Source organism: Streptomyces sp. NPDC058691, from assembly GCF_042714775.1.
Classification (GTDB): Bacteria; Actinomycetota; Actinomycetes; order Streptomycetales; family Streptomycetaceae; genus Actinacidiphila.
Genome location: NZ_JBHXSO010000019.1, coordinates 1 through 57,105, shown reverse-complemented (window position 1 = coordinate 57,105; position 57,105 = coordinate 1). Strand labels below are relative to the sequence as shown.

47 protein-coding genes and 1 tRNA gene (1 of these 48 only partly in view) are annotated in these 57,105 nt (G+C 72.1%); 27 read left to right on the top strand and 21 right to left on the bottom strand.

Features of this window, described 5'->3' with window-relative positions; translation table 11 throughout:
- Positions 1–1,652, top strand: partial view of an alkyl/aryl-sulfatase gene (locus ACFWVC_RS15830; RefSeq protein ID WP_384284893.1) — the 3' portion only. The gene continues 175 nt to the left of window position 1, outside the view; 1,652 of the gene's 1,827 nt are visible here — the last part of the coding sequence; its start codon lies beyond the left edge, outside the window; the stop codon is at positions 1,650–1,652.
- Positions 1,653–1,806: 154 nt separating this feature from the next.
- On the opposite strand, the gene ACFWVC_RS15825 is transcribed toward ACFWVC_RS15830, so the two are convergent.
- Positions 1,807–2,709: a hypothetical protein gene (locus tag ACFWVC_RS15825; protein ID WP_384284891.1), complete on the bottom strand. Its 903-nt coding sequence runs from the start codon at positions 2,707–2,709 to the stop codon at positions 1,807–1,809.
- A 33-nt stretch (positions 2,710–2,742) separates the two neighbouring features.
- Positions 2,743–3,771, bottom strand: a complete 1,029-nt coding sequence (locus ACFWVC_RS15820) for a class I SAM-dependent methyltransferase (protein WP_384284889.1) — start codon at positions 3,769–3,771, stop codon at positions 2,743–2,745.
- Between the two features lie 148 nt (positions 3,772–3,919).
- On the opposite strand from ACFWVC_RS15820, the gene ACFWVC_RS15815 reads away from it, so the two are divergent.
- Positions 3,920–4,336 carry a hypothetical protein gene (locus ACFWVC_RS15815; RefSeq protein ID WP_384284887.1) on the top strand — a complete coding sequence of 139 codons (417 nt, stop codon included), beginning with the start codon at positions 3,920–3,922 and terminating at the stop codon, positions 4,334–4,336.
- Positions 4,337–4,797: 461 nt separating this feature from the next.
- On the opposite strand, the gene ACFWVC_RS15810 is transcribed toward ACFWVC_RS15815, so the two are convergent.
- Positions 4,798–5,202 (bottom strand): VOC family protein, encoded by a 405-nt coding sequence (locus tag ACFWVC_RS15810; protein WP_384284885.1) that lies wholly within the window; start codon positions 5,200–5,202, stop codon positions 4,798–4,800.
- Between the two features lie 163 nt (positions 5,203–5,365).
- Between ACFWVC_RS15810 and ACFWVC_RS15805 the strand changes: the two genes are divergently transcribed.
- From ACFWVC_RS15805 to ACFWVC_RS15785, 5 genes are all read left to right on the top strand, one after another.
- Positions 5,366–5,521, top strand: a complete 156-nt coding sequence (locus ACFWVC_RS15805; RefSeq protein ID WP_384284883.1) for a hypothetical protein — start codon at positions 5,366–5,368, stop codon at positions 5,519–5,521.
- Between the two features lie 4 nt (positions 5,522–5,525).
- Positions 5,526–6,125: a sortase domain-bontaining protein gene (locus ACFWVC_RS15800; RefSeq protein WP_384284881.1), complete on the top strand. Its 600-nt coding sequence runs from the start codon at positions 5,526–5,528 to the stop codon at positions 6,123–6,125.
- A gap of 76 nt (positions 6,126–6,201) precedes the next feature.
- Entirely contained in the window at positions 6,202–8,697 is a 2,496-nt protein-coding gene (gene pepN, locus ACFWVC_RS15795) for an aminopeptidase N (protein WP_384284879.1), read from the top strand.
- A 192-nt stretch (positions 8,698–8,889) separates the two neighbouring features.
- Positions 8,890–10,284 (top strand): pyridoxal phosphate-dependent decarboxylase family protein, encoded by a 1,395-nt coding sequence (locus ACFWVC_RS15790; protein ID WP_384284877.1) that lies wholly within the window; start codon positions 8,890–8,892, stop codon positions 10,282–10,284.
- On the top strand, positions 10,271–11,692 hold the full coding sequence (locus tag ACFWVC_RS15785) for a lysine N(6)-hydroxylase/L-ornithine N(5)-oxygenase family protein (RefSeq protein ID WP_384284875.1): 1,422 nt from the start codon (positions 10,271–10,273) through the stop codon (positions 11,690–11,692). The genes ACFWVC_RS15790 and ACFWVC_RS15785 overlap by 14 nt, the downstream gene beginning before the upstream one ends.
- On the opposite strand, the gene ACFWVC_RS15780 is transcribed toward ACFWVC_RS15785, so the two are convergent.
- Genes ACFWVC_RS15780 through ACFWVC_RS15770 form a run of 3 tightly spaced genes read right to left on the bottom strand, consistent with a single transcriptional unit; the run spans position 11,646 to position 15,027 of the window.
- Positions 11,646–12,392: a succinate dehydrogenase/fumarate reductase iron-sulfur subunit gene (locus ACFWVC_RS15780; protein ID WP_384284874.1), complete on the bottom strand. Its 747-nt coding sequence runs from the start codon at positions 12,390–12,392 to the stop codon at positions 11,646–11,648. The two genes, ACFWVC_RS15785 and ACFWVC_RS15780, sit on opposite strands and share 47 nt — an antisense overlap.
- Positions 12,389–14,323 (bottom strand): fumarate reductase/succinate dehydrogenase flavoprotein subunit, encoded by a 1,935-nt coding sequence (locus tag ACFWVC_RS15775; protein WP_384284872.1) that lies wholly within the window; start codon positions 14,321–14,323, stop codon positions 12,389–12,391. The genes ACFWVC_RS15780 and ACFWVC_RS15775 overlap by 4 nt, the downstream gene beginning before the upstream one ends.
- Before the next feature lie 2 nt (positions 14,324–14,325).
- Positions 14,326–15,027, bottom strand: coding sequence for a succinate dehydrogenase cytochrome b subunit (locus tag ACFWVC_RS15770; RefSeq protein WP_384284870.1), 702 nt, complete (start codon positions 15,025–15,027; stop codon positions 14,326–14,328).
- Positions 15,028–15,131: 104 nt separating this feature from the next.
- Here ACFWVC_RS15770 and ACFWVC_RS15765 point away from each other — a divergent pair, with 104 nt between their 5' ends.
- Positions 15,132–16,049, top strand: coding sequence for a LysR family transcriptional regulator (locus ACFWVC_RS15765; RefSeq protein ID WP_384284869.1), 918 nt, complete (start codon positions 15,132–15,134; stop codon positions 16,047–16,049).
- 4 nt (positions 16,050–16,053) lie between these two features.
- Here ACFWVC_RS15765 and ACFWVC_RS15760 read toward each other — a convergent pair whose 3' ends face one another.
- Entirely contained in the window at positions 16,054–17,865 is a 1,812-nt protein-coding gene (locus tag ACFWVC_RS15760; protein WP_384284867.1) for a bifunctional metallophosphatase/5'-nucleotidase, read from the bottom strand.
- Positions 17,866–18,015: 150 nt separating this feature from the next.
- Between ACFWVC_RS15760 and ACFWVC_RS15755 the strand changes: the two genes are divergently transcribed.
- Positions 18,016–18,723 (top strand): SIMPL domain-containing protein, encoded by a 708-nt coding sequence (locus tag ACFWVC_RS15755; protein ID WP_384284865.1) that lies wholly within the window; start codon positions 18,016–18,018, stop codon positions 18,721–18,723.
- 195 nt (positions 18,724–18,918) lie between these two features.
- Positions 18,919–20,358 (top strand): pyruvate kinase, encoded by a 1,440-nt coding sequence (gene pyk, locus ACFWVC_RS15750; protein ID WP_384284863.1) that lies wholly within the window; start codon positions 18,919–18,921, stop codon positions 20,356–20,358.
- Between the two features lie 204 nt (positions 20,359–20,562).
- Here the strand turns inward: pyk and ACFWVC_RS15745 are convergent, their stop codons facing one another.
- Positions 20,563–21,732 carry a hypothetical protein gene (locus tag ACFWVC_RS15745; protein WP_384284861.1) on the bottom strand — a complete coding sequence of 390 codons (1,170 nt, stop codon included), beginning with the start codon at positions 21,730–21,732 and terminating at the stop codon, positions 20,563–20,565.
- A gap of 203 nt (positions 21,733–21,935) precedes the next feature.
- Here ACFWVC_RS15745 and ACFWVC_RS15740 point away from each other — a divergent pair, with 203 nt between their 5' ends.
- A complete protein-coding gene (locus tag ACFWVC_RS15740; RefSeq protein WP_384284859.1) occupies positions 21,936–22,862 on the top strand; it encodes a DUF4184 family protein in 927 nt (308 codons plus the stop codon).
- On the opposite strand, the gene polA is transcribed toward ACFWVC_RS15740, so the two are convergent.
- The gene (polA, locus tag ACFWVC_RS15735; RefSeq protein ID WP_384284857.1) at positions 22,793–25,531 is read right to left on the bottom strand and encodes a DNA polymerase I; all 2,739 of its coding nucleotides are present in this window, start codon (positions 25,529–25,531) and stop codon (positions 22,793–22,795) included. The genes ACFWVC_RS15740 and polA overlap by 70 nt on opposite strands.
- A 67-nt stretch (positions 25,532–25,598) precedes the next feature.
- Between polA and ACFWVC_RS15730 the strand changes: the two genes are divergently transcribed.
- Both ACFWVC_RS15730 and ACFWVC_RS15725 read left to right on the top strand, forming a co-directional pair.
- Positions 25,599–27,917 (top strand): FdhF/YdeP family oxidoreductase, encoded by a 2,319-nt coding sequence (locus tag ACFWVC_RS15730; RefSeq protein ID WP_384284856.1) that lies wholly within the window; start codon positions 25,599–25,601, stop codon positions 27,915–27,917.
- A 56-nt stretch (positions 27,918–27,973) separates the two neighbouring features.
- Positions 27,974–28,459 (top strand): PaaI family thioesterase, encoded by a 486-nt coding sequence (locus ACFWVC_RS15725; protein ID WP_384284854.1) that lies wholly within the window; start codon positions 27,974–27,976, stop codon positions 28,457–28,459.
- Positions 28,460–28,522: 63 nt separating this feature from the next.
- Here ACFWVC_RS15725 and ACFWVC_RS15720 read toward each other — a convergent pair whose 3' ends face one another.
- From ACFWVC_RS15720 to ACFWVC_RS15700, 5 genes are all read right to left on the bottom strand, one after another.
- Positions 28,523–29,293, bottom strand: a complete 771-nt coding sequence (locus ACFWVC_RS15720) for an ABC transporter ATP-binding protein (protein ID WP_384284852.1) — start codon at positions 29,291–29,293, stop codon at positions 28,523–28,525.
- Positions 29,290–30,246, bottom strand: a complete 957-nt coding sequence (locus tag ACFWVC_RS15715) for an ABC transporter ATP-binding protein (RefSeq protein ID WP_384284850.1) — start codon at positions 30,244–30,246, stop codon at positions 29,290–29,292. The genes ACFWVC_RS15720 and ACFWVC_RS15715 overlap by 4 nt, the downstream gene beginning before the upstream one ends.
- A complete protein-coding gene (locus tag ACFWVC_RS15710; protein ID WP_384284848.1) occupies positions 30,243–31,610 on the bottom strand; it encodes a branched-chain amino acid ABC transporter permease in 1,368 nt (455 codons plus the stop codon). The genes ACFWVC_RS15715 and ACFWVC_RS15710 overlap by 4 nt, the downstream gene beginning before the upstream one ends.
- Complete coding sequence (locus ACFWVC_RS15705) at positions 31,607–32,536, bottom strand: branched-chain amino acid ABC transporter permease (RefSeq protein ID WP_384284846.1); 930 nt, start codon at positions 32,534–32,536, stop codon at positions 31,607–31,609. The genes ACFWVC_RS15710 and ACFWVC_RS15705 overlap by 4 nt, the downstream gene beginning before the upstream one ends.
- A gap of 127 nt (positions 32,537–32,663) precedes the next feature.
- Complete coding sequence (locus tag ACFWVC_RS15700; protein ID WP_384284844.1) at positions 32,664–33,800, bottom strand: branched-chain amino acid ABC transporter substrate-binding protein; 1,137 nt, start codon at positions 33,798–33,800, stop codon at positions 32,664–32,666.
- 305 nt (positions 33,801–34,105) lie between these two features.
- Here ACFWVC_RS15700 and ACFWVC_RS15695 point away from each other — a divergent pair, with 305 nt between their 5' ends.
- Positions 34,106–34,639: a hypothetical protein gene (locus tag ACFWVC_RS15695; protein ID WP_384284842.1), complete on the top strand. Its 534-nt coding sequence runs from the start codon at positions 34,106–34,108 to the stop codon at positions 34,637–34,639.
- A gap of 15 nt (positions 34,640–34,654) precedes the next feature.
- Here the strand turns inward: ACFWVC_RS15695 and ACFWVC_RS15690 are convergent, their stop codons facing one another.
- On the bottom strand, positions 34,655–35,287 hold the full coding sequence (locus ACFWVC_RS15690) for an ANTAR domain-containing response regulator (protein ID WP_384284840.1): 633 nt from the start codon (positions 35,285–35,287) through the stop codon (positions 34,655–34,657).
- Between the two features lie 90 nt (positions 35,288–35,377).
- On the opposite strand from ACFWVC_RS15690, the gene ACFWVC_RS15685 reads away from it, so the two are divergent.
- Together ACFWVC_RS15685 and ACFWVC_RS15680 are read left to right on the top strand one after the other, a co-directional pair.
- Positions 35,378–35,460 (top strand) — tRNA-Leu (locus ACFWVC_RS15685).
- A 77-nt stretch (positions 35,461–35,537) separates the two neighbouring features.
- Positions 35,538–36,320 (top strand): helix-turn-helix domain-containing protein, encoded by a 783-nt coding sequence (locus ACFWVC_RS15680; protein WP_384284837.1) that lies wholly within the window; start codon positions 35,538–35,540, stop codon positions 36,318–36,320.
- Here the strand turns inward: ACFWVC_RS15680 and hrpB are convergent.
- Positions 36,301–38,844: an ATP-dependent helicase HrpB gene (hrpB, locus tag ACFWVC_RS15675; protein ID WP_384284834.1), complete on the bottom strand. Its 2,544-nt coding sequence runs from the start codon at positions 38,842–38,844 to the stop codon at positions 36,301–36,303. The two genes, ACFWVC_RS15680 and hrpB, sit on opposite strands and share 20 nt — an antisense overlap.
- Positions 38,841–39,692 (bottom strand): class I SAM-dependent methyltransferase, encoded by an 852-nt coding sequence (locus ACFWVC_RS15670; protein WP_384284831.1) that lies wholly within the window; start codon positions 39,690–39,692, stop codon positions 38,841–38,843. Before ACFWVC_RS15670 ends, hrpB begins: the two co-directional genes overlap by 4 nt.
- Positions 39,693–39,996: 304 nt before the next feature.
- On the opposite strand from ACFWVC_RS15670, the gene rpsA reads away from it, so the two are divergent.
- The 5 genes from rpsA to ACFWVC_RS15645 all read left to right on the top strand — a co-directional run bounded on the left by rpsA (position 39,997) and on the right by ACFWVC_RS15645 (position 44,770).
- Positions 39,997–41,496: a 30S ribosomal protein S1 gene (gene rpsA, locus ACFWVC_RS15665; RefSeq protein WP_384284827.1), complete on the top strand. Its 1,500-nt coding sequence runs from the start codon at positions 39,997–39,999 to the stop codon at positions 41,494–41,496.
- A gap of 150 nt (positions 41,497–41,646) precedes the next feature.
- On the top strand, positions 41,647–42,582 hold the full coding sequence (locus tag ACFWVC_RS15660; RefSeq protein WP_384284823.1) for a PAC2 family protein: 936 nt from the start codon (positions 41,647–41,649) through the stop codon (positions 42,580–42,582).
- A gap of 121 nt (positions 42,583–42,703) precedes the next feature.
- Positions 42,704–43,306, top strand: coding sequence for a dephospho-CoA kinase (coaE, locus tag ACFWVC_RS15655; RefSeq protein ID WP_384284820.1), 603 nt, complete (start codon positions 42,704–42,706; stop codon positions 43,304–43,306).
- Between the two features lie 70 nt (positions 43,307–43,376).
- The gene (locus ACFWVC_RS15650) at positions 43,377–44,303 is read left to right on the top strand and encodes a slipin family protein (protein WP_384284817.1); all 927 of its coding nucleotides are present in this window, start codon (positions 43,377–43,379) and stop codon (positions 44,301–44,303) included.
- Positions 44,304–44,401: 98 nt separating this feature from the next.
- Positions 44,402–44,770, top strand: coding sequence for a tetratricopeptide repeat protein (locus tag ACFWVC_RS15645; RefSeq protein WP_384284814.1), 369 nt, complete (start codon positions 44,402–44,404; stop codon positions 44,768–44,770).
- Between the two features lie 83 nt (positions 44,771–44,853).
- Here the strand turns inward: ACFWVC_RS15645 and ACFWVC_RS15640 are convergent, their stop codons facing one another.
- Entirely contained in the window at positions 44,854–45,687 is an 834-nt protein-coding gene (locus ACFWVC_RS15640; RefSeq protein WP_384284810.1) for an N-formylglutamate amidohydrolase, read from the bottom strand.
- Positions 45,688–45,733: 46 nt separating this feature from the next.
- Positions 45,734–46,303, bottom strand: a complete 570-nt coding sequence (locus ACFWVC_RS15635) for a methylated-DNA--[protein]-cysteine S-methyltransferase (protein WP_384284807.1) — start codon at positions 46,301–46,303, stop codon at positions 45,734–45,736.
- Positions 46,304–46,477: 174 nt separating this feature from the next.
- Between ACFWVC_RS15635 and ACFWVC_RS15630 the strand changes: the two genes are divergently transcribed.
- Together ACFWVC_RS15630 and ACFWVC_RS15625 are read left to right on the top strand one after the other, a co-directional pair.
- A complete protein-coding gene (locus ACFWVC_RS15630) occupies positions 46,478–47,416 on the top strand; it encodes a hypothetical protein (protein WP_384284805.1) in 939 nt (312 codons plus the stop codon).
- Positions 47,417–47,550: 134 nt separating this feature from the next.
- Entirely contained in the window at positions 47,551–48,396 is an 846-nt protein-coding gene (locus ACFWVC_RS15625; RefSeq protein ID WP_384284801.1) for an MHYT domain-containing protein, read from the top strand.
- On the opposite strand, the gene ACFWVC_RS15620 is transcribed toward ACFWVC_RS15625, so the two are convergent.
- On the bottom strand, positions 48,343–49,401 hold the full coding sequence (locus ACFWVC_RS15620; protein ID WP_384284797.1) for a chitinase: 1,059 nt from the start codon (positions 49,399–49,401) through the stop codon (positions 48,343–48,345). The genes ACFWVC_RS15625 and ACFWVC_RS15620 overlap by 54 nt on opposite strands.
- Positions 49,402–49,690: 289 nt before the next feature.
- Between ACFWVC_RS15620 and uvrB the strand changes: the two genes are divergently transcribed.
- The 4 genes from uvrB (at position 49,691) to ACFWVC_RS15600 (ending at position 55,609) form a co-directional block, all read left to right on the top strand.
- Positions 49,691–51,787, top strand: a complete 2,097-nt coding sequence (uvrB, locus tag ACFWVC_RS15615; protein WP_384284794.1) for an excinuclease ABC subunit UvrB — start codon at positions 49,691–49,693, stop codon at positions 51,785–51,787.
- Between the two features lie 113 nt (positions 51,788–51,900).
- Positions 51,901–52,479 (top strand): TerD family protein, encoded by a 579-nt coding sequence (locus tag ACFWVC_RS15610; protein WP_384284791.1) that lies wholly within the window; start codon positions 51,901–51,903, stop codon positions 52,477–52,479.
- A gap of 50 nt (positions 52,480–52,529) precedes the next feature.
- The gene (locus tag ACFWVC_RS15605; RefSeq protein ID WP_384284789.1) at positions 52,530–54,362 is read left to right on the top strand and encodes a TerD family protein; all 1,833 of its coding nucleotides are present in this window, start codon (positions 52,530–52,532) and stop codon (positions 54,360–54,362) included.
- Positions 54,363–54,619: 257 nt separating this feature from the next.
- Positions 54,620–55,609 (top strand): TerC family protein, encoded by a 990-nt coding sequence (locus ACFWVC_RS15600; RefSeq protein ID WP_384284785.1) that lies wholly within the window; start codon positions 54,620–54,622, stop codon positions 55,607–55,609.
- Positions 55,610–55,639: 30 nt separating this feature from the next.
- Here ACFWVC_RS15600 and ACFWVC_RS15595 read toward each other — a convergent pair whose 3' ends face one another.
- Positions 55,640–56,968, bottom strand: coding sequence for an MFS transporter (locus tag ACFWVC_RS15595; protein WP_384285073.1), 1,329 nt, complete (start codon positions 56,966–56,968; stop codon positions 55,640–55,642).
- Positions 56,969–57,105 lie beyond the last annotated feature (137 nt).

Sequence of the window (57,105 nt, the reverse complement as noted above, 5' to 3'; positions counted from 1 at the left end):
GGCTGTGGCGGCAGAGCCGGCTCGCGGCGAAACAGGGCCTGTTCGAGGTCGTCGAGGGGGTCTACCAGGTCCGCGGCCTGGACCTGTCGAACATGACGCTCGTCGAGGGCGACCGCGGGGTCGTGGTCATCGACCCGCTGCACTCCACCGAGGCCGCGGCCGCCGCCCTGGCGCTCTACCGCGAGCACCGGGGCGACCGCCCGGTCACCGCGCTGATCTACACCCACTGCCATGTCGACCACTTCGGCGGCGCGCGCGGCGTCCTCCCGTACGGCCACGACCCGGTCCCGGTCCTCGCCCCGGCCGGCTTCCTGGAGCACGCCGCGAGCGAGAACGTCTACGCCGGCACCGCGATGAACCGCCGCGCCGTCTACATGTACGGCTCGGAACTGCCCAAGGGCCCCGCGGGCCAGATCGGTTGCGGGCTCGGCCAGACCGTCTCCACCGGCGCCATCGCCCTGATCCGGCCGACCGTCGGAGTCACCCGCACCGGCCAGGACGAGACCCTCGACGGCGTCCGCATCATCTTCCAGCTCACCCCGGGCACCGAGGCGCCGGCCGAGATGAACTTCGTGCTCCCGGGCAAGCGCGTGCTGTGCATGGCCGAGAACGCCACCCACACCATGCACAACATCCTGACCCTGCGCGGCGCCCAGGTCCGCGACGCCCGCCAGTGGGCCCAGTACCTCAACGAGTCGCTGGTGCTCTTCGGCAACTCCGTCGACGTCGTCATCGCCTCCCACCACTGGCCCACCTGGGGGCGGGAGAACATCCACCGGCTGCTCGCCCACCAGCGCGACCTGTACGCCTACCTCCACGACCAGACGCTGCGGCTGCTCAACCAGGGCCTCACCGGCAGCGAGATCGCCGAGGAACTGCGGCTGCCGCCCGCCCTGGAGCGCTTCCACGCCAACCGCGGCTACTACGGCTCCCTCAGCCACAATGTGAAGGCGGTCTACCAGCGCTACATGGGCTGGTTCGACGGCAACCCCGCCCACCTGTGGGAGCATCCGCCGGCCGAGGAGGCCCGCCGCTACGTCGACTGCCTCGGCGGCGTCGACGCCACCGTGGCCAAGGCGGGGAAGTACGCCGACGCCGGCGACCTGCGCTTCGCCGCGACCCTGCTCAACCACGCCGTCTTCGCCGACCCCGGGCATTCCACGGCCCGCAGCGAACTGGCCGCCGTCTATGTCCGGTTGGGCCACGGCTGTGAGAACGGTCCCTGGCGGAACTTCTACCTGATGGGCGCCAAGGAACTGCGCGACGGCATCAGCCCCACCCCGACGGCCACGGCCGGCCCCGAATTGACCGCCGCCCTGACGGTCGATCAGCTGATCGACTCACTCGCCATCCGCGTCAACGGCCCCCGGGCCTGGGACACCCACCTCACCATCGACTGGCGGCTCACCGACGAGCACCGCACCTGGCACCTCACCCTCTCCAACGGGGCGCTCACCCACTACTCCACCCAGGACGGCCGCCCCAGCCGGCACGCCGACCTGACCCTCACCCTCACCCGTCCCGAGCTGCAACGCCTGCTGGCCGGCGGACGCTTCGACGGCATCGAGCACGAGGGCGACCTGAAGGTGGTGGCCACCCTCGTCGGCCTGCTCGACGGCCTGGACCGGGACTTCGCCATCGTCACCCCCTGAGCGGTGCCGGGTCCGGGGCCTCCGGGCCGGCGTGCCACTGGACACAGCAGGAGCGGTCGGCGGAGGTCGACACCGCGCTGCTGAACTTCCTGCGCGAGACGGCACCGGCCCGCGCCTGACCGGCACGCCGCGCCGCGCCGCGCCGGGCACCGGCTCAGGTGTCGCACTCCAGCACGGTGCGGCACAGCCCGCACCGTGCCTTCACCCGGCCGCGCACCGGGACCCGGATGCGCTGGTGGCAGGTGGGGCAGGGGAAGGACACCCGCATCGGCGCCTCCCCCTCGAAGGCGTAGCCCGCCACCGGGTGCGCGGCGCCGCGGCGGCGGTCGTGGGCGTAGCGCCGGCGGTTGGCCCAGCCGCAGCCCAGCAGCGGCGCGTGCCGCAGGTCGTCCCGGGCCAGCCCGAGGCCGTCCCGGTAGGCGTCGCGGGCCCGCGGGCCGGTCAGCCATGGCTCGATGTCGTCGCCGAACGCCAGCGCCCGTTTGGCCAGGACGTACCCGAACTCCTCCGGGGTGAGATAGCCCAGCTTCGACGCGGTCATCGTCACCCGGTCGCCGAGCAGCGCCGGTTCCTCGCGGTAGGAGTCCAGCAGCAGCCAGCCCGCGCCGAGGTAGGCCGTCGCGGTGTCCGTGAGGATCTCGTTGTCCCGCGTCCCGGGGAACTCCAGGCCGAGCCGGTGCAGATACACGTGCATGACCTCGTGCGCCAGCGCCGCGCCCACGTCGCGCCGGTCCTCGCGGAAGCGGTCGTGCAGCTCCACGAAGTACTCGGGACCGGCGGCCAGTTCCACGTTGCCGGCGTGCGTCATGTCGCGGAAGCTCACCACCATCCGGGCCTCGGGCAGCCGGAAGTGCTGCACGATGACCTGGGCCACGCGCTGCGCGCCCAGGTGCAGGTCCTCGTCCGGCGGGAACTCCACCGCCTCGGGGCGGACGCTCGCCGCGAAGCGGCTCACGGTGTCGTACGACAGCCTGCGGTAGAGCGCGGTCAGGGCCGACCGCACCTTCTCCAGGTGCGGAAAGCCGTGCTCGATCGGGCTGGACGACGGCTCGCCCACGGCGCCTCCCCCAAGCGGTGCGACCTTACGAGCCTACGCGTCCACCCACGCCGTTGTCGCCGTGCGATCCGGTCCCGTACCGCACGCCGCACCGGCCGCCGGCACTCCCAGCGCCGCCAGCCGCTCCGCCGCGCCCGGCGCCTCTCCGCCGGCCGGCTGGTAGGCGCTCACCAGCAGCCGGCCGCCCGGCTCCACCAGCTCGGCGAGCAGCCGGCGCAGCAGGCCGCCGAGCCTCGCCGGCGGCACGCAGTCCGCGAGGACGTGCACAAAGGTGAAGCGCCGGCCGCCGGCCGGCCGCCAGTCCAGCGCGTTGCCGACGGCTATCCGGTCCGCCCACTGCGGCAGCCGCCGCCGGGCCAGCTCCACCAGCCCCGGTGCGATGTCCACCCCGTACGGCTCGATCGCCCGGCCGCGCTCTGCGGCCCAGGTCCGCACCGATTCCATCAGCAGGCCGTTGGCGCAGCCGATGTCGAGGAAGGTGCCGTCCCGGTGCAGCGCGTCCACGATCATCGACCGGCGCGCACGCCACTCCCGCGGGCCGCCGCCGAAGCCGGAGCCGCCCTCGGCGGTCGAGGCCCGCAGATAGGCGGGCTGAATCAGCCGCAGGTTGTCCGCGAACCACGAGGTGTCGTCCTGTTCGCGAAACGAGCGCGCCGCGTCCAGCACCGCCCGCCGCTCGGTGCGGTCCGCCAGCCGCGCGGCCACCTCCTCCGGGGTGCCGGCGAACAGCTCGACCCGGGTGTGCGGCCGCCGGCCGCGGTAGCGGTCGCCGTCCAGCCACGCGTACAGCCGCAGCTCCAGACCGTCGTAGGCGAAGGGGTGCACCCGCTGCCGCAGGAAGCCGGCGGTCATCAGCGGCACCCGCTCGGAGGTGTCGAGCACCCAGTCCTCGCCCGGCAGCACCCGGCCCGACGGCAGCCTCAGGCCCCCGCCGCCGCGGCCCTCCGCGGGGACCGCGCAGCGCCCGTCCGGCAGGAAGAGCACATACGTCACCCGGCGCACCGCCTCCGGGTCCCGCGGATCGTCCTCCACCGGCTCGTACGCGTGCGGCCCCGCCACCATGCCGTCCCCCTCGGCCGAATCCGTTCACCCCCGGCCGACCGGCCGGACGCGTCCTCGCCGCACGCGGGCCCCGCCGCCGAGAGGTGCCTCCACCCCGAGCGGTCCCGGCCGATGGCGCTGCTCGGCCGACAGGGCATGGCGCCGACGTATGGACACCGTACAAGTGACCACCGACATCTGGCTGGTGGCTTTTTCCGTGGCGCGGGCCCACACCGTCCGGGAGCCCGGCGGCTTCGTGCCGGCCGGCACGGGCCCCGGCGATGCTGCGGGCGGATCGTGCCGGCCCCCGGCCGCCCCGGCCACGCCGGTTCCGCCGCCGAACCCGGCCGGCACGACCGGGGCGCAGGTGCCGGGCGGGGCGGGGCGGCAGACGGACGCGGTGCGTCGTCCGCGTGCGCTGCCGCCACCCCTGCCGAAGGGCCGGGAGCGGCCGTTGACGGAACGCGTCGTCGCCCTCGGGTTGCCCCCGCGCCCCCGGCTGTCGACGGGGAACCGGCCCAAGGGGGACGTCCTCGACCGGCGGGTCGGCGCGCGCTCCCGCCTCGGCGCACTTCATGGGGCATGACCATCGCCGTCGGCCCCGAAGGGGCATCCATGCCTGGGCGCCAGCCCGCCACCCAACGGCCACCTGCCTTTTCGGGCACGGCGCGTGCGGATGCGAGCCCCCCCCCGGCGTCCGGGCGTGGGATCTCGGGTCAGCCCGCGGCGCGGGACGGCGGGCAGTTGTCCGCCGCAGATCCAGAGGGCCGCGCCCGGCGCGATCCCCGGCGCCCGGGGGACACTGCGGCGGCATGCCCCTGGGCGCGACCGTGGTCGCCACGGTCGGCAGCCCCACAAGGCGGGACCGTCGGGGAGCCGGCGGAGGCGATCCGCCGGGGCCCGTCCCGGACGGCGTCGGCGTTGTGGAGATCTCGGCGCCCGGGAGACGCCGCGACGGCGTGCCCCGGGCGCGGCCGTGGTCGCCACGGTCGGTAGCCGCCACAAGGCGGGACCGCCGGGCCCCGTCCCGGGCGGCGTCGCGTCGGGTCAGCCCGCGGCGGGGGCCGGGGGCGGGGGGAGCTGCCCGTAGCAGAGGCAGAAGGGGTGCCCGGCGGGGTCGGCGAAGACGCGGAAGCCGCTGCGTTCGCCCCCGCTGTCGTGCAGGAAGGTCGCGCCGAGCGCGATCACCTCCTGCTGGGCCCGTTCCACGTCCGCGCGGGTGGGCACCTCGAAGTCGAGGTGGAACTGCTGCGGGTGCGCCGGGTCCGGCCACTGCGGCGGCCGGTGGAAGAGCACTTCCTGGAACGCGAAGCGCGTGCCGCCCGGCGCCGTCAGGGTCACCCAGGAAGGGTCGGAGCCGTCCAGGGCCCCGCCGAGGATCCCCTGGTAGAAGGTGCCCAGCGCCCTCGCGTCGGGACAGTCGATCACGGTGAGCTGCAACGTGGCGATCATCCGGCGAGCCTGCCCGCCGTCATACCTGAGGCGCAAGGCCCGGCGCCGGGACCATACTTTCGGTGGATACGGACAGGGACGACCGGGGGACGCGCGGCACGCCCCGTACTCCGTACCCTGGGGATCGTCGCCGTAGCCGCCAGCCGCGAAGGACCCCGACGCCATGCATGACCTGCCCCTGATACCCGCCGCCCTCGCCGCCGGGTTCGCCGCCGTCGTGTGCGGCGCGACACTCACGTGCGGTCCGCTCGTGGCGGTGTTCGCGGGACTGCTGGCCCTGGGCGTGTGCGGCGTGCGCTACGCGCTCCACCCGCGGTGAGCCCGTGGGGCCCCTGACGACCTCCCACCGCCGGGTCAACGTGCTCGCCGTCGCCCTGCTCGTCGCGGCCACCGCGGTGACCCTCTGGGCCGTCGGGCGCACCGGCGCGGGCCGCGCGAACGCCGTCGTGCACGGCACCACCTCCGCCCGCGCCGCCGACCCGGCGGGCCGCACCCCCGTACGCGTCGACATAGCCCGTGCCCGGGTCCACGCCCGTGTCCTGGACCTCGGGCTCGACGACGACGGCAGCCCGCAGACCCCGGCCCCGGAGCAGGCCCGCCGCTGGGCCGGCTGGTACGACCGCAGCGCCGCGCCCGGCGAGTCCGGCACCGCCGTGCTGGTCGGCCACCACGACGTCGGAGGCGGCCGCGGTGTCTTCCACGACCTCGGCGACCTGCGCCCCGCCGACACGGTCGTGGTCACCCGCCGCGACGGCGGCCGCGCCCGCTTCGCGGTCACCCGGATCGTCCGCGTCCCGGGGCACCCCCGCCCCGCAGAGGGCTCGTCCACCGGCGCCGGAGCGCCCTCCCTGCGCCTGATCTCCTGCACCCACGGCCGCGGTGTCAGCCTGATCGTCGACGCCACCGCCGTCCGCTCCTCCTGACGCCCCGTACGGCGGCCGTCTGCGCGGGCGGCGAACTTTCGTGCGGGGCCCGCGGCCGATGAGGCAGCATGGCGGCATGCCTGCTCTCACCCGTGCCGAGGCCGAGACCCGCGCCCGGCTCCTCGACGTCCACACCTACGCCGTCGACCTGGACCTGACCCGTGGCGACGACGTGTTCGGCTCCACCACCGCCATCCGGTTCACCGCCCTCGCCGACGGCGACACCTTCGTCGAGCTCAAGCCCGCCGCCCTGCACAGCGCGGTGCTCGACGGCCGCGCGCTCGACCCGGCCGCCCTGGAGGACAACCGGCTGCCCCTCGCCGGGCTCACGGCGGGCCCGCACGAGCTGCGGATCGAGGCCGAGATGCGCTACTCGCGCACCGGGGAGGGCATGCACCGCTTCACCGACCCGGCGGACGGCGAGACATACCTGTACACCCAGCTCTTCCTGGACGACGTCCAGCGCGTCGCCGCCGCCTTCGACCAGCCCGACCTCAAGGCCGTCTTCGAGGTCACGGTCACCGCCCCGCCCGCCTGGACCGTCCTCGGCAACGGCGTCGCCGAGCGCACCGGCGAGGCCGAGGGCCACTGGCGGATCGCGCCGACCCCGCGCATCAGCACCTACCTGCTGGCGGTCGCCGCCGGCCCCTGGCACTCGGTGCGCACCGAGCACGCCGGCCTGCCCTTCGGCCTGCACTGCCGGCGGTCCCTCGCCCCCCACCTCGACGCCGACGTCGAGGAGCTCTTCGACATCACCCGGCGCTGCTTCGACCGCTACCACGAACTGTTCGCGGAGCCCTACCCGTTCGACTCCTACGACCAGGCCTTCGTCCCGGAGTTCAACGCCGGCGCGATGGAGAATCCGGGTCTGGTCACCTTCCGCGACGAGATGGTCTTCCGGTCCGCCGTCACCGACGCCGAGCGGCAGACCCGCGGCATGGTGGTCGCCCACGAGATGGCGCACATGTGGTTCGGCGACCTCGTCACGCTGCGCTGGTGGGACGACATCTGGCTGAACGAGTCCTTCGCCGAGTACATGGGCTACCAGGTGCTCTCCGAGGCCACCCGCTTCACCGGCACCTGGACCGACTTCGCCGTCGCCCGCAAGGGCTGGGGCTACGACGCCGACCAGCGCCCCTCCACGCACCCCGTCGCCCCCGATCCCGAGGCCGTCCCCGACACCGCTTCGGCGCTGCTCAACTTCGACGGCATCTCCTACGCCAAGGGCGCCTCCGCCCTGCGCCAGCTCGTGACGTGGCTCGGCCGCAAGGACTTCCTCGCCGGCATCAACGAGCACTTCGCCCGGCACCGCTTCGGCAACGCCGCCCTCGCCGACTTCATCGACTCCCTCGCCTCCGCCACCGACCGGGACGTGCACGCCTGGGCCGACCGCTGGCTGCGGACCACCGGCGTGGACACCCTCACCCCGGTCCCGGCCGAGGAGGACGGCGGCTGGCGGCCCGAGGTGGTCCGGGCGGGCGAGCGCCCGCACCGCATCGCCGTCGCCGCGTACGACCGCGACCCCGCCGACCCGGCGCGGCTCGTGCTGCGCGAACGCTTCGAGACCGACGTCCCCGCAGGCGCCGAGGCCACCGCGACACGGCCCGGCCCCCGCCCGGACCTGGTACTGCTCAACGACCAGGACCTGACGTACGCCAAGATCCGCTTCGACGCCCGGTCCTGGGACACGCTCGTCGGGGCACTGAGCGGCCTGCCCGACCCCCTGGCGCGGGCCCTGGTGTGGAACGCCGCCCGCGACCTGGTGCGCGACGGCGAACTGCCGCCGGCCGCCTACCTGGACGTGGCCCGCGCCCATCTGCCGCACGAGACCGACGTGGCCGTGGTGCAGGGCGTGCTCGGCTTCGCCCGCGGCCAGATCGCCGACCGCTACCTGCCCGCCGGGCAGCGGCCCGCGGCCCTGGCGACGCTGGAGGCCCTCGCCCGCGACCTGCTGCGCCACGAGGACCCGGGCATGCGGCTTGCCGCCGCCCGCGAACTCATCACCGCCGTCACCGAACCCGCCGAGCTGCGCGGCTGGCTCACCACCGGGACCCTGCCGGACGGGCCGCCGCTCGACCCCGAGCTGCGCTGGCAGATCCTGACCCGGCTCAGCGTCCTCGGCGCCGCCGACCGCGCCGACATCGACGCCGAACTCGCCCGCGACCCCAGCGCCACCGGACGGGAGGGCGCCGCGCGCTGCCGGGCCGCGCTTCCCGACCCGGAGGCCAAGCGGGAGGCGTGGGCCTCGATGTTCGAGGACGACACGCTCTCCAACTACCTGTTCAACGCGACCGCGCAGGGCTTCTGGCAGCCCGAGCAGCTCGGCCTCCTCGGCGACTACGTGCCGCGCTACCACCCGGCCGCCGTCGCCCTGGCCGCCCGCCGGGGACCCGCGCTGGCCGACGCCGTCGGCCGCTGGGCCTTCCCCGTCCCCGTCGTCGACCCCGCCGTCCTCGAACTCGGCGAGGCCTGCCTCGGTTCCGCCGACCCCGCTCCCACCCCCGCCCTGCGGCGCAAGCTCGTCGACCAGCTCGACGACCTGGCCCGCGCCCTGCGCGTGCGGGGCGCGTGACGGCTCACTCCGGGGGCGAGGGCGCGCCTGACGTGCCCTCGCCCCGCGCCCCGCGCGCGGTGACCGCGGGGCCGATGAGGGGGACTTCGAAGACGGGGCAGCATCCCCGCGGGAGCGGCGTCGTTACGCAGTCCGGACCGCGCGGATGTGTCGCGCGGCGGTGATCGCTGTGTTCTCGGAGGGTGCCAGGACGTGTCACCTCAGCTCGCCGGCGGCAGGGGAGGGCCGGGCCGGTTGCGACCGTTGCTGGGGGTGGTGCTCGACGCGCTCGCGGAGGGTGCCGCACGGCGTGCGGGACCCCTCCCCGCGGGCGGGCCGGAGGCAGTGGCCGCGCGGGTCGCGGAGGCCCTGGGAGAGGTGCTGCCGGAGCACGGGACCGGCGCGGAGGAGGCACTGCGGACGCTGGTGCGGCTGACCGCCGAGGGCGCGGCCGACCCGGCGGAGCCGCTGTGCGCGGCGCATCTGCACTGCCCGCCGCTGGCGGTGGCCGCCGCGGCCGACCTGGCCGCGAGCGCGCTGAACCCGTCGCTGGACTCCTGGGACCAGGCCCCGGCCGCGACCGCGCTGGAGGCGGCGGTGACGACGGCGCTGGCGCGGCTGGTCCACCCGGCGGCCGCCGCGCCCGACGCGCTGATCACCACCGGCGGCACCGAGTCCAACCAGCTCGCGCTGCTGCTCGCCCGCGAACGCAGCCCGGGCGTGCGGATCGTGACCGGGGCCAACGCCCACCACAGCGTGCCCCGCGCCGCATGGCTGCTCGGGCTGCCGGAGCCGGTCGTCCTCGACACGCCCGCCGGGGTGCTCGACCCCGCACGGGCGCGTACCGCGCTCGCCGCCGTCCCGGGCCCGGCCCTGCTCGTCGCCACGGCCGGGACCACCGACACCGGGGCCGTCGACCCGCTGCCCGGACTCGCCCGTGCCGCGCGGGAGTACGGGGCCGCTCTGCACGTGGACGCGGCCTACGGCGGGCCCCTGCTGTTCAGCGAGCGGGAGGCGCCGGGGCTGGCCGGCCTGGCGGAGGCCGACACCGTGACCCTGGACCTGCACAAGCTCGGCTGGCAGCCGGTCGCCGCGGGCGTGCTCGCCGTGCGCGCGGCGGAACTGCTGCGCCCGCTGGGGCACCAGGCGGACTACCTCAACGCCGCCGACGACACCGAGGCCGGCTTCCCCGACCTGCTCGGCCGCTCGCTGCGCACCACGCGGCGCCCGGACGTGCTGAAGATCGCCGTGACCCTGCGCGCCCTCGGCCGGCAGGGCCTGGGCCGGCTCGTGGACGCCGTCTGCGACCAGGCCCGCGACCTCGCCGAACTGGTGGAGCGCCACCCGGATCTCACCCTGTACGCCCGCCCCGCGATCAGCACGGTGCTGCTGCGCCCCACCGGGGCCGACGACGAGGCCGTCGCCGCGATCCGCCGCCGGCTGATGCTCGACGGCCGGGCCGTGCTCGGCCGGGCCCGCGCCGGCGGACGGCTGTGGCTCAAGGCGACCCTCCTCAACCCGGCGCCCGCCGCCGGCGCCCTCGAGGCACTTCTCGCGCTCGTGTGCGCGACCCACCAGGAAGGCAGCACGTCCGATGACCGTGACTGAAGACACCGTGGAGACCGACCCGTACCGGGAGCAGCCCTACGACCTGCTCGGGATCGGCATCGGGCCGTTCAACCTCTCCCTGGCCGCCCTCGCCGACGGCGTCCCCTACCTCAGCGCCGCCTTCTACGACCGGGAGCGCGCCTTCCGCTGGCACCCCGGGCTGCTGATCGAGGGCTCCACCCTCCAAGTGCCTTTCCTGGCCGACCTGGTGAGCCTCGCCGACCCCACCAGCCGCTGGAGCTTCCTGAACTGGCTCAAGGCCCGCGAGCGGCTGTTCCCGTTCTACTTCGCCGAGCGCTTCCACGTGCACCGCGCCGAGTACGACGCCTACTGCCGCTGGGTCGCCGAGTCGCTGACCAGCACACACTTCGGCCGTCGGGTCGACTCCGTCCGCTGGAACCCGGGCCGGGGCCTGTTCGAGGTCGGTGACACCCGGTTCGACGCCGACGGGCAGGCCGTCTCCCAGGGGCGCAGCCACGCGCGCAACCTCGTCCTCGGCATCGGCTCCGAGCCGTACGTACCCGAAGCGCTGCGCCCGCTCGCCGAGGCGCCGGTGGTGCCGGTCGTGCACTCCGCGGACTATCTGGCGCACCGCGACCGGCTGCTGGCCGCGGGCCATGTCACCGTCGTCGGGGCCGGTCAGTCCGGTGCCGAGGTCTTCCTCGACCTGCTGCGCGCCCGTCCCGCCGGGGGCGAGCGGCTGACATGGATCGCCCGCAGCCCCGCCTTCGCGCCGATGGAGTACAGCAAGCTCGGCCTGGAGCAGTTCACCCCCGACTACGCGAGCTTCTTCCACGGCCTGGCCGAGCCGGTGCGCGACGCGCTGCTGCCCCGGCAGTGGCAGCTGCACCGGGCCGTCGACCACGGCACCCTCGCCGCCATCCACGACGAGCTGTACCGCCGCTCCCTCGGCGGCGGCTGGCCGGACGCCGTCCTCACCCCCGGCGTCACCGTGCGTACCGCCGGGCGGATGGGCATGGGCGCCGTCGAACTCCACCTGGAGCACCAGGAGCAGGGCACCCGCACCCGGATGGTCACCAACGCCGTGGTCCTCGCCACCGGCTACCGCGAGCGGTCCACCGACACGCTGCTGGCGGCCCTGGACGCGTACATCCGCCACGACGGGGCGGGCCGGCCCCGGATCGACGAGCAGCACCGGATCGTGCTGGACCCGGCGGTGGGCGGATCGGTGTACGTGCAGAACGCCGACCGCCACTCCCACGGTGTCGGCGCCCCCGACCTGGGCCTGGCCGCGTGGCGTTCGGCGGTCATCCTCAACTCCGTGACGGGCAAGGAGCCCTATCCGCTCCCCGCCCGCACGGCCTTCACGACCTACGGCCTGACGTCGGCCACGGCCCCGGTCAGCGAGATCCCTTCCGCACGGCCCGCAGGTATTCGCGGTTCATAGCGGCGATCGACGGCAGCGGGATGCCCTTGGGGCACGCGGTGGCGCACTCGCCGGTGTTGGTGCAGCCGCCGAAGCCCTGGTCGTCCATGGCGGAGACCATGTTCAGCACCCGGGTCTCCCGCTCCGGCGCGCCCTGCGGCAGCACATTGAGGTGGTTGACCTTGGCGGACGTGAACAGCATCGCCGAGCCGTTGGGGCAGGCCGCCACGCAGGCCCCGCAGCCGATGCACTCGGCGTGCTCGAAGGCGAAGTCGGCGGCCTCCTTGGGGACGGCCGTCGCGTGCGCCTCGGGCGCGCTGCCGGTCGGCACCGAGATGTACCCGCCGGCCTGGATCACCCGGTCGAAGGCCGAACGGTCCACGACCAGGTCCTTGACCACCGGGAAGGCGGCGGCCCGCCACGGCTCGACGTCGACGGTGTCGCCGTCCTGGAAGTGCCGCATGTGCAGCTGGCAGGTGGTGGTCCGCTCCGGGCCGTGCGCCTGCCCGTTGATGACCATGCCGCAGGCGCCGCAGATGCCCTCGCGGCAGTCGTGGTCGAAGGCGACGGGCTCGTCGCCCGCGAGGATCAGCTGCTCGTTGAGGACGTCGAGCATCTCCAGGAACGACATGTCGGGACTGATGTCCTCGACGCGGTAGGTGACCATGGCGCCGTCCTCCTGCGAGGACCGCTGGCGCCAGATGCGCAGGGTGAGGTTCACGCGTAGCTCCGCTGGGTGGGGTGTACGTGGTCGAAGGTGAGCGCCTCCTTGTGGAGCACCGGTGTGCCGCCGTCGCCGGGGTGCTCCCAGGCGGCGGCGTACGAGAAGTTCCCGTCGTCGCGCAGCGCCTCGCCGTCTGGGGTCTGGCTCTCCTCGCGGAAGTGGCCGCCGCAGGACTCGGCGCGGTGCAGCGCGTCCAGGCACATCAGCTCGGCCAGCTCCAGGAAGTCCGCGACCCGGTTGGCCTTCTCCAGGGACTGGTTGAACTCCTCGCCGCTGCCGGGCACCTTGATGCGCCGCCAGAACTCCTCGCGCAGCGCGGGGATGCGCTCCAGCGCCTTGCGCAGGCCGCTCTCGGTGCGGGCCATGCCGCACTCGTCCCACATCAGCTCGCCGAGCTCGCGGTGGAAGGAGTCGGGCGTGCGGTCGCCGTCCACGGCCAGCAGCAGGTTCAGCCGGTCCTCGACGTCCGCGACGGCCTCGGTGACCGCCGGGTGGTCGGCGGCGACCGCCTCGTGGGGGCCGCGCGCCAGGTAGTCGTTGATCGTGGCCGGCAGCACGAAGTAGCCGTCGGCCAGGCCTTGCATCAGGGCGCTCGCCCCGAGCCGGTTGGCGCCGTGGTCGGAGAAGTTGGCCTCGCCGATCGCGAACAGGCCGGGGACCGTGGTCTGCAGGTCGTAATCCACCCACAGGCCGCCCATCGTGTAGTGCACGGCGGGGTAGATCCGCATGGGCCGGGTGTACGGGTCCTCGGCGGTGATCCGCTCGTACATCTCGAAGAGGTTGCCGTACTTCTCCTCCACCTCGGCGCGCCCCATGCGGGCGATCGCGTCGGCGAAGTCCAGGTAGACGCCCTGGCCGCCGGGGCCGACGCCGCGGCCCTCGTCGCAGACGTTCTTGGCGGCGCGGGAGGCGATGTCGCGGGGCACCAGGTTGCCGAAGGAGGGGTAGATCCGCTCCAGGTAGTAGTCCCGTTCGTCCTCGGGGATCTCGTGCGGCGGGCGGTCGTCGCCCTTGGCCTTGGGCACCCAGATGCGGCCGTCGTTGCGCAGCGACTCGCTCATCAGCGTCAGCTTCGACTGGTGGTCGCCCGAGCGCGGGATGCAGGTCGGGTGGATCTGCGTGAAGCAGGGGTTGGCGAAGTACGCGCCCCGGCGGTGCGCCCGCCAGATGGCGGTCGCGTTGGAGCCCTTGGCGTTGGTCGACAGGTAGAAGACGTTGCCGTAGCCGCCGCTGGCCAGCACCACGGCGTCGCCCAGGTGTACCGAGATCTCGCCGCTGACCAGGTCGCGGGCCACGATGCCGCGGGCCCGGCCGTCCACCACGATCAGGTCCAGCATCTCGGTGCGGGCGTGCAGCTCCACATTGCCCGCGTCGATCTGCCGGGACAGCGCCTGGTAGGCGCCGAGCAGCAGTTGCTGGCCCGTCTGGCCGCGGGCGTAGAAGGTGCGGGAGACCTGGACGCCGCCGAAGGAGCGGGTGTCCAGCAGACCGCCGTACTCGCGGGCGAAGGGCACGCCCTGGGCCACGCACTGGTCGATGATCTGCAGCGACACCTCGGCCAGGCGGTGCACATTGGACTCGCGGGCCCGGAAGTCGCCGCCCTTGACGGTGTCGTAGAACAGGCGGTGCACACTGTCGCCGTCGTTGCGGTAGTTCTTCGCCGCGTTGATGCCGCCCTGGGCGGCGATCGAGTGCGCCCGGCGCGGGGAGTCCTGGTAACAGAACTGCACGACGTGGTAGCCCTGTTCGGCCAGCGTCGCCCCGGCGGAGCCGCCCGCAAGGCCGGTGCCGACGACGATCACCTTGTGCTTGCGGCGGTTGGCCGGGTTGACCAGCTTCGCCTCGAACTTGCGGCGGCTCCAGCGCTCCTCGATGGGCGCGGCGGGCGCCTTGGTGTCGGCGATCGGTTCGCCCTCGCGATACTGCATGGTCAGTCCACCAATCCGGTCATCACGGCGACGGGCACGACGACGAATCCCGCGGTCAGCGCCAGCGCCAGCACGTTCGCGGTGGCCTTCAGGGCCCGGTCGCTGCGCTTGGTGACCGCCCCGAGGGTCTGCGCCGCGCTCCAGAAGCCGTGCCTGATGTGCAGGCCGAGGGCGAGCATCGCCACGATGTAGACGACGTTCACCCACCACAGCCGGAAGTCGGCCACCACGTTCTCGTAGGGGTGCTCCGCCTGGCCGCGCGGGTTCACCGTCAGCGTCGTCAGGTCGAGGATGTGCCACACGATGAACAGGCCGAGGATCACCCCGCCCCAGCGCATCGTCCGCGTCGCGTAGCTCGCCTGCCGCCGGGTGTGCGCGTACTTCGCCGGGCGCGCCTTGATGTCGCGCCGGCTGAGCTGGTAGGCGGCCACACCGTGCAGGACGACCGCGGCCACCAGGCCCGTCCGCTGGATGTACAGGTACCAGCCGTTGTGCAGCGCGGGCTCGCCGATGGTGCGCAGCCACGCCGCGTACCCGTTGAACTCGGTGGGGCCGAAGAAGATCTTCAGATTGCCCACCATGTGCGCGACCAGGAAGAGCAGCATGATCACGCCGGTCGCGGCCATGACCGCCTTCTTGCCCACGGTCGAGCCCCACAGCGCCCGCACCGCGGACGGTCGCACCGCTCTTGTCGCCAAAGCCATGCGGCTGACGCTAGATCCCACCGCATTGAAAGGTCCAAGACCGGTTCGGGCTCGTTTCGATAGGCCTGTCCTATCGTTGATCACCGTCGATTACCGTGGGCAGCGTGCAGCTGCAGCAACTCGTGTACTTCCTCGCCGTCGCCGACACCCGGCACTTCACCCGGGCCGCCGAGCGTGTCCACGTCGCCCAGCCCTCGCTGTCGCAGCAGATCAAGGGGCTGGAGCGGGAACTCGGCGCGGAGCTGTTCAGCCGCGCCCGGGGCAACATCGCGCTCACCGACGCGGGGGAGGCGCTGCTGCCGATCGCCCGGCGCATCGTCGCGGACACCGAGGCCGCCACGCAGGAGGTGCAGGAACTGGTGCAGCTGCGCCGCGGGCGGGTGCGCCTCGGGGCCACACCGAGCCTGTGCACCGGCCTGCTGCCCGACGTGCTGCGCGATTTCCACACCCGCTACCCGGGCATCCGGCTGGTCGTGGAGGAGGGCGGCTCCCGTGACCTGGTCAGGGAACTGGCCTCCGGCAGCCTGGACCTGGCGCTGATCGTGCTGCCCCTGCAGAGCCACGACCCGGCGCTGGACGCCACCCCGCTGCTCCACGAGGACCTGGTCGTGGTCACCGCGGCCGACACCCCGCCGCCCTGGCCGGGGCCCAGGGTCCAGGTGGCCGATCTGCGCGACCAGCCCCTGGTGATGTTCCGCCGCGGCTACGACCTGCGGGAACTGACCGTCGGCGCGTGCCGGGCGGCCGGCTTCGAGCCCCGCTTCGCGATCGAGGGCGGCGAGATGGACGCCGTCCTCGGCTTCGTCGAGGCGGGGCTCGGCCACGCCGTCGTACCCAGCATGGTCGCCGGGCGCCGCCCGCGGCTGCGGACGACGCCCTTCACGGAGCCGGGGCTGCAGCGCACCGTCGCCCTCGCCCACCGCAAGGACGCCGAGCCGCCGCGCGCCGCCCGCGAGCTGCGCCGGGTGCTGCTGGAGCACGTGCCGGCCGGGGAAGCCCGGCCGGCCCACCCGCCGGTCTGACGGATCAGAACACCGGCACGCCGTCGCGGGTCAGCTTCCAGTCCCCGTCGCCGAACTGCGCCGGGTCGATGGTGCCGGTCGCCTCGACGTAGTTGATGATCGTGTTCCGGATCTCCTCGGAGTTCGCCCACACCTGCGGCGCGGTCGCGACACCGGGGAAGTTGCCTCCGCCGTTGGCGCGGTAGTTGTTCACGGCGAACACAAAACGCGCGGAGTCGTCGATCGGCGCGCCCTGGAAGGACACCTTGGTCACGCGCGAGCCGGCCGGCCTGGCGATGTCGATCTCGTAGCTGACCCCGCTGACCACGTCGTAGTTGTAGTCCGGGGTGTTGCCGGCGTTGGTCAGCTTCGACACGTCGACCGGCGCGCCGGCCGGGGTCTGCACGAAGTAGTTCGCGGAGAACTCCAGGTACGCCTTGATCTGGGCCCCGGTCAGGACGCGGGCCTCCAGCGTGTTCTCGAACACGTACAGGCCGGCCACGTCGCGCAGGGTGACCCGGCCCGCCGGGATCGCGGCCGTGCGGGAGAAGCACGCGGCCTGCGACAGCACCGGCAGCGCGGCGTACTCGGTGCCCACCAGCGCGGCCTTGACCGTCTCGGCCTGCACGTGGTTGATGAAGTCGATGATCGGGGTGTCCTTGTACGGGGACTCGGTGGCCGACATCGCGGCGGCGGAGTCGCCGATGACCTGGTTGACGTACTCGACGACCTTCGCGTGCTCGTCGCGCAGCAGCCCGACGATCTCCGGGTCCTCCTCGACCGTGTTGGAGTTCAGCACGGACGCGCCGACCGTGACGACCTCCCAGGCGCCGTCGACCATCTCCATCTCGAAGTCGAAGACGGTCAGCCGCTGGCCCCACTTCGACGGCTCGGACAGCACCACGCCCTGGCCGGTCTGCTTGTTGGCCACCACGTACTCGGGGATCTCGTTGTGCGCGTGGCCCACGAGGATCGCGTCGATGCCCGGCACCTGCTCGGCCACCAGCGCCGCCGCGTTCTCCACGTACGGCAGCTGGTCACCCCAGGAAGAGGTGCCCGAAGTGCCGCTGTGCGCCGAGACGATCACCACGTCGGCGCCCATCGCGCGCAGCCGCGGCACGTACTTGGCCGCCTGCTCCTCCAGGCCCGGGAAGGTCATCTTGCCCTGGACGTTGCCCTTGTCCCAGATCGCGATGCCCGGGTTGGTCAGACCCAGGACGGCCACCGTCACGTCCGGCGCGCCCTGCACCCGCATCCGGTGCAGGGAGTACGGCGCGAACGCGGGCTGCCCGGTCTTGGCGTCCAGGGCGTTGGCGCCCAGCAGCGGGAACTTGCACTGGTCCTCGAACTCGCGCAGCAGCGGGATGCCGTAGTTGAACTCGTGGTTGCCCAGCGCCGCCGCGTCGTAGTCCATGGCGTTCATGGCCTGGGCCATCGGGTGCTTGGGGCCGTGCTTGGCGGTGATCGGGTCGACCCGGGCGTAGTAGTACGAGAGCTGGGTGCCCTGGATGGTGTCGCCCGCGTCGATCAGCAGGACGTTGCGACGGCCCTTGGCGGCCCGCTGCTGCTTGACCAGCGTGGAGATCTTGGCGAGGCCGACGTCGTTGTGCGGCTTGTCGTCGAACTCGGCGTCGGTGAAGTAGTCCCAGTTGAAGACGTTGCCGTGCAGGTCCGTGGTGCCGAGGACACTGAACGAGTAGCGCTCGGGCTCCTCCGGCTTGTGGCTCTTGGCCTGGGCGGGAGCCGCCGTGGCCAGCACGCCGGCCGCGCCGGTCAGCGCGATGCCCGCCCCGGTGGCGGCGGAGCGGTTGAGGAAGTCCCTGCGGTTGAGCGGCATGCGTCGGCTCCCGTTGATTGACGAAGTGATGGGCGATTCTTTGCGGTGACGCGCGTAGATTCTGGCCCAGCCCGTACCACCCGCAACACCCCCGCCACGTTGCGATCAGATGACTCGTCAGCGACGTCCTGCCCTGGGACAGTGGGACGCATGACGAACGAAGCGGCCAGGACGTACCCGACCCCGGAGGTCCCGCACGTGGGCGTCAGGGGCGAGGCGACCCTCGAGGTCGAGCCCGAACTGGCCAGGATCGCCGTCACCGTCAGCGCCCGCGGCACCGACCGCCGCGGCACCCTGGACGACCTCAGCCGGCGCAACGCCCAGGTGCTGGAGCTGGTCAAGGGCTACGGCGAGGCGGTCGAGAAGCTGGAGACCGGCGCCTTCGTGATCACCCCGGAGCTGCGCGAGCGCCGCCGGGGGGAGCGGATCCGGGCCCATCACGGCAGCGTTCGCATCGGCGCCACCCTCACCGACTTCACCGCCCTGGGCGAACTCACCACCCGGCTGGCCGATCTGGACCTCACCCGCGTCGACGGCCCCTGGTGGTCCCTGCGCCCGGATTCCCCGGCCTACCGCGCGGCCCGGCAGCTGGCCGTGCGCGACGCCGTGCAGCGCGCTCGTGAGTACGCCGAGGCGCTCGGCGCGCGGCTGCTGGCCCTGGTCGAACTGGCCGACGAGGGCATGCAGCAGACGTTGCCCTACCAGGGCCGCCCGGCGATGCGGGCCGCCGCCTTCGCCGGTGCGCCGGGCGGCGCGGAGGACATGGCCCAGGCCCTCGACATGGAGCCGGAGCGGCAGAGCGTGTACGCCCAGGTCGCGGCGCACTTCACCATGACCGCCCCGGATCTGTCGGCCTAGCCGGGGAGACCCGGCCGCGGGGTGGCGGACGGCCGAGGGGCGGGGCTACTGCCCTTAATTGTCATGTTTGTATGAATATCGCCGTGAATGTCGTGCATATCTGTTCATCGCTTGTCGGCAAGCGTTAATCACGGCGACGTGGGACAGTCGCCTTCCGCGAGCTCTCTACTGTGAAGTAAGTCATAGGCTCGCTCCATGCGCCGAGCAAAAATCGTCTGCACCCTCGGGCCCGCCACCGACGGCTACGACCAGATCAAGGCTCTGGTCGAGGCCGGGATGGACGTCGCCCGCTTGAACATGAGCCATGGCTGCCTTGCCGATCACGAAGAGCGGTACCAGCGCGTGCGCAAGGCCTCCGACGAGAACGGCCGCAGCGTCGGGATCCTCGCGGACCTTCAAGGCCCGAAGATCCGGCTGGGACGTTTCGCCGAAGGGCCCGTACTCCTTGAACGTGGTGACGAGTTCACGATCACCACCGAGGAGGTCCAGGGAGACCGGCTGATCTGCGGCACGACGTACGCGGGTCTCGCCGCCGACGTCACGCGCGGTGAGCGGATCCTCGTCGACGACGGCCGGGTCACCCTGGAGGTCACGGAGGTCGACGGCCCCCGCGTGCGCACCATGTGCATCGAGGGCGGCCTGATCTCCGACCACAAGGGGCTGAACCTGCCCGGCGTCGCTGTGTCCGTGCCGGCCCTGTCCGAGAAGGACGTGACCGACCTGCGCTGGGCGCTGCGCACCGGGGTCGACATCATCGCGCTCTCCTTCGTGCGCAGCGGCCGGGACGCCGAGGAAGTGCTGCGGATCATGCGCGAGGAGGACCGTCGGGTCCCCGTCATCGCCAAGATCGAGAAGCCGCAGGCGGTGGAGAACCTGGAGGAGATCGTCGCCGCCTTCGACGGGATCATGGTCGCCCGCGGCGACCTCGGCGTCGAGATGCCGCTGGAAGCCGTTCCCCTGGTCCAGAAGCGCGCGGTCACGCTCGCCCGGCGCAACGCCAAGCCGGTGATCGTGGCGACCCAGATGCTGGAATCGATGATCGACTCCTCCCGGCCCACCCGCGCCGAGGCCTCCGACGTGGCCAACGCGGTCATGGACGGCGCCGACGCGGTGATGCTGTCCGGCGAGACCAGTGTCGGCAAGCACCCCGTCGAGACGGTCAAGACCATGAGCCGGATCGTCGCCTCCGCCGAGGAGGACATGCTCGCGGGCGGCCTGCCGCCGCTGACCGAGCAGAACAAGCCCCGCACCCAGGGCGGCGCCGTCGCCCGCGCCGCGGCCGAGATCGGCGACTTCCTGGACGCCAAGTACCTGGTGGCGTTCACCCAGTCCGGCGACACCGCCCGACGGCTGTCCCGCTACCGCTCGCCGATCCCCGTCCTGGCCTTCACCCCCGAGCCCGCGACCCGTTCGCAGCTCAGCCTCACCTGGGGCGTGGAGACCTTCATCGGGCCGATGGTGCAGACGACCGACGAGATGATCGACCAGGTGGACGAGCAGCTGCTGCGGATCGGCCGCTGCCAGAAGGGCGACACCGTGGTCATCACGGCCGGCTCGCCGCCCGGAGTGCCGGGCTCCACCAACCTCGTGCGGGTGCACCACATCGGGGAGGACGACTCCCCTTCGGGTCGCTGACGGCGGGCCGCCGGCCGTGCGGGGCCGGCAGCGCGGCGCCGCACGGCAGACAGCGCGTCAGGCGAAGAACCGGCCGGAGCCGGGGGTTCTTCGCCTGACGCGCTGTCCGCGGGATGGAGGTGTTCCGTGCGCGCCCGGAGGAGGCGCGGGACGAGGCCGACGGCCGCTACCGGCCAGGTCGCTCGGCCTGGCAGTTCGGCCCGGTCAGCCGATCGTGCCGGAGGCGGTCGCGCCCTCGGTCTCCGAGGCGGACGGGGAGGGCGAATCGGTGGGCGTGCTCGTCGCGCACGGGTCCGGCGACTCGTTGCCCGTGGGGCTCGACGTGTCCGTGGGCGACGGCGAGTCGGTCGGGCAGGTCGGCGACGTGGGATCCGTCGGCGTGGTCGTCGGGCTCGTGGTCGGATCGCCGGTGGGCGAGGCCGGCCCGGTCGGCGAGGTGCCGCCCGTGGGCGTCGGGATGCCGATCGTGCCGGTGGGACTCGCGGTGGGCCGCGGCGACTTGGTGGGCCGCGGCGAGGCGGGGTCGGCAGCGCTCGGCGAGGCCGACGGCCAAGGGGACGCGGAGTGCGAGTGGTGCGGCGCCGGGGAGGACGGCACGGTCACCGGCGCGTCGCTGCCCGCGTTGCCGATGTCCGGCAGGGAGATGACACCGCCCTTGCGGAAGTGGTCGTACCAGGCCAGCACCGTGTTCAGATACGCCTCGGAGTGGTTGTACCCGAGGATGGCCTGGTGGAGGTTGCTCTCCACCGACATGTCGCGGTTGCCCGCGCACAGGTAGCGGCCGGCGGCCAGCGCCGCGTCGAATATGTTGTTCGGGTTGCTCACCCCGTCGCCGTTGCCGTCGGCGCCCCAGGTCTGCCAGGTCTGCGGGATGAACTGCATCGGGCCGACCGCGCGGTCGTGGATGCTGTCGCCGTCCCACATGCCGTCGTCGGTGTCGGTGATGTTCGCGAAGCCGTCGCCGTTGAGGACCGGGCCGAGGATCGGGGAGATCGTGGTGCCCTCGGAGTCCACATTGCCGCCGCGCGCCTGGTTGGACTCCACCTGGCCGATCGCGGCCAGCAGCTCCCAGCGCATGTTGCAGCCCGGGTCGCTGGCGGCGAGCGCCACCTCCGCCCGGCGGTACGCCTCCAGGACCGTCGCCGGCAGGCCCGAGCCGCCGGTGGCCACGGTGCCCGTGCCCCCGTCGGTGCTGGTACCGGGCGTCGTGGACGTGCCGGGCGCGGGCGTGTTGAGCGGCGGGAGCGCGGTGTAGTAGTCCGGGGAGCCGCCGTCGATGGGGTCGCCGGGCGGCGGCGTGATCGGAGCGCCCGAGCTGGTGTTGAGGACATTCGGGAAGACCGCCGAGGCCTGGGAGCCCGTCAGCGCCGCCATGGCCGCAGCGGCCACCGCAGTGCCCGCGACTCCCCTGCGGATTCGCCGTCCGTACCGCGCTCCCATATGAGCTGCCCCTCCCGAAACCGAGTTGTGCGTCTCCCTGCGCGACAACCCTGGTGACCCTACGGCAACTTCCTGAACGGAGCCACCGTCGAAAGCGTCGCATACTGATCTGACAGACATGTTCGGAAAGAGGTCGCATGCCGTTCACGATCAGCCACGCCCTGGCGGTGCTCCCCGGCCTGCGGCAGGACCGCCTCGGCACCCCGCGCGGGCGCGGTCCGCTGGTCGCCGCGGCGCTGGTCGCGGGCTCCTTCGCCCCGGACGTCCCCTACTTCGCCGACTCACTGATCTCCGGGGTGTACGGCTACGGCACGTTCACCCACGCGCCGCTGGGCCTGGTCACCGCGGATCCGCTCATCGCGGCCGGGCTCGTCGGCGGCTGGGTGCTGCTGCGTGAGCCGGTCGTGGCACTGCTGCCCGAGCGGTCGCGGGACCGGATCGCGGTGCTCGCGGGATGCGGTGACCGCCGCCCGCTCACGGTCCGTTCCGCCGCCGCCTTCTGGGCCTCGGCCGCGGCCGGGGCCCTGACCCACGTCGTCTGGGACGCGTTCACCCACCACGACCGCTGGGGCGTCCGCCTGCTGCCGGTCCTGGACCACGAGGTGCACGGCACCCCGCTGCACAAGTACGCGCAGTACGGCAGCTCCGCCGTGGCGCTGGTGGTGCTGGCCGCCTACGGGGTCCGCGCGCTGCGCGCCGTGCCGGCACCGGGTCCGCGGACCACGGGCGCCCCGGACAAGGCCGAAAACCGACGCTCGCGGCCGCCCGGGCTGCCCCGGCTCTCCCGCAGGGCCCGCGGCATCGCCCTGGCCGCCATCGGGACCACCACCCTCGCCGCGGCCGCCCTGCGCGCCGGGCAGTGGTACGGGGCGACCGGCGACGCCTTCGGGATCATCCCGTCCGGGCTCTTCGGCGCCGGCGCCGGACTGGCGCTCGCCGCCACGGCCTACGCCGGTGCGGTGCGCCTGACGCACCGCACCGGGGGCGGATCGGCTCAGTGCGCCGCGGACTCCCAGTCCGTGCCGACGCCCACCGAGACATCCAGCGGGGCGCGCAGGGGATAGGCGGCGGCCATCTCGCGGCGCACCAGCTCCTCCACCGCGGCCCGCTCGCCAGGAGCCACCTCCAGCACGATTTCGTCGTGCACCTGGAGCAGCATCCGGGACCGCAGCCCTTCCGCGGTCAGCGCCGCGGCCACCTTGAGCATCGCGATCTTGACGATGTCGGCGGCCGAGCCCTGGATCGGCGCGTTCAGCGCCATCCGCTCGGCCATCTCGCGGCGCTGCCGGTTGTCGCTGTTCAGATCCGGCAGATAGCGGCGGCGGCCCATCAGCGTCTCGGTGTAACCCGTCACCCGGGCCTCCTCCACCACGCGCTGCAGATAGTCCCGCACCCCGCCGAACCGCTCGAAGTACGTGTCCATCAGACCGCGCGCCTCGGCCGCCTCGATGCCCAGCTGCCCCGACAGGCCGAACGCCGACAGCCCGTACGCCAGCCCGTACGACATCGCCTTGATCTTCCGCCGCATCTCGGCGTCCACCCGCTCCGCGGGCACGGAGAAGACATAGGAGCCGACGGTGGTGTGCAGATCCTCGCCCGAGTCGAACGCCGCGATCAGGCCCTCGTCCTCCGAGAGGTGGGCCATCACGCGCAGTTCGATCTGGCTGTAGTCGGCGGTCAGCAGCGACTCGTAGCCCTCGCCCACCACGAAGCCGCGGCGGATCGCCCGGCCCTCGTCCGTGCGCACCGGCACGTTCTGCAGATTGGGGTCGGTCGACGACAGCCGGCCGGTCGCGGCCACGGTCTGGCTGAACGTGGTGTGGATCCGCCCGTCCGGCGCGATCGTCTTGATCAGGCCCTCCACCGTCACGCGCAGCTTGGCCTGTTCCCGGTGGCGCAGCATGATGACCGGCAGCTCGTGCTCGGTCTGCGCGGCCAGCCAGGCCAGGGCGTCGGCGTCGGTGGTCCAACCCGTCTTGGTCTTCTTGGTCTTGGGCAGGCCGAGCTCGCCGAACAGCACCTCCTGCAGCTGCTTGGGCGAGCCGAGATTGAACTCGTGACCGACCGCGGCGTGCGCCTCCTTCACCGCCAGCTGCACCTCGCCGGCGAACCGCTGCTCCAGGCGCTCCAGATGCTCGCGGTCCGCGGCGATGCCCGCCCGCTCCATCCGCGCCAGCAGCGCGGAGGTCGGCAGCTCGACCTCGCTCAGCAGGCGCAACGCGCCGTCCTGCTCCAGCCGGCCCGCGAACGCCTCGCCCAGGTCGAGCACAGCGCGCGCCTGCACCATCAGCGCGTCCGCCTCGGCCTCGTCGTCGGCGCCGAACGCCAGCTGACCGTCCTCCCCGCCGGCCGGGGACAGCTCACGGCCCAGGTACTCCACGGAGAGCGTGTCCAGCGCGAACGAGCGACGGCCGGGCTTGACCAGGTACGCGGCCAGCGCCGTGCACATCGTGATGCCCTCCACGGTCCAGCCGTGCTCGGCGAAGACCCGCATCAGGCCCTTCGCGTCGTGCACCACCTTCGGCCGCCGCGGGTCGGCCAGCCACGCCGCGAACGCCCGCTCGTCCTTCTCGTCCAGGGCGGACGGGTCGAACCAGGCGGCCTGCCCGCCGGCGGCCGCCAGAGCGACCTCCGAGACGCTGCCCGCGCCCAGTGCCCAGGCGTCGACCGTCGCGATGCCCAGGGACTCGCCGCCGTGCTCCGTCAGCCAGCCGTCCAGCTCGCCCGTGCCCAGCACCCGGCCGTCCACCGCGACACCGCCGGCGATCTCCTGTTCCTCTTCGCGCGCGCCGGGGTCGGCCGCGAACAGCCGGTCCCGGAAGTTGGGGTGGCGGAACTCCAGGGCGTCCAGCACCACGTTGAGGCCCTCGCGGTCGTACGGCCGGCGCTCCAGCTCCTCCGGGCCGCAGGGCAGAGCCACGTCCCGGACCAGCTCGGTCAGCCGCCGGTTGAGCTTCACCGACTCCAGGTGGGCGCGCAGGTTCTCACCGGCCTTGCCCTTCACCTCGCCCGCGCGCTCCGCCAGTTCCGCGAACGAACCGAACTGGGTGATCCACTTGGCGGCGGTCTTCTCGCCGACACCCGGGATGCCCGGCAGATTGTCCGACGGGTCGCCGCGCAGCGCCGCGAAGTCCGGGTACTGCGCCGGGGTCAGCCCGTACTTCTCCTCGACCTTCGCCGGGGTGAAGCGCGTCAGCTCCGAGACGCCCTTGGTCGGGTAGAGGACCGTGACGTGGTCCGAGACCAGTTGGAAGGAGTCCCGGTCGCCGGTGACGATCAGCACCTCGTAACCCAGCGCCTCCGCCTGGGTGGCGAGCGTGGCGATCACGTCGTCCGCCTCGTAGCCCTCCATGGCGAAGCGCCGCACGTTCATCGTGTCCAGCAGCTCACCGAGCAGTTCGACCTGGCTGCGGAACTCGTCCGGTGTGGCGGACCGGGTGGCCTTGTACTCGGGGAACTCCTCCAGCCGCCACGTGCGCCGCGAGACGTCGAAAGCCACCGCCAGATGCGTCGGCTGCTCGTCACGGAGCGTGTTGGCCAGCATCGAGGCGAAGCCGTACACCGCGTTGGTCGGCTGACCGGTGGTCGTGTTGAAGTTCTCCACCGGCAGCGCGTAGAACGCCCGGTACGCCAGCGAATGCCCGTCCAGCAGCAGCAACCGGGGCCGCTCGCCCCCCTGGGGTGCGGGTGCGGTGCCGGTCGCTGCGCTCGTCTTCTCTGCCTTTGCTGCCACGCAACCGATCCTCCCACGCCCGACTGACATTGCCGGTCGCCTGCCTTGTCGTGGCAGGATCGGAGCCATGGCAGGCAAAGCACCCGCAGGCGACCCCGTCCAGGACGCACCCGAGGTCAGCGCACCGCAGCACGCCGCGGCCGGGCTTCCGGCGGTCGGTCACTCACTGCGGATCGCGCAGCAGCAGATGGGCGTGAGGCGTACCGCTCTCACCCTCCTCAAGGTCAACCAGAAGGACGGCTTCGACTGTCCCGGCTGCGCCTGGCCCGAGCCCGGGCACCGGCACACCGCGGAGTTCTGCGAGAACGGCGCCAAGGCCGTCGCGGAGGAGGCCACCCTGCGCCGGGTCACCCCGGAGTTCTTCGCCGGGCACTCCGTCGCCGACCTGTCCGGACGCAGCGGCTACTGGCTCGGCCAGCAGGGCCGGCTGACCCAGCCCATGTACCTGCCCGAGGGCGCCGACCACTACGAGCCCGTCCCCTGGGAGCGCGCCTTCGAGATCGTCGCGGACGAGCTGACCGCGCTGAGCGGCCCCGACGAGGCCGTCTTCTACACCTCGGGCCGCACCAGCAACGAGGCCGCCTTCCTCTACCAGCTCTTCGCCCGCGAGTTCGGCACCAACAACCTGCCCGACTGCTCCAACATGTGCCACGAGTCCTCGGGCTCCGCCCTGGTGGACACCATAGGCATCGGCAAGGGCAGCGTCCTGCTGGAGGACCTCTACCGTGCCGACCTGATCATCGTCGCGGGGCAGAATCCCGGCACCAACCACCCCCGCATGCTCTCCGCACTGGAGAAGGCGAAGGCCGCCGGCGCCCGCATCGTCTCGGTCAACCCGCTGCCCGAGGCCGGACTGCAGCGCTTCAAGAACCCGCAGACCCCCAAGGGGCTGGCCGGCGGCGGCACCGCGCTGGCCGACCTCTTCCTGCAGATCCGCCTCGGCGGCGACCAGGCGCTCTTCCGCGCGCTGAACAAGGCCCTGCTGGAGGCCGAGGACGCGAAGGACACGGAGCCCGGCACCGTCCTGGACCACGCGTTCATCGACGGGCACACCCACGGCTTCGAGGAGTTCGCCGCCGCCGCCCGCGCCACCGACGCCGCCGAGGTCGCCCGCGCCACCGGCCTGCCGCAGTCCGACATCGACGCACTGCTCGCCATGGTGCTCGAGGCCAAGAGCGTCATCGTCTGCTGGGCCATGGGCCTCACCCAGCACAAGCACTCCGTGCCCACCATCAAGGAAGTCGTCAACTTCCTCCTCCTGCGCGGCAACATCGGCCGCCCCGGCGCCGGCGTGTGCCCCGTGCGCGGCCACAGCAACGTCCAGGGCGACCGCACCATGGGCATCTACGAGAAGCCCGCCCCCGCCTTCCTCGACGCCCTGGAGAAGGAGTTCGGCTTCGCCCCGCCCCGCGAGCACGGCCTGGACACCGTCGACTCCATCCGCGCCCTGCGCGACGGGCGGGCCAAGGTCTTCTTCGCCATGGGCGGCAACTTCGTCGCCGCCTCACCCGACACGGACGTCACGGAAGCGGCCATGCGCCGTGCCCGCCTCACCGTCCACGTCTCCACCAAGCTCAACCGCTCCCACGTCGTCACCGGTGCCCGCGCCCTGATCCTGCCCACCCTCGGCCGCACCGAGAAGGACCTCCAGGCGGCGGGCGAGCAGTTCGTCACCGTCGAGGACTCCATGGGCATGGTCCACGCCTCCCGCGGCGGCCTGAGGCCCGCGAGCCCGCTGCTGCTGTCCGAGCCCGCGATCATCAGCCGGCTGGCGCGCGCCGTCCTCCCGCACAGCGGCGTCGACTGGCAGGGCTTCGAAGCCGACTACGACCGCATCCGCGACCACATATCCCGCGTGATCCCCGGCTTCGACGATTTCAACACCAAGGTGCGCCGCCCCGGCGGCTTCACCCTGCCGAACGCTCCCCGCGACTCCCGCAGCTTCCCCACCGCCACCGGACGCGCCAACTTCTCCGCCGACGCCCTGGAGTACCCGCACGTCCCCGAGGGCCGGCTGCTCCTGCAGACGCTGCGCTCGCACGACCAGTACAACACCACCATCTACGGGCTCGACGACCGCTACCGCGGCATCAAGAACGGCCGCCGCGTGGTCCTGGTCCACCCCGAGGACGCGGCCGCCCACGGCCTCGCGGACGGCGACTACGCCGACCTCGTCGGCGAGTGGACCGACGGCAGCGAACGCCGTGCCGAGGGCTTCCGCGTCGTCCACTACCCGACGCCCCGGGGCTGCGCCGCCGCCTACTACCCCGAGACCAACGTCCTGGTGCCGCTGGACCACACCGCCGACACCAGCAACACCCCCGCCTCCAAGTCCGTCGTGATCCGGCTCGAGGCGACGACCACCCCGCCCGGCGCCCCGCAGTGAGCGTCGGGTAGAAAACGGGCCAGTACACCGAACGACGACGATCGGAGCCACCGTCCATGTCCGAGCAGACCGCCACGAGCCTTCTCCCGCCCGAGGTCATCGCGCAGTACGCCGACCTCGGCGTCGACCTGGTGGCGCTCTTCTCCGCCGGCAGCCTGGGGAACCGTATGGGCATCGAGATCGTCGAGGCCTCCGCGGAGCGCGTCGTCGGCACCATGCCCGTCGAGGGCAACACCCAGCCCTACGGGCTGCTCCACGGCGGCGCCTCAGCCGTCCTGGCCGAGACCATCGGCTCCGTCGGCGCCATGCTGCACGGCGGCCCCGGCAAGGTCGCCGTCGGCGTCGACCTCAACTGCACCCACCACCGCGGCCTGCGCTCCGGTGTCGTCACCGGCGTCGCCACCCCCGTCCACCGCGGCCGGTCCTCCGCCACCTACGAGATCGTCATCAGCGACGAGCAGGAGCGCCGCGTCTGCTCCGCCCGCCTGACCTGCGCCCTGCGCCCCGTCACCCCGGCCGGCATCGACAACGCCCCCGCCTGACACACGAGAACCGCCCCCGGAACACTCCGGGGGCGGTTCTCGTGCACCAGGGGCCGGCCGCCGCTACGCGGCGCCCTCGCCCAGGTAGGCCGCCCGCACCCGCGGGTCGGACAGCAGTCGCGACGCCTCGTCCTCCATGACCACCGCGCCGGTCTCCAGGACGTAACCGCGGTCGGCGAGCTGCAGCGCCTGCGCGGCGTTCTGCTCCACCAGCAGGACGGTCGTGCCCTGGTCGTTGATCTCCTTGATGATCTGGAAGATCTGCTGCACGATCAGCGGCGCCAGACCCATCGACGGCTCGTCCAGCAGCAGCAGGTTCGGCCGGCCCATCAGAGCGCGGCCGATGGCCAGCATCTGCTGCTCTCCGCCGGACAGCGTTCCTGCCAGCTGCGAACGCCGCTCCGCAAGGCGCGGGAAGAGCGTGAGCACCCGGTCCAGGTCGTCCTTCGGCACGCCCTTGAAGCGGTACGCGCCCATCTCCAGGTTCTCCAGCACGGTCATCACCGGGAAGACCCGGCGACCCTCGGGGGAGTGCCCGATGCCGAGTTCCACCACCTTGTGCGACGGCACGCCGTCGATGCGCTCGCCGCCCAGCCGCACCTCGCCGTGGCGCGGCTGCAGCAGACCGGAAATCGTGCGCAAGGTGGTGGTCTTGCCGGCGCCGTTGGCACCGAGCAACGCGACGATCTCGCCCTGGCGGACCGTCACATTGATGCCCTTGAGCGCCTGGATCGCGCCGTAGAACACCTGCAGATCGACCAGCTCCAGCATCGCCGGGGCGGTCTCGGCGACGGAAGTGCCCGACGCCTTCTCGAAGTTGGCGGCCTCGGTCATCGGCCCTCCTCATCGGACTCGCGCGGCGCGGGGACCTCCGGGGCCGCGGGGGCGGCGGGCGCGGCGTCCGCGTCCGTGGCGTCCGCGTGCGCGGTCTCCACCAGCTCGGCGACGGCCTCCACGGCCTCCTCGTCGGCCGACCCCAGGTACGCCTCGATCACCGCGGGATCGCGCTGCACCTCCTCGGGCAGCCCCTCGGCGATCACCTTCCCGAAGTTGAGCACCATGACGCGGTCCGCGACCGACATCACGAGCTTCATGTCGTGCTCGATCAACAGCACGCTGATGCCCAGCTCCTGGTTGATCCGGCGGATCAGCTGCTCCAGCTCCAGCTTCTCCGTCGGGTTCGTCCCGGCGGCCGGCTCGTCCAGCAGCAGCACCTTCGGGTCGGTCGCCAGCGCCCGCGCGATCTCCAGGCGCCGCTGGTCGCCGTAGGACAGGCTCGCGGCCAGCTCATTGTGCTTGCCCGCCAGACCCACGTACGACAGCAGTTCCTGGGCCCGCTGGTCGCTGGCCTTCTCTTCCCGCCGTGCCCACGGCATGCCCAGCATGATCGAGATCGCTCCCGACTTCTGCCGCGACTCCGCCGCGATCTTGATGTTCTCCAGCGCCGTCAGCGCGCCGAACAACCGGATGTTCTGGTACGTACGGGCCACGCCGTACCGGTTCACCAGGTACGGCTTCGCACCCAGCAGCTTTCGCTGGGCACCGCCCTCCTCGTGGAAGGCGATCGTGCCCTCCTGCGGGACGTAGACGCCCGTCAGGGAGTTGAACAGCGAGGTCTTGCCCGCGCCGTTCGGGCCGATCACCGCGAGGATCTCCCCGCGGCGCATCGTCAGATTCACCTCGGAGAGGCTGGTGAGACCGCCGAACCGCAGCGTCACACCACGGGCCTCCAGCACCGTGCCACCGGTCTGCGCGGGCTGCGCGCCCGCTTCCGTCACCGTGCTCATTTCTGCACGCCTCCCGTCGGCTCGCTCATGGCGTCGGCGTCACCGATGCCCGCCTCCGCCATGTGCAGCTCACGCTGCCGGCGGCGGGAGGGGATCACGCCCTGCGGACGGAAGATCATCATGATGACGAGCAGTGCGCCCAGGTAGATGAAGCGGTCCTGCTCCGGCACGTAGTCGCGCAGCGCGTTCGGCAGCCACACCAGCAGCGCGGCACCGAACAGCACGCCCGCGATCGAGCCCATGCCGCCGAAGACCACGTACGCCAGCGCCAGCACCGACAGAACGATGGTGAAGTTCTCCGGATTGATGAAGCCGACCTTGCTGGAGTACACGACGCCTGCCAGACCCGAGGTCGACGCGCCGATCGCGAACGCCAGCAGCTTGTACCGGACGGTGTTGATGCCGGTCGCCGCCGCGGCCACCTCGTCCTCCCGGATCGCCGTCCAGGTGCGGCCGATCCGCGAGTGCTCCAGGCGGTTGTACAGGAAGATCAGCACCACCAGGAAGAACAGCAGCAGGTACCAGTACGGCAGCGGGTCCAGCGTCCAGTCGTAGTTGATCGGACCGATGTGGATCGACGGGTGCGGGATGCCGATGACACCGCGCGAACCGTTGGTGAAGCCGTCCGAGTTCTTCGCGACCAGGTACACGATCTCGTGGAAGCCGAGCGTCACGATCGCCAGGTAGTCACCGCGCAGCCGCAGCGTCGGAGCGCCCAGCAGCACACCCGCGATCAGGCACGTGACGATGGCGAACGGGATCGACTCCAGCGCGCCCACCGTGAACGGCGGCTTCACCGGCATGTGACCGGTCCAGAACGCGCAGGAGTACGCGCCGATCGCGTAGAAGGCGATGAAGCCCAGGTCCAGCAGACCGGCCCAGCCGACCACCACGTTCAGACCGACCGCGATGATCATGAAGATCCCCATCTGGGTGACGAGGACCTCCTGCCAGAACAGACTGGTACCGGCCGGAATGAAGATCGCCAGCGCCAGGACGACCACCAGGCCGCCCAGCCGCAGCCAGCCGTTGCCGCGGAACATCGCCCGCGCCGGCTCCAGCGACCTGCCGACCCCCTGCGCCCCCTGACGGGCCGCGTCGCGCACCGGAGCACCGAACTCCAGCAGCGCCCACAGGCCCGCCATGATGGCCAGGCAGATCCACAGCCGCACCGACTCGAAGGCGCCGGTGAACGCCGACAGCTTGTCCGCCGGATTGCCGTCCTCGCCCGTCATCAGCGCCAGGATGAAGCCCAGCACCAGCATGCCGAGCAGTCGCGCCCAGCGCGGCTCCTGGTACCAGGCCCGGCGGCGCAGCTTCGCCACGTCCACCGAGAAGGACTTGGTAGCGGTCGCGTCGCTCATGCCGACCTCCCCAGACGCTCGCCCATGATGCCCGTCGGACGGAACATCAGCACCAGGATCAGGACCACGAACGCGGTCACGTCGATCCACTGCGTGCCGAAGACCGGGGAGCTCAGATTCTCGACGATGCCAAGCAGCAGACCGCCCAGCATCGCTCCGCGGATGTTGCCGATACCGCCCAGCACCGCCGCGGCGAACGCCTTGATGCCCGGCAGGAAGCCCACCGTGAACCACACCTGACCGGAGATGCCGAAGCCGTAGAGGAATCCAGCCGCACCGCCCAGCAGACCGCCGATGATGAAGGTACGCGAGATGATCTTGTCGATGTCGACACCCATCAGACCGGCCGTCTCCGCGTCCTGCGCGACGGCGCGGATGCCGGCGCCCATCTTGGTGCGGTTGACCACCAGGTCCAGGCCGATCATCATCGCGACCGCGGAGCCGATGATGATCAACTGAGTGATCTTCACCGGGGTACCGAAGACGCTGAAGACCTCACCATTGGTGTACAGCTCCGGCATCGGCACGGGGTTGCGGCCCCACAGCTTGCCCGCCAGGTTGTACAGGAAGAACGACGCACCGATGGCGCTGATCAAGAAGACCAGCTTCGGGGCATTGCGCTTGCGCAGCGGCTTGTAGGCCGCCTTCTCCAGGCCGAACGCGGTCAGCGCACCGACCAGAGCGCCGGCGATCATGCCGACGATCACCCAGACCACGGACGTGAAGCCGTGCGGGTCCTGAGGAGCGAGCTGGGAGAGCACGACGAGCGAACCGAAGCCGCCCATCATGAAGACCTCGCTGTGGGCGAAGTTGATGAGCTGCAGGACGCCGTAGACCAGCGTGTACCCGATCGCGATGACGGCGTACATGGAGCCCGTCGTCAGGCCTGGGATGAAGTAATCCCAGAAGTTGTGGAAGAGATTCATCGTGCGTGGGAGTCCTTGCTGAAGCCGGTGAAGGGCGGCGAAATCGCGTCCGACACACCAGTGGGGGGCGCGGGGCGACGGCCGGAGCCGCGTCCCACGCCCCCCACCTCAGGTGCCGGCTGCCGGATCAGCCGTTGCTGAGGGTGGCCACGTCACCCAGGTAACCGATCTTGCCGCCGGTCACCTGGTACAGGTACACGTTCTTGGTCTTGAGCTCGCCCTTGTCGTCGAAGGCGAAGTCCTTGGTCAGACCCTTGTAGTCCACGACCTTGAGAGCCTCGAGCAGCTTCTCGCGAGTGACGTCCTTACCGAGCTTCTTCATCTCGGCGATGATCAGGTTCGCGATGTCGTACGACTCGGCCGAGTAGGTGCCCGGAGGAGTGTTGAACTTCTTGGTGTACGCGTCGGTGAACGCCTTGGTGTTGGCGTTCTTCGTCGCGTCGGTGCAGGGGCAGGTCAGGAACCAGTTCTCCGACGACTTGCCCGCCAGCTCGACGAACTTCGCGTCGTTGGAGCCGTCACCGGAGATGCCGATGCCCTTGAAGCCGCCGTCGGCCAGCTTCTTCGCGAACGGCGCCAGGTCCGCGTAGTAACCCGCGTAGATCAGCGCGTCGGCCTTGGAGTTGACCACAGTGGTCGCGGCAGCGGTGTAGTCCGGGGTCTTCGCCGGGACGGAGTCCGTCTCGACGGTGACGCCCGCGGCCTTGAGGCTGTCGATGGCGACCTTCGCCAGACCCACGCCGTACTCGCTCTTGTCGTCGATGACGAAGACCTTCTTGGCCTTCTCCTTCTTCGACAGGTACTCGGCCATACCCGCGCCCTGCTCGTTGTCGTTCGGCGCACCGCGCAGGAACGACGAGAAGCCCTGGTTCGTCAGGTCCGGGTTGGTCGCCGACGGCGTCACCGCGGCGAGCTTCGCCTGGGCGTACAGGCCGCCGGCCGCCTTGGTCGGGCCCGAGAACGCGGGGCCGACCACGGCGACGACACTGGTGTCGCCGATGAGCTTCTGCGCCGCAGCGGGCGACTGGTCCGGGAGACCCTGGTCGTCGCCGTCCGCGACCTTCAGCGTGAAGGGCAGGTCGCCCTTGGCGTTGGCCTCCTCGACGGCCAGCTTCAGACCGTTGTCCTCGTTGATGCCCAGCGCGCTGTTGTCACCCGACAACGGACCCTGGAAGCCGATGGAGAACGTCGGCTTGCCGCCGCCGTTGCTGCTGTCGTCCTTGCCGCCACCGCACGCGGTGAGCGCAAGAGCGCCAACAGCCACCGGAAGAGCAAACTTGACGAGCTTCTTGTTGAGCACTGGGACCCCCTGAGCCGCCCAATGTGGTTACAGTCGGCGGGCCGTAAGCCCTCCGCATTGCGACCGCGTGAGAGCCACGCGGGTTGGCGGGAATGTAATCCGCTGATCAGGCACACAGATAGGCCGATGGGAGAGATGTGATCGTACAGTGACCTCGGTCATGTGCCGGAAACAGAACGGTCCTTACCGGTAACCGGACGAGTCCAGGGGGAGAAGTGCGGTTGAATGTCCGAAATGGCGTCACTGCGCCGCCACTTGCCCGACACCTGTTGGCCGTCGCCGCGACGGCCGCCCTCGCGGGCTCCCTGGCCACCGCCCTCGCCGCCGCCGCACTATGGCCCGACACCCCCCGGGCGACACCCCAACACCCCCTGCGTCAGCTGGAGATCGCCCTCGACGGCCCCGCCGTCCATCCGGGGAACCTCGAATTCCGCGCCATAGCGCTGCGTTGCGGAATCGCCGTCATAGTCGGCACCCACGCCGAGCATTCCGCCAAAGGCCGGCTCTGCCGCATCAGAGTCGACGTCACCGTCGACGACTCCGTCAGCGCCCACCTCGACAACGACGACCAGCGCCTCGTCCTCGCCGACGGAACCCGGCACTCCACCGACTGGGAGGCCATGCAGATCAAGCGCCAGCCGCTCACTCTCGACATCGGCGCCCACGACAGCGCGCAGTACGACCTCTGGTTCGACATCCCCAAGGGTGCCGCCGTCGACCGCCTCGCTGTCACCAACGACAAAGGGATGCCCACAGCGGACATCCCCCTGCCCCGGCTCGACTGGCCGGACCACTCGGCCTGACGGCCGGCACGGCTCCTACTTGGCGACCCCGTCCACCTCGTCCAGCACCGCCTGCGCCACCGCCTGCATCGTCATCCGGCGGTCCATCGACGTCTTCTGGATCCACCGGAACGCCGCCGGCTCACTCAGCCCGTACTTCGTCTGCAGCACGCTCTTCGCCCGGTCCACCAGCTTCCGGGTCTCCAGCCGCAGACTCAGATCCGCGACCTCCGCCTCCAGCGCCCGCAGCTCCGTGAACCGCGACACCGCCATCTCGATGGCCGGCACCACGTCACTCTTGCTGAACGGCTTCACCAGGTACGCCATCGCCCCGGCGTCCCTGGCCCGCTCCACCAGCTCCCGCTGCGAGAACGCGGTCAGCATCAGCACCGGTGCGATCTTGTTCTTGGCGATCCGCTCGGCCGCGGAGATGCCGTCGAGCACCGGCATCTTCACATCGAGGATCACCAGATCCGGACGGAGCTCCTCGGCGAGCTTCACGGCCGTCTCGCCGTCGCCCGCCTCCCCGACCACGGAGTAGCCCTCCTCTTCGAGCATCTCCTTGAGGTCGAGCCTGATCAGAGCCTCGTCCTCGGCGATCACCACGCGCGTGGTGTGCGGCGGTACGTGCGTGTGCTCGTCAACGGGCTCGGGCTCGGCGGCGGTCACGGGACTCCTCGTTCCAGGGCAGGTGCTGCACCAAGAGCCTACCTAGCTGCGATGGCCACCATCCACACGGTACGCTGTGTCCCGCAACCGGCCGGGTTGGTGGAATGGCATACACGGATGTCTCAAACACATCTGCCCGTGAGGGCTTGCGGGTTCGAATCCCGCACCCGGCACCCAGATGGGAATCCCGTTCGAGTGAACGTTCGCCTTTTGTCTGCGTGACCCGCACCTCTCTACACAGAGTGACGGCATGGTCGCACATGGGAGCGAATTGAGGCGGCGAGCGGTGACGCTGAGCCGATCGGGCCAACGGAATGCCGACATCGCCCGGATCCTCGGTGTACCCAAGGGCACCGTGGGCTATTGGGTGCACCTCGACCGGTCCGAACGCGGAACGTGCCCAGGGCGGCCGTCCTGTCCCCGTTGTGACGGCTCGGGACTCGACGAAGCCGCGTATGCGTATCTGCTCGGCCTCTACCTCGGCGACGGCCATGTCATCCAGTACTCACAGCACCGTGTGCCGAGCCTCATGATCACCTGCGCCGAGGCGTGGCCCGGCCTGATGGACGAGGCGGAGAAGGCGATGCAGGCGGTCTTCCCGCAGAACAGGACATGCCGCGTCCGCCGGACCGGTTGCAGGAACGTCAAGGTCTATTCGAAGCACCTCTGGTGCATGTTCCCGCAGCACGGCGCGGGGAAGAAGCACGAGCGCCCCATCATTCTGGAGCCGTGGCAGCAGATCATCGTGGACGCACACCCGTGGGAGTTCGTCCGGGGACTCATCCACTCGGACGGCTGCCGCATCACCAACTGGACGACGCGCGTCGTCGCGGGGGAGCGCAAACGCTACGAGTACCCGCGCTACTTCTTCGCCAACAAGTCCGACGACATCCGGGGGCTGCTCACAGCGACGCTCGACAAGCTGGGTGTCGAGTGGAGTGTCACCCGAAGGGGCACAGACCCGTTCAACATCTCCATCGCACGCAAGCAATCAGTCGCGCTCATGGACCGCTTCATCGGTCCGAAGTATTGAGCCGCGCCTTGGTGTGCCGCGTCGGCACCGCCGTCGCCGGGTCCTCAGGCCACGGGTGCTTCGGGTACCGGCCGCGCAGTTCCGCGCGGACCGCGCGGTAGCCCTCGCGCCAGAAGGAGGCGAGGTCGGAGGTGACGGCGGCGGGGCGGCCGGCGGGGGACAGGAGGTGGACGACGAGGGGGACGCGGCCGCCGGCGATGCGCGGGGTGGCGGTCCAGCCGAACAGTTCCTGGAGCTTGGCGGCGAGCACGGGCCGGTCGCCGTCGTAGGAGACGCGGACGCGGGAGCCGGAGGGGATCTCGACGCGTTCCGGGGCGAGTTCGTCCAGCCGGGACGCCTCGCCGCCCGCCCAGGGCAGGAGGCGTGGCAGGGCGGCGCCGGCGCTGATACGGGCGAGGTCGGCGCGGCGGCGGGCGCGGGCGAGTTCGGGGGCGAGCCATTCGTCGGCGCGGTCCAGGAGGGCGCCGTCGGAGACGTCGGGCCAGGGGGCGCCGAGTTCGCGGTGGAGGAAGGCGAGGCGCTGCCGGAGGGCCGTGGCGTCGCGGGACCAGGCCAGCAGGCCGGGGCCTTCGCGGCGCAGGCCGTCGAGGAGGGCGGCGCGCAGGAGCGCGGGGTCGGGGGAGGCCAGCGGGCGGGTGCTGAGTTCGATGGCGCCGAGGCGGACGGTGTGGCGGGCGGTGATGTCGCCGTCGGTCCAGGAGACGTCGTCGTGGGCGGCGAGGAGGGGCGCGGCGGCGGTGCGGGCGGTGTCCTCGTCGATGACGGTGGCGAGCCGGACGCGGGCTGAGGGCGCGCCGGCGGGGCGGTCGGCGACGGCGACGGCGAGCCAGTCGGGGGTGCCGAGGCGGGTGCCTGCGGTGAGGTCGGCGGCGGTGCCGGAGGCCATGAGGTAGGTGCCGGCGGCGCGGCGGCGGGCGACGCGTTCGGGGAAGGCTAGGGCGGTGACGAGGCCGGCCGCGGCGTCGTCGGTGAGGGCGCCGGCGGGGTGGTCGGGGGCGGCGGCCGTGAGGCGGCGGGTTTCGGCGCGCCAGCGGGCGGCGTAGGCGTCGCGGCCCTGGCGGGCGGCGCGCCAGGCGGCGGAGAGGTCGTCGCCGTAGTCGCGTGGGGGTTCTTCGGCGATGAGGGCGACGATGTCGGCGGCGCGCCGGGTGCCGACGCGGGGTGCGCCGTCGAGGAGGGCGCGGGCCAGGCGGGGGTGGAGGCCGACGCGGGCCATCCGGGTGCCGCGGTCGGTGGGGTGGCCGTCGGGGCGGGTGGCGCCGATGGCGGTCAGGACGTCGCGTGCGGCTGCCAGGGCGCCCGCGGGCGGCGGGTCGAGGAGGGCGAGGCCTTGGGCGTCGGGGTCGCCCCAGGCGGCGGCCTGGAGGGCGAACTGCGCGAGGTCGGCGATGGCGATCTCGGGGGAGGGGTAGCGGGGGCGGCCGGCGTCGTCGGCCTCGTTCCAGCATCGGTAGGCGTGGCCGGGTGCTTCGCGGCCGGCGCGGCCTGCGCGTTGGGCGGCGGTGGCGTGGGAGGCCCGCACGGTCGTGAGGGAGCCGAGGCCGCGGGCGTGGTCGGTGCGGGGTTCGCGGGCGAGTCCGGAGTCGACGACGGTGCGGACGCCGGGGACGGTGAGGCTGGATTCGGCGACGGAGGTGGCGAGGACGACGCGCCGCCGGGTGCCGTCGCCGCCGTGCAGGACGCTTTCCTGTACCGCCGCGGCGGCCTGGCCGTGGAGCTGGAGTACGTCTGTGCCGTCGAGGCCGCCGAGCATTCCGGCGACGCGGGCGATCTCGCCGGTGCCGGGCAGGAAGCACAGGATGTCGCCGTCGTGGTCGCGCAGCGCGGTCCGTACGGTGGCGGCGACGTGGTCGAGCAGCGCGGGGTCGACGCGCATGCCGTGCGGGGGCCGGACGCCGCGCGGGGGTGGCGCGTAGCTGAGGTCCACGGGGTGGGTGCGGCCTTCGGCGCGGATCACGGGGGCGTCGTCCAGGAGCCGGGACCAGGCGGCGGCGTCGGTGGTGGCGGAGGCCGCGACGATGCGCAGGTCGGGGCGGAGGGCGGCGCGGACGTCCAGGAGGAAGGCAATGGCGGTGTCGGCGTCGAGGTGCCGTTCGTGGCATTCGTCGAGCAGGACGGTGTCGGTGCCGGGGAGTTCCTGGTCGCGTTGGAGGCGTTGCAGCAGGACGCCGGTGGTGACGACTTCGACGAGGGTGCCGGGGGAGACCTTGCGTTCGCCGCGGACGGTGAATCCGACGCGGTTCCCGGCCTCTTCGCCGAGCAGCCAGGCCATGCGCCGGGCGGCGGCCTTGGCGGCCATGCGGCGGGGCTCGGCGACGATCACGCGGCGGGCGGGGCCGTCGCCGGTGAGTCCGGCGAGGGCGAGCGGCACGAGGGTGGTCTTGCCGGTGCCGGGCGGCGCGGCGAGGACGGCGCAGCCGTGGCCGTCGAGCGCGTCGCGCAGCGCGGGCAGGGCGGTGCGGACGGGGAGGGCGGCGAGCGCGTCCTGGCGGGGCACGGGCGGCGTCGACCGGGGGCCGGTCATACAGCGGTGCAGACGAAGATCGCCGTGCCGGGGAGGTGCCGGCCGCGCAGCGGTGACCAGCCGCCCCATTCCTGGGTGTTCCAGGCGGGCCACTCGGGTTCCACGAGGTCGGTGAGGGTGAAGCCGGCGGCGGTCAGTTCCCGGACCCGGTCGCCGAGGGTGCGGTGGTGTTCGACGTAGACGGCGTGTCCGTTGTCGTCCTGTTCGACGTAGGGGGTGCGGTCGAAGTACGAGGCGGAGGCGGTCAGGCCCTCGGGGCCGGGTTCGTCGGGGAAGGCCCAGCGGACGGGGTGGGTCACGGAGAAGACCCAGCGGCCGCCGGGGCGCAGGACGCGGCGGACCTCGCGCATGACGCGGGCGGTGTCGGCGACGAAGGGGAGCGCGCCGTAGGCGGAGCAGGCGTGGTCGAAGACGGCGTCGGCGAAGGGCAGGGCGCTCGCGTCGGCCTGTACGAGGGGGAAGGCCGGTACGGCTGTGGCCTCGGCCCGCTCGTCGTCGATGCGGCGGGCGTGCTGGAGCTGGCGGTGGGAGAGGTCGAGGGCGACGGGGCGGGCGCCCTGGGCGGCGAGCCAGCGGGAGCACTGGGCGGCGCCGGCGCCGATCTCCAGGACGGCGCTGCCGGCGAGCTCCGCGGCGGGCCCGAGAAGTCGGGCGTCTTCCTCGTTCAGCCCCTCGGGTCCCCAGACGAATTCGGCGTCGCCGAGGAACTCGCCGTGGTCGCTCTGGTACTCGTCGGCGTTGCGGTCCCACCATCCGCGGTTGGCGCGGCTGCTCTCCGTGCCGCCCGCGACACGGCGGGTGGCCTCGGCTTCTTCGGGGACTGGCTGGGGGGGCGGTGCTTGGATCATCGCGGTGGTCGTCGTACCCTCTGTGGTGACGTGTGGCTGCGGTGTCGCCGCAGCACGTGTATGCGCCTGTGCCCGGTACGGGGTGTTCCGCCCGTGGTGTGCTCTTCGTGCATTGACCGTGCCCGGCTGCCCCCGTATGCTACAAGTTGCGCTGCGAGCCTGCGCGCCTCGGACGGAGCAGGCTGCGCTCACATCTGTTGTAAACCTCTCGGCCTTGTGGGCTGTCCGGAATCGGCAGGAGCGAAACGGGCTTACGGCGTAGCAGTACCTACGACTTCATGTCCGTACCGGAGCCCTTTTCCTAATGACGAGCAGCACCGAGGCCCAGGCCCCTCGCACCACCCCGCAGGTGGCGGTCAACGACATCGGTAACGAGGAAGCCTTCCTCGCCGCGATCGACGAGACGATCAAGTACTTCAACGACGGCGACATCGTCGACGGCGTCATCGTGAAGGTCGACCGGGACGAGGTCCTGCTCGACATCGGTTACAAGACCGAAGGCGTCATCCCCTCCCGGGAGCTGTCGATCAAGCACGACGTCGACCCCAACGAGGTCGTCGCCGTGGGCGATGAGATCGAGGCTCTTGTTCTCCAGAAGGAGGACAAGGAAGGCCGTCTCATCCTGTCCAAGAAGCGTGCTCAGTACGAGCGCGCCTGGGGCACGATCGAGAAGATCAAGGAAGAGGACGGGATCGTCACCGGTACCGTCATCGAGGTCGTCAAGGGTGGTCTCATCCTCGACATCGGCCTCCGCGGCTTCCTCCCCGCGTCGCTGGTCGAGATGCGCCGTGTCCGCGACCTCCAGCCGTACGTCGGCAAGGAGCTCGAGGCCAAGATCATCGAGCTGGACAAGAACCGCAACAACGTGGTCCTGTCCCGCCGTGCCTGGCTGGAGCAGACCCAGAGCGAGGTCCGCCAGACCTTCCTCACCACCCTCCAGAAGGGTCAGGTGCGCTCCGGCGTCGTCTCCTCCATCGTCAACTTCGGTGCCTTCGTGGACCTGGGTGGCGTGGACGGCCTCGTGCACGTGTCCGAGCTGTCCTGGAAGCACATCGACCACCCCTCCGAGGTCGTCGAGGTCGGCCAGGAGGTCACGGTCGAGGTCCTGGACGTCGACATGGACCGCGAGCGCGTCTCCCTGTCGCTGAAGGCGACCCAGGAAGACCCGTGGCAGCAGTTCGCCCGTACGCACCAGATCGGCCAGGTCGTCCCCGGCAAGGTCACCAAGCTGGTGCCGTTCGGTGCGTTCGTCCGGGTGGACGAGGGCATCGAGGGTCTGGTCCACATCTCCGAGCTGGCCGAGCGCCACGTGGAGATCCCGGAGCAGGTCGTCCAGGTCAACGACGAGATCTTCGTCAAGGTCATCGACATCGACCTCGAGCGCCGTCGCATCAGCCTCTCGCTGAAGCAGGCCAACGAGTCCTTCGGTGCCGACCCGGCCTCGGTCGAGTTCGACCCGACCCTGTACGGCATGGCCGCGTCCTACGACGACCAGGGCAACTACATCTACCCCGAGGGCTTCGACCCCGAGGCCAACGACTGGCTCGAGGGCTACGAGACCCAGCGCGAGGCGTGGGAGCACCAGTACGCCGAGGCGCAGTCCCGCTTCGAGCAGCACCAGGCCCAGGTCATCAAGTCCCGCGAGGCCGACGCCGAGGCTGCGGCCGAGGCCGGCCAGGCCGCTCCGGCGGCCGGCCCCGCCGGTGGCTCGTACTCCTCGGAGTCCAGCGACACCTCGGGCGCGCTCGCGTCGGACGAGGCGCTCGCCGCGCTCCGCGAGAAGCTGGCCGGCGGCCAGAGCTGATCGCAGGGGCTCCGGCCCCGGGTACGACGGAACGGCCCGTTCCCCTCTGGGGGGCGGGTCGTTCCGCGTTCCGGGGCGCCGCCGTGGGAATGCGGGGGGTGCGCCCTTCGTTGGACCAGAAGTTGATCAGGAACGAAAGAAGGGTGCGCGGTGCTGGATCCCCAGGGGCTGTACGCATACGAGCCGGGCGGGGCAGAGGCCGTCGACGAGGCGTTCGGCGAGACCGGGCCCGTGCTGCTGTACCACTTCGACGGCTACATCGACGCCGGTGAGACCGGCGCGCAGGTCGTCGAGGAACTGCTGGAGCGCCAGGAGCACCAGGTGGTGGCGCGTTTCGACGCCGACCGGCTGGTGGACTACCGCGCCCGGCGCCCGCTGATGACCTTCAAGCGCGACCGCTGGACGGACTACGACGCCCCGGAGATCGCCCTGCGCCTGGTGCGTGACAGCACGGGCGCACCCTTCCTGCTGCTGTCCGGGCAGGAGCCGGACGTGGAGTGGGAGCGGTTCGCCGCCGCGGTCGTGGAGGTCGTGGAGCGGCTGGGGGTGCGGCTGGCGTTCAACTTCCACGGCATCCCGATGGGTGTCCCGCACACCCGCCCGGTCGGGCTGACGCCGCACGGGAACCGGCTGGATCTGATTCCCGGTCACCGCAGTTGGTTCGACGAGGCGCAGGTGCCCGGCAGCGCGGAGTCGCTGATCGAGTTGCGGCTCGCGGAGTCCGGCCGTGATGTGCTGGGCGTGGCCGCCCATGTGCCGCACTACCTGGCCCGTTCCGGCTACCCGGACGCGGCGCTGGCCGTGGTGGAGACGCTGACGGCGGCGACGGGGCTGGTGCTGCCGCAGGTCGCGCACGCCCTGCGCACCGAGGCGCACACCGTCCGGGTGGAGATCGACCGCCAGGTCGAGGAGGGCGACGCGGAGTTGGTGTCGGTCGTCCGCGGGCTGGAGAACCAGTACGACGCGCTGGCCGGCGGCCAGACGCGGGACAATCTCATCGCCGAACCGGTGGATCTGCCGTCGGCGGACGACCTGGCGGCGGAGTTCGAGCGCTTCCTGGCCGATCGCGAGGACGACGGTTCCTGATTCGGATTCCTGATGCGGGATTCCTGATGCGCGGTCCTTGGTCCGGGGGCCCTGCCGGGGGTGCCTGGTCCGGCCGGTGACCCGGCTCGTCCGGGGCAGAGGGCACCGGTAGTCTCGCGCCATGGTCACTGTGGGGCTGACGGGCGGGATCGGGGCGGGCAAGAGCGAGGTGTCGCGGCTGCTGTCCTCGTACGGGGCGGTACTGATCGACGCCGATCGCATCGCGCGGGAGGTCGTGGAGCCGGGGACCCCCGGTCTCGCGGCGGTCGTCGCCGAGTTCGGCGAGGACGTGCTGGCCGCCGACGGGAGTCTGGACCGGCCCAGGCTCGGCGGCATCGTCTTCTCCGACCCCGAGCGGCTGCGCGCGCTCAACGCGATCGTCCATCCCTTGGTCCGGGAGCGCTCCGCCGCACTGGAGGCGGGCGCCGGTCCCGATGCCGTGGTCGTCAACGACGTGCCCCTGCTCGCGGAGAACAAGCTGGCCCCGCTGTACGACGTGGTCGTGGTCGTGGACGCCGCCCCGGGCACCCAACTGGACCGGCTGGTGCGGCTGCGCGGCATGACCGAGGAGGAGGCCCGGGCCCGTATGGCGGCCCAGGCCGAGCGCGGGGAACGGCTGGCGATCGCCGATGTGGTGATCGACAACGACGGTCCGCTGGAGGCGCTGGAGCCTCAGGTCCGGCGGCTGTGGGAGCAGTTGCGTCAAAATATTGCCAAGAGCTGATCCGGCACCCCCTTCGCCGGCGTCCGAAGAGCAGTAGCTTCACTGCACCTGTGGACAGAGGGGGATGGGGATGGAAGGCGTATCGGCCGTGCTCGCGGTGGTTGCCGTGGTGCTGGTCCTGGTGGGGCTGAAGAGCAGTTTCCGCGTGATCAAGCAGTACGAGCGCGGTGTGGTCTACCGCCTGGGGCGGGTACGGGCGGCGGCCAAGCAGCCGGGGCCGCGGATGCTCGTGCCGCTCGTCGACCGCATGACCAAGGTCAACATGCAGGTGGTCACGATGCCGGTGCCCTCGCAGGAGGGCATCACGAGGGACAACGTCTCGGTCCGGGTGGACGCGGTGCTGTACTTCCGTGTCGTCGACCCGGTCAAGGCCACGGTGCATGTGCAGAACTATCAGTTCGCCATGCTGCAGGTCGCGCAGACCTCGCTGCGATCGGTGATCGGCAAGAGCGAGCTGGACGATCTGCTGTCGGGCCGCGAGGCGATCCACGAGGGCCTGGAACTGCTCCTGGCCACGCCTGCCGTCGAGTGGGGCATCCACATCGACCGGGTGGAGATCAAGGACGTGGCGCTGCCGGAGTCGATGAAGCGGTCCATGGCCCGGCAGGCCGAGGCCGACCGGGAGCGGCGGGCCCGCATCATCACCGCCGACGGTGAACTGCAGGCCTCGGAGAAGCTCGCGCAGGCGGCTCTGGCGATGGACCAGACGCCGGCCGCGATGCAGCTGCGTCTGCTGCAGACGGTCGTCGAGGTGGCGGCGGAGAAGAACTCCACGCTGGTCATGCCTTTCCCCGTGGAGATGCTGCGCTTCTTCGAGCGCGCGTCCGGCGCGGACCGGCGGGAGCCGCAGACCCCTGCCGCACCGGCCGTGGAGACGGTGGAGGCCGTGGGCGTCGTCGAGCCCGGCGCGGGAGACCCGGCGGCACTGGAGGTGCCGCGGGGACCGGTGAAGCCGGCGGCGCTGGAGGAGGGCCGGCCGTCCGCGGAGGAGGCGTGACGTCCGCAGGGGGCGCACCGGATCCTGTGGGGAATGCATATGCGGGTGGTGGTGTTGGGTAGTTGTGACCCATTGAATGCCCGGGGAAGGAGGCGGCTGTGCCCGAGCAGAGCCCCGAGAACCACGTGATCGACTTCCGCGCGGCGGAGAAGCTCCTCGAGGCCCGGGATGCCCGCGGAGCGGTGAAGCTGCTGGACTCGGTCATCGCCGTGCACCCGGAGAACACCGCCGCCCGTCTGCTGAGGGCGCGGGCGTTCTTCCTGTCCGCGCAGCTGCGCCCGGCCGAGCTGGAGTTCCAGGTGGTCCTGGAGCGCGAGCCGGACAACGCGTACGCGCACTTCGCGCTCGGCCGCACCCTGGAGCGGTCCGGTCGTGACGGGGAGGCGCGGCGGCACTTCCGGCTCGCCGCGGCGCTCGACCCCAAGCCGGACTATCTGCAGGCCGCCCGGTTCCCCGACTCCGCCTGAGCGGAGCGGGGGCCGCCGCCGTGCGGCACGCACGACGCGACGCCGCAGCCTCCAGGGGTCGTAAGGGTTCACCGGACGCGGCGTCAGCCGACGGGGGCCGCCTCGATGATGCCTATCAGCGCGGCCAGTGCGCCCGCGACCCGGTCGAGGCCCGAGTGGGGGGCGCCGCCCGGCTCGTCCATGTAGACGTCCCGCCGGATCTCGACCATCAGCGCGGACACCTTGGGCGTCGTCCGGTAGTGCTTCAACGGCACATAGGCGCCGGAGAACGGCGAGTCCAGCCCGACCTCGCCACAGCCGGCGAAGGCCTCGCGCGCCGCTGCCGACAGCCACGGCGGGGTGTGGAACGCATCGGTGCCCAGGCACACCGGGGGCCTGGGTCCGTCGCCGTGCAGTTCGTAGGGCAGCGGCACGCTCGGGTAGGAGTGCACGTCGATGACGACCACCCGGCCCGCGGCCTCCAGCCGGTCCTGCACGGCGTCGGTCATCGCCGCGGCGTAGGGGTGGAAGTAGGCGTCCAGCAGCGCGCGTTCGTGCTCGGCGTCGTCCTCGCGCAGAGGTGTCAGACGCGAGGTGCGGGTGTAGACGGCGCCCATGCCGACGGCGCGCATCTCCTCGCGTTCGTCCGGGAACCGCTCGGGGTCGACGACCAGCCGCGACAGCCCGTTGACGAAGCGCCAGGCGCCCGTCCCGGCGGCGGCCCGCTCGGCCAGGAGCGCGGTGTGGGAGTCCGTCATGCGGTCCAGTTCGGCGTTCAGCCGGGCGTCGTCGAGCAGGATCCGCTCGCGGACCGGCGCCGGCACCGCCCGCGCGCTGTGCGGCACATGCAGCAGCACCGGCGAGCCGGGCGCGCCCTCCGCCAGGCGGAAGGGCGTCGGCCCCTCCCCGTCGTACGCGTCCATGCCGTAGGCGTCCATGGTGTCGTCCCCCTCCTCCCGGGTCGGCCGTGCCTGTGCGCGGCCGTCAGAACAGCGGCTCGGGCAGGACGCCCTCCCTCGCCAGCAACGAGCGCTTGATGTCCAGCATGCGCAGGCCGCCGCCGAAGCCCCCGATGCCCCCGTCGCTCTCCAGCACGCGATGGCAGGGGACGACCGGCAGCGGGTTGGAGCCCATGGCCACCCCGACCGCCCGCGCCGCGCCGGGCTCACCGACGCGGTTCGCCAGATCCTGGTAGCCGACGACGCTGCCGAACGGCACGCCCCCCGCCAGCTCGCGCAGCACCCTGCGGTTGAAGCCGGCGCTCAGCGACCAGTCCAGTTCGAGGGTGAACTCCCGCAAGTCGCCGCGGAAGTAGGCGTCGACCTGCGTGACGGCCTCGCGCAGCCGGTCGCCCGCAGGGCCGCCGGGCAGATGCTCGGGCGTGGCGCCGAGCCGGGAGGCGAGCCGCTCCAGGGCGGCGCCGGTGGTCGCCTCGTCGGCCCGGAAGACGACGTGGACCAGGCCCTTCTCGGTGGCGGCCAGCAGCAGGGGGCCGACCGCGGTGTCCGCCACCGTCCAGGCCACCGCGCGGGTCGGGGTCTCGGGATTCGTCACGCGCACCAGCCTAGGCGGGGGCACCGACAACGGGCCGCGGTGCGTCCTGCGGCCGCCTTGCCGGCGGCACGCGGTCGGCAACACCGCGCCGCGCGGCCACTCGCGCGGGTGGCGGTTCTCGACAGCTGTGTCACAGGAGGTAGTCGAGTGACCACGGTGGGGGATGGGGCTCGCATGGCGCGAAACGACTACTCCGCGGCCCTGCGCAAACTCGCCCGGGAGCAGGACCGGGTGGCCACCGTCGCCCAGCTCGCCGAAGCCGGAGTGCCGCAGCGCCTGGTGCGCGAGCGCTGCCGTCCCGGCGGCCGGTGGCAGCGGCCGCTGCCCCGGGTCGCCGTGCTGCACGCGGGTCCGCTCAGCGCCGCCCAGCGGTGCCGGGCGGCCCTGGCGTTCGCCGGGCACCCGCTGACCCGGGCCATGATCACCGGCGCGGTCGCGCTGCGGCTGCACGGCGTCGCCGCCGCCGCGCTCCCGCCGGGGCTGCCGGTGGTCGACGTCCTCGTGCCCAGTGACCGGCGTATCCGCACCCACACCTGGGTGCGGGTCCATCACGCCCGTGCCCTGCCGCCGCCCGATCTGGTGGACGGTGTGCCCGTGGCCCCGGTGGTGCGGGCCGCCGCCGACGCGCTGCGGGAGTCGATCGACCCCGAGTGGGCCCGGGACGTCGTACAGGAGCTGGTCATGGTGATGGGTGTGCCGGCCGGCATAGTCGCCGCCGAGCTGGGCGAGGCGGTGCTCGGCCGTCGCCCGGCCGTGGCCGCCCTCCTGCAGTCCCTCGCGGCCGAGACCCGGCCGCCCGCCACCGCCCCCCTGGCGCGTGCCCTGGTGGCGAGATCGGGCTTGCGGCAGCCGCTGTGGCGTCCCACACTGCACCTCGACGGCGCGTTCCTCGGCTCCCCGGATGCCTATTGGGCACGCGACGGGCTCGTGCTGGACCTCGGCCCCGGCGGGGGGCGCGCGCGGTGGGAGGCGCTGGGCCTGCGGGTGCTTCGGGTCGCCCCGGCCGCCCTGGCCCGTGCCCCGGGCGAGGTGGTCGCCGCCCTGCGGGCCGCGCTGGAGGGCGGTCCCTACGGGCAGCTGGAGCGGATCACGGCGCTTCCGGGAGTGATGTGACGCGGGCCGGGTGACGCGGGGGTTTCCGCGCGATGAAGTCGGCGTGAGGTGGCCGCGCGCGCACCACCGGTGACCTAGCGTGTGTGCCGCGCGGGGGCGGAACGGCGGGGGCCGACGGGCAAGGGGAGGGTGCCGTGGGCGGCACGTACGGATTGGTCGACGGATTCAGCTACGGATGGGCCACCCCGGTGGCGGGCTACTTGATGGCCTGTCTGGGGGCCGGCCTCGGGCTGCGTTGCATCACGCGTGCGCTGGCGATGGACCCGGCGAGGCGCGTCGGCTGGCTCGCGCTCGGCGCCGCGGCCATCGGCTCGGGCATCTGGACGATGCACTTCATCGGGATGATGGGCTTCAGCGTCGGCGGGGTGCCCATCTCCTACGACATGGCGACGACGGTCGCGAGCCTCCTGGTGGCCGTGCTCGTCGTCGGCATCGGGGTCTTCGCCGTCGGCTATCTGGGGCGCACCGTGCCGGCCGTCCTGGCCGGCGGCGTCGTCATGGGCCTCGGGATAGCCGGCATGCACTACTTGGGCATGCGGGGCATGCGGCTCCACGCCGATCTGGTGTACTCCACGCCGACCGTGGCCTTGGCCGTCGGGGTCGCGGTGTTCGCCGCGACGATCGCCCTGTGGTGCGCGGTGGCGGTCCGCGGCCTGTACGGGGGCCTCGGGGCGAGCCTGATCCTGGGCCTCGCCATGAGCTGCATGCACTACATCGGCATGGCGTCGGTGACGGTGCACCTGCTCAACGGCGTCCGGGAGGGGACGGGTGGGGCCGGTCCCGCCGCCGCGCTCGCGCCGATCCTGATCGGGCCCGTGGTGTTCCTCCTCCTCGCGGGTGTGGTCGTGGCTCTGGACCCGCCCGCCCCCGCTCCGTACACCCCCGATCGGTTCACCGAGGAAGGGCCGGTCCGCGCGGGCCGTGCCTCACGCGCCGCCCACGCTTCCCGAGTGGGCGAGCGCCCGGGCGAACGCCATTGAGCGCTGCCCGACTCCACTGCAGCGGTTGGAGACCGCCTCCATGGTGCCGCCGTCCGCCGCGACCGCGCACCCGCGGTCGCGGTCGGCGGACCACATCGACAGCCCGCCCAGCCCCTTCTCCCTGGCGAACGCCGCCAGTTGGGCGGCGTCCCGGAGGGTGAACACCTCGCCCTCGATGTCGTTGACGCCGATCATCGGGGTCACCTCCAGCGCTCGCCAGGCGTCCGCGTCCGACAGTCCCAGCAGGGCCTTGACGCGCGCCTGGGCGGCGGTGGCCGCGCGTGTCGCGTACGTTCCCATGTCGCCGGTGTACGTGGGCCCGTAGTCCATCGCCATGATGTTGACGGCGCCGACCTCCACACCCTCGCGCACGGCGGAGGCCACCACCGACTCGGCGCCGTCGGCGAGGCCCGACGGCATGGCGGGCAGCGTGAAGGAGACGGTGAGGGAACGGCCGGCGGCCTTTGCCTCCCGTTGCAGGCGGGCCACGGCGCGTGCCCGGCGCGTGGTGGCGGACGCGTCGGACAGGGCCTTGCCCTCGATGTCGAAGTCCACCCGGGTCAGGCCGTAACGGTCGATCACCGAGGCGTAGGCGGCGGCCAGTTCCCCGGTGCTGCCGCAGGCGCTCGCCAGTTCGGTGCCGTCCGCGCCGCCGAAGGACACCCGCAGGGTGCCGCCCGCGGCGCGCAGGGCGGCGATGCGTGCCGCCAGGGGGCCGTGGTCGATTCCGTCGCGGCCGTCCCAGGCGGGCGTGCATCCGCCGCGCGCGGTGACGAAGCCGAGTGTGAAACCGTCCACGCCGCTGTGCCGGACGGCCGCCGCCATGTCGTACACCGACGTCTGGGACGCGTCCACGTACGGCAGGAAGGTCACGTGCGTCGTCCTGCCGTGGGACGCCGCGCCTTCGGTTCTCTTCGGCGCCGTGCCCCTGAGGAGGTGAGTGGCCCCGGCGGCCAGGGCGGCCGCGACAAGGCCGGTCATCAGGAGTGTCGTACGGCGCTTCATGCCGGAGAGGCTATCGGCGCCGTGCAATTGCGTCGGACCTTTCCGGGAGCATGTGCGAAATCCCCACGACTCCTCTTTTTTGATCGCTCTCGAATGGATTCAGGTGATTCACTGGCGGAAATTGAAAGTCAGATTCCGGACCCGGTATTCCGCCGGCGCGGCGCGCACGCGCTGAGGCTCCGTACCCGGGTACCGGCACCGGGTTCCGCCACCGGCACGGCTCGGGCGCCGGGCCCCTTCCACCACCGGCGCGGGCCCGGTTGTCAGTGGGGGGTCGTACGGTGGACCCATGCGGCCCGTATCAGACATCGAACGCAGTGTGGCGCCCTTCGAGGTCGTCAGCCCCTTCCAGCCCAGCGGCGACCAGCCGACGGCCATCGACGACCTCGAGCGGCGTGTCCGCGCCGGTCAGAACGACATCGTCCTGCTCGGCGCCACCGGCACCGGAAAGTCGGCCACCACCGCCTGGATGATCGAGCGGCTGCAGCGTCCGACCCTGGTCATGGCGCCCAACAAGACCCTGGCCGCCCAGCTCGCGAACGAATTCCGCGAGCTGCTGCCGAACAATGCGGTCGAGTACTTCGTGTCGTATTACGACTACTACCAGCCCGAGGCGTACGTCCCGCAGACGGACACCTACATCGAGAAGGACTCCTCCATCAACGAGGAGGTCGAGCGGCTGCGCCACTCGGCCACCAATTCCCTGCTGACCCGCAGGGACGTGATCGTGGTCGCCTCGGTGTCCTGCATCTACGGCCTCGGCACGCCCCAGGAGTACATCGACCGCATGGTCCGCCTCAAGGTCGGCCAGGAGATCGACCGCGACGCGCTGCTGCGCAAGTTCGTCGACATCCAGTACGCGCGCAACGACGTGGCGTTCACCCGCGGCACCTTCCGCGTGCGCGGCGACACCATCGAGATCTTCCCGGTCTACGAGGAGCTCGCCGTCCGCATCGAGATGTTCGGCGACGAGATCGAGGCCTTGTACACGCTGCACCCGCTCACCGGCGAGATCATCACCGAGGACGAGCAGATGTACGTCTTCCCTGCCACCCACTACGTCGCCGGCCCCGAGCGCATGGAGCGGGCCATCGCCGGGATCGAGAAGGAACTCGGCGAGCAACTGGCGGTCATGGAGCGGCAGGGCAAGCTGCTGGAGGCCCAGCGGCTGCGGATGCGCACCACGTACGACATCGAGATGATGCGGCAGATCGGCACCTGCTCCGGCATCGAGAACTACTCGCGGCACATCGACGGCCGCGAGACGGGCTCCGCACCCGACACCCTCATCGACTACTTCCCCGAGGACTTCCTCCTCGTCATCGACGAGTCGCACGTCACCGTGCCGCAGATCGGCGCCATGTACGAGGGCGACGCCTCCCGCAAGCGCACCCTGGTCGACCACGGCTTCCGGCTGCCCTCCGCGCTCGACAACCGCCCGCTGAAGTGGGAGGAGTTCCTGGGACGCGTCGGCCAGACCGTCTACCTGTCGGCCACCCCGGGCCCTTACGAGCTGTCCCGCGGCGACGGCGTGGTCGAGCAGATCATCCGTCCGACCGGCCTGGTCGACCCCGAGGTGATCGTCAAGCCGACCAAGGGGCAGATCGACGACCTGGTGCACGAGATCCGGCTGCGCGCCGAACGCGACGAGCGTGTCCTGGTCACCACCCTCACCAAGAAGATGTCCGAGGACCTCACCGACTACATGCTGGAACTCGGCATCCAGGTCCGCTATCTGCACAGCGACATCGACACCCTGCGCCGCGTGGAGCTCCTGCGCGAGCTGCGCGCGGGCGAGTACGACGTCCTGGTCGGCATCAACCTGCTCCGCGAGGGCCTGGACCTGCCCGAGGTGTCGCTGGTGGCGATCCTCGACGCCGACAAGGAGGGCTTCCTGCGGTCGGGCACCTCGCTGATCCAGACCATCGGCCGCGCGGCGCGCAACGTCTCCGGCCAGGTGCACATGTACGCCGACAAGATCACCCCGGCCATGGAGAAGGCCATCGACGAGACCAACCGGCGCCGGGCCAAGCAGATCGCGTACAACGAGGAGCGGGGCATCGACCCGCAGCCGCTGCGCAAGAAGATCGCCGGCATCATGGACTCCTTCGCCCGCGAGGACGCCGACACCGAGGAGCTGCTGGGCTCCGGCCGTCAGCGCTCGCGCGGCAAGGCGCCCGTTCCGGGGCTGTCCGGCAAGGCGGGCGGCAAGCGTGCCGACAAGAGCCTGCCGGCCGCCGAATTGGCCGAGCTCATCGGCGAGCTGACCGACCAGATGCACACGGCCGCCGCGGACCTGCAGTTCGAGGTCGCGGCCCGACTGCGCGACGAGGTGGGCGAGTTGAAGAAGGAACTGCGGCAGATGCGGGAGGCGGGTGTGGCCTGACGCCGGTCCCCGTCGCGCACCGCGGTTGCCGAACCGCGGTGCGCCGAGCGCGCGTCTACCCATAGGGTGCGGAGCAACCGCACGTCGGCAAACTGGGTGAGAGGGGACAGCGCGTGACGGTCAACATGACCAAGGGTCAGAAGATCAGCCTGCAGAAGACGGACGGGGGGACCCTCACGTCGGTGCGCATGGGGCTCGGCTGGCAGGCGGCCCCGCGTCGTGGCCTGTTCGGCTCCCGTACCCGGGAGATCGACCTCGACGCATCCGCCGTGCTCTTCGCCGACAAGCAGCCCGTGGACGTGGTGTTCTTCCGGCACCTCGTCAGCGACGACGGCTCGGTCCGGCACACCGGCGACAACCTGGTCGGCGGCGCCGGCCAGGGCGGCGACGACGAGTCCATCCTGGTCGACCTGGCACGGGTGCCCGTGCACGTGGACCAGATCATCTTCACGGTCAACTCCTTCACCGGACAGACCTTCCAAGAGGTGCAGAACGCCTTCTGCCGGCTGGTCGACGAGACCAACGGGCAGGAGCTGGCCCGCTACACCCTGACCGGGGGCGGCTCCTACACCGCGCAGATCATGGCGAAGGTGCAGCGCAGCGGCACGGCCTGGTCGATGACCGCCATCGGCACCCCGGCCAACGGCCGCACCTTCCAGGACCTCATCCCGGCGATCCTGCCGGCGCTCTAGGCAGGCAGCACAGGCAGGACAAGCAGGACAGGCACGAGGGGGGCGCGGGCATGACCGCCGAACTGGTCCACGGACAGAACCATCCGCTCCCCGGCACCCGGGTCGAGATCCGGGTGTCGGCGGGCACGGCGGTGGTGCCCGGCGCCACCCTCGGCGACGGGCAGGGCAGGGTGAGCGGGCCCGAGGCGGTCGCCCTTTCCGGCTCCGGCACACTGCCGGGCATCGAGGTGCCGTCCCGCCCGGCCGCCGAGCACCGCCTCACCGCCGACCTGGACGCGGTCCCGGCCGCCGTGGAGCGGGTGCAGATCCTGCTCGCGCTGCCCGCCGTCCCCGGCGCGCCGACCCGGTTCGGGGCCTGTCCCGCGCCCCATCTCGCGCTCGTCGCCCCCGGCGGCGCCGAGATCGCGAGCTTCACCGTCACCGGGCTCGGCAGCGAGTCCGCCATCGTCGCCCTGGAGCTGTACCGCCGCCAGGGCGCCTGGAAGGTGCGCGCGCTCGGCCAGGGCTACGCGGGCGGGCTGTCCGAACTCCTCCGCGACCAGGGACTCACGACAGCTGACGCGGACCGTCTGGCCGCCGTCCCGACCGGACCGGTGGCCCCCGCCGTGGCAGCCGTACCGTCCGTGCCGTCGCAGTCCCAGGACCGTGTCCCGCCCCGGGACCGTGTCCCCCCTCGGGAACGGCCCGTGCCGGACGCCACCGCCGCCCGGCACGCCACGACGAACACTCCGCCGGCTCCGGCAGCCCCTCCGACAGCCCCTCCGTCCGGTACGACGCCCCCGGCGCCCGTCGCGGGCGACGCCGCCGGCTGGACGATGGAGGAGCGCCTGTACAACCAGGTCTGGGGCATGTTCGAGGATCTGTCCCGCGCCATCGCCGCCTACCGCAGCGCCGTCGACTTCGCCGAGACCCGGCTCGACCAGGAGCTCGACTCCGTCCTCGCCGATCCGCGCACCCGCGTCGGCCCCGCCGCCGAGGCCGCCCGCGACCAGGCCCGGGCCCGCCAGGCCGAGCTGGTCGACCGGGCCCGCACCGTCCTGGACCGGGACCTGGCGCAGCTGGCCGCCGAGCGCGATGTGGTCGAGCCCGCCCTGCCGCCGCACTTCGCCGGCTGGGAGAGCCCGGTGTGGCACGGCTGGGCGGTGCCCGCCGAGCCCCCCATTGCGGTCCGGCTCGGCGACCTCCATCTGCCCGAGCGCCCCGAACTGCGCATCCCCATGCTGGTGCGGCTCCCCCTGGAGCGAGGGCTGTGGGTCGACAGCGGGCCGGAGCGCGGGCGAGCCGTGGACATGGCCGTGGCCCTCGCCGCCCGGCTGCTCGCCGCCCATCCGGCGGGGGAGTTCGCCGTCCATGTGGTGGACCCGGCCGGCTCGGCCGCCGGGGCGCTGGCCCCCTTCACCGACTCCGGCGCGCTGCGCGAACCGCCGGCCACCGGAGCCGCCGGGGTGGCCGCGCTGGTCGCCCGGCTGACGCAGCGCGTCGACCTGGTGCAGATGGCACTGGACGCGGGCGGCCCGGTGCAGCTGCCGCCCGGTCTCGACCCGGCCCGGCAGCTGCTGGTCGTCAACGACTTCCCGTACGGCTTCGACGACCGGACCATCACGCAGCTGCGCTACCTGGCCGACGAGGGGCCACAGGTCGGCGTCCACCTGCTGCTGGTCGCCGACCGTGAGGACGCCAGGGAGTACGGCCCCGTCCTGGATCCCCTGTGGCGCTCACTGCTGCGGCTGACCCCACTCCCCGACGACCATCTGGCCGACCCCTGGGTCGGCCACTCCTGGACGTACGAGCCTCTGCTGGCGCCGCCCGGCAGCCAGGTGGTGCCGCGGGTCCTGCGCCAGGTCGCGGCGGCACGGCGTACCTATGACCGGGGCCGCCGCTGAGCGGCCAGCCTGCCGGCCGGTCACCGGCACTGCCCCTTGACGTCCAGGTGATTGACCATCACTTTACCGTCTTTACCTTTCCTTGGGATTTCATGTACTGTTCTTTACGCGGAGGGGAGTACTCCTGACGCGGTGCACCCGTCAGCACGGGAAACAACAGCCCCGGGGCACCGGCCCGAGCGCCACGCGCCCGGGTGGAAGAGACCTCCGGCAGCGATCACGCTGACAATTGCCAGCCCATCTGCCGGAGGCATCGCATGGATGTGTCCTTGAACCTCTGGGTGCTGACCATCGCCGGTCTCAGCGCCCTCATCGCCATCGACTTCTTCATCGGCCGCAAGCCCCACGACGTGTCGATCAAGGAGGCGGGGATCTGGACCGTCGTCTGGATCACCCTGGCCGCTCTCTTCGGCCTCGGCCTCCTGCTCTTCGCCGGGGGGCAGCCCGCGGGCGAGTTCTTCGCGGGCTTCATCACCGAGAAGTCGCTGAGCGTCGACAACCTCTTCGTCTTCGTTCTGATCATGGCGAAGTTCTCGGTCCCCACCCAGTACCAGCAGCGCGTCCTGCTGGTCGGCGTGCTGATCGCGCTGGTGCTGCGGGCGGGCTTCATCGCCGCCGGCGCGGCGATCATCGCCAACTTCGCCTGGATCTTCTACATCTTCGGCGCCTTCCTCATCTGGACCGCCTGGAAGCTGATCCAGGAGGCCCGCGCCGGGGAGCAGGACGAGGAGTTCGAGGAGAACCGGCTGCTCAAGGCCGCCGAACGCCGCTTCGGTGTCGCCGACCGCTATCACGGCACCAAGCTGTTCATCCAGAAGAACGGCAAGCGGATCATGACCCCGATGCTCGTGGTCATGCTGGCGATCGGCACCACCGACGTCCTGTTCGCGCTGGACTCCATCCCCGCGATCTTCGGCCTCACCCAGGACCCGTACATCGTCTTCACCGCGAACGCGTTCGCGCTGATGGGCCTGCGGCAGCTGTACTTCCTCATCGGTGGCCTGCTGAGGAAGCTGGTGCACCTGTCCTACGGCCTGTCGGTCATCCTGGGCTTCATCGGCGTCAAGCTGGTGCTGCACGCGCTGCACGAGTCGGGTGTCCATGTGCCCGAGATCAGCATCCCGTTCTCCCTCGGCTTCATCGTCCTGGTCCTCGCCGTCACCACGGTGACGAGCCTGAGGACGTCGAGGAAGCAGACGGCGCTGGAGGACAGCCGCAGCGACGAGGAGCGGCACGTCGACGCCTGACGCACTCCGGGGCTCCGGCTCCGGCAGATCTCAGCCCGTGCGGGGTGTGTGGCCGACGGCCGCGCACCCCGTCGGCGTGTCGGTGCCCGCGGACTCCGGCGTCCTCGCGGCGGCGCGGCGCGGGTCCGGCAGCGCGGCGAAGCAGACCGTGCTGAGCAGCGCGACCGCCGCGACGTAGACCGCCACCGCCCAGGGCGCGCCACCGCCCTCTCCCGACAGCCGGGTCGCCGCGATCGGGGTCAGGGCGCCGCCCAGGATCCCGCCGAGGTTGTAGCCGAGCGAGGCTCCGGTGCAGCGCACCCGCGGCGGGTACAGCTCGGGCAGGTACGCCCCCAGCACCGCGAAGACCGTGATGAAGGCCAGCAACTGCGCGGCGGACCCCAGGACGAGCGCCGCCGGCGAGCCGGTGCCCAGCAGCCAGGCGTACGGGAAGACCACCACCCCCATCGCGGCGGTCCCGGCGAGTGCCAGTGGCCGCCGCCCGTACCGGTCCCCGAGCAGCCCCACCCAGGGCGTCGCCACGCCCTTGACCACGACGGCCGCCAGCACGCAGCCGAGCACCACGGTGCGGTCCATGCCGAGCCGCTCGGTGGCGTAGGCCAGCGACCACGTGGTCACGGTGTAGAAGACGGCGTAGCCGCACGCCATCGCACCCGCCGTGAGCAGCAGCAGCCGCCAGTGGCCGCGCAGCAGCTCCACCAGCGGCACCCGGGACAGCTCGCCCCGCTCCGCGGCCTCCGCGAACTGCGGGGTCTCCGGCAGGGCCGCCCGCAGCGCCAGTCCGGCCAGCGCCAGCGCCCCCGCCGCCCAGAACGGCACGCGCCACCCCCAGGAGCGGAACGCGGCGTCACTCAGTCCCGCAGACAGCGCCAGTACGATCCCGTTCGCCAGCACGAAGCCCACGGCCGGGCCGGTCTGCGGCAGGCTCGCCCACAGCCCCCGCCGCCGCGCCGGCGCGTGCTCCGCGGCCAGCAGCACCGCCCCGCCCCACTCGCCGCCGAGCCCGAGCCCCTGCAGGAAGCGCAGCGCCACCAGGATCACGGGCGCGGCCGCCCCGATCGCGTCATAGGAGGGCACCAGGCCGACGGCGGTCGTCGCGGCCCCGGTCAGCAGCAGCGAGCCCATCAGCACCGGCCGCCGTCCGAGGCGGTCGCCGATGTGGCCGAACAGCACCGAGCCGAGCGGCCGCGCGACGAAGCCCACCGCGAAGGTGCCGAAGGCGGCGAGCGTCCCGGCGACGGGGGAGAAGGCGGGGAAGAACAGCGGGCCCAGGACGAGGGCCGCCGCCGTGCCGTAGGCGAAGAAGTCGTAGAACTCGATCGCGGTCCCGGCCGCCGAGGCGGCGGCGATCCGGGTCATGGAGACGTCAGTGCGCACGCCGTTTCAACGACCCGGGTGCGCGGGCGTGGCGCCGCCGAAGCGGTGGGGCCACCCCCCCCCCCGCGGGCACCACCCCCGGTCGCGCCCAAAGGGGAGGTGGGGCCCCGCGGCGCCCC

Coding starts and splice junctions, on each gene's coding strand:
- ACFWVC_RS15815 (WP_384284887.1), top strand. CDS start 3,920: ATGGACACCGTACAAGTGACCACCGACATCTGGCTGGTGGCTTTTTCC.
- ACFWVC_RS15640 (WP_384284810.1), bottom strand. CDS start 45,687: ATGGACGCCTACGGCATGGACGCGTACGACGGGGAGGGGCCGACGCCC.
- ACFWVC_RS15705 (WP_384284846.1), bottom strand. CDS start 32,536: ATGAATCTCTTCCACAACTTCTGGGATTACTTCATCCCAGGCCTGACG.
- ACFWVC_RS15820 (WP_384284889.1), bottom strand. CDS start 3,771: ATGGTGGCGGGGCCGCACGCGTACGAGCCGGTGGAGGACGATCCGCGG.
- hrpB (WP_384284834.1), bottom strand. CDS start 38,844: ATGACCGGCCCCCGGTCGACGCCGCCCGTGCCCCGCCAGGACGCGCTC.
- ACFWVC_RS15760 (WP_384284867.1), bottom strand. CDS start 17,865: ATGCCGCTCAACCGCAGGGACTTCCTCAACCGCTCCGCCGCCACCGGG.
- coaE (WP_384284820.1), top strand. CDS start 42,704: ATGGTCACTGTGGGGCTGACGGGCGGGATCGGGGCGGGCAAGAGCGAG.
- uvrB (WP_384284794.1), top strand. CDS start 49,691: ATGCGGCCCGTATCAGACATCGAACGCAGTGTGGCGCCCTTCGAGGTC.
- ACFWVC_RS15620 (WP_384284797.1), bottom strand. CDS start 49,401: ATGAAGCGCCGTACGACACTCCTGATGACCGGCCTTGTCGCGGCCGCC.
- ACFWVC_RS15600 (WP_384284785.1), top strand. CDS start 54,620: ATGGATGTGTCCTTGAACCTCTGGGTGCTGACCATCGCCGGTCTCAGC.
- ACFWVC_RS15745 (WP_384284861.1), bottom strand. CDS start 21,732: ATGGCGGCGCTGACGGGCTCCCAGGCCTCGGCGGTCTTCCCGAATGTC.
- ACFWVC_RS15755 (WP_384284865.1), top strand. CDS start 18,016: ATGACGAACGAAGCGGCCAGGACGTACCCGACCCCGGAGGTCCCGCAC.
- ACFWVC_RS15670 (WP_384284831.1), bottom strand. CDS start 39,692: ATGATCCAAGCACCGCCCCCCCAGCCAGTCCCCGAAGAAGCCGAGGCC.
- pyk (WP_384284863.1), top strand. CDS start 18,919: ATGCGCCGAGCAAAAATCGTCTGCACCCTCGGGCCCGCCACCGACGGC.
- ACFWVC_RS15680 (WP_384284837.1), top strand. CDS start 35,538: ATGGTCGCACATGGGAGCGAATTGAGGCGGCGAGCGGTGACGCTGAGC.
- ACFWVC_RS15725 (WP_384284854.1), top strand. CDS start 27,974: ATGTCCGAGCAGACCGCCACGAGCCTTCTCCCGCCCGAGGTCATCGCG.
- ACFWVC_RS15715 (WP_384284850.1), bottom strand. CDS start 30,246: ATGAGCACGGTGACGGAAGCGGGCGCGCAGCCCGCGCAGACCGGTGGC.
- ACFWVC_RS15740 (WP_384284859.1), top strand. CDS start 21,936: ATGCCGTTCACGATCAGCCACGCCCTGGCGGTGCTCCCCGGCCTGCGG.
- ACFWVC_RS15810 (WP_384284885.1), bottom strand. CDS start 5,202: ATGATCGCCACGTTGCAGCTCACCGTGATCGACTGTCCCGACGCGAGG.
- ACFWVC_RS15710 (WP_384284848.1), bottom strand. CDS start 31,610: ATGAGCGACGCGACCGCTACCAAGTCCTTCTCGGTGGACGTGGCGAAG.
- ACFWVC_RS15785 (WP_384284875.1), top strand. CDS start 10,271: ATGACCGTGACTGAAGACACCGTGGAGACCGACCCGTACCGGGAGCAG.
- ACFWVC_RS15805 (WP_384284883.1), top strand. CDS start 5,366: ATGCATGACCTGCCCCTGATACCCGCCGCCCTCGCCGCCGGGTTCGCC.
- ACFWVC_RS15730 (WP_384284856.1), top strand. CDS start 25,599: ATGGCAGGCAAAGCACCCGCAGGCGACCCCGTCCAGGACGCACCCGAG.
- ACFWVC_RS15775 (WP_384284872.1), bottom strand. CDS start 14,323: ATGCAGTATCGCGAGGGCGAACCGATCGCCGACACCAAGGCGCCCGCC.
- ACFWVC_RS15650 (WP_384284817.1), top strand. CDS start 43,377: ATGGAAGGCGTATCGGCCGTGCTCGCGGTGGTTGCCGTGGTGCTGGTC.
- ACFWVC_RS15720 (WP_384284852.1), bottom strand. CDS start 29,293: ATGACCGAGGCCGCCAACTTCGAGAAGGCGTCGGGCACTTCCGTCGCC.
- pepN (WP_384284879.1), top strand. CDS start 6,202: ATGCCTGCTCTCACCCGTGCCGAGGCCGAGACCCGCGCCCGGCTCCTC.
- rpsA (WP_384284827.1), top strand. CDS start 39,997: ATGACGAGCAGCACCGAGGCCCAGGCCCCTCGCACCACCCCGCAGGTG.
- ACFWVC_RS15770 (WP_384284870.1), bottom strand. CDS start 15,027: ATGGCTTTGGCGACAAGAGCGGTGCGACCGTCCGCGGTGCGGGCGCTG.
- ACFWVC_RS15630 (WP_384284805.1), top strand. CDS start 46,478: ATGGCGCGAAACGACTACTCCGCGGCCCTGCGCAAACTCGCCCGGGAG.
- ACFWVC_RS15605 (WP_384284789.1), top strand. CDS start 52,530: ATGACCGCCGAACTGGTCCACGGACAGAACCATCCGCTCCCCGGCACC.
- ACFWVC_RS15595 (WP_384285073.1), bottom strand. CDS start 56,968: ATGACCCGGATCGCCGCCGCCTCGGCGGCCGGGACCGCGATCGAGTTC.